This is a genomic window from Microcoleus sp. D3_18a_C4 (assembly GCF_036702415.1).
GTDB lineage: Bacteria > Cyanobacteriota > Cyanobacteriia > Cyanobacteriales > Microcoleaceae > Microcoleus.
In genome coordinates, this window is the sequence record NZ_JAUBTI010000001.1 from 80,857 (window position 1) to 138,527 (window position 57,671).

The window sequence follows — 57,671 nt, forward strand, 5'->3', positions numbered from 1 at the left end:
AAATCCGACTGTTTCTGAAAATCCCAATTCAGATCCAAATCCTGCTGAGATAAAAACGGAAAATTCCTCTGCGACAGAAACTGAAAATCCGACTGTTTCTGAAAATCCCAATTCCGATCCGAATTCTGCCGATCCAAAAACGGAAAATTCCTCTGCGACAGAAACCAAAAATTCGACAATTTCCGAAACTCCCAATTCAGATCCAAATTCTACTGAAACAAAACCCGAAAACTCCCCAACGACAGAAACTCAAAACCCGCAAGTTTCCGAAAACACAATCCCAACAATCTCAGAAAACACTCAACCAGCGATCGTAGTTGTCAACTCAATCGACTTCATCACAGGTGACAAAATCGAAACACCCGTCTTTTTCCAACTCGACAAACCAGGAATACCCGCAATACCCGCAGAATCCACAGACATTCTCACCGGGGAAATTGAAAACATCTCCCCAACTCTTATCGACAGCCTCGCAACAGCCAGCGAAAGCAATGAAACTTTTGGGCCACTTTCCGACGAAGAAATTGCCCTGCTGTGGGAAAATCTCAACCGCATCAGGGCGGCGGCAGAATTAAGCGAAAACTCCGAAACCTCAGAGTTAGAATACATCAACGCTAACGAAGATACCGACTCAAACAACCCAACTCGTCTTCCCTTCACTCCCATCAGTCAAAATTATCTGCCAACCGATATCGAAAACACAGCAGATTTCGAGTTGATAAATGGCGGCGACGGGGAAGCTGAAACCTCAGAATCCGCACAAACAGCCATCATTTCCGAAACAGCAACCCCTACGCCCGCAAACAATCAGCCAGAAACCTCTCAAACTACCATCCCAGCCAGCCCCAGCAACTCGGAAACAAACAACAACGAATACACTGTTGCAAAAACAGACAGCTTCACAGAAACAACTGCCGATTCTCCCCAACCAACCAAACCGCTAATCGGAATCATCGACACCGGCTTCACAACCAACAATCCCAACATCAACTACAGCCAAATCATCCTCGGCAAAGACTTAATCGAGGGCGACAACAATCCCCTACTCCAACCAAACCAAGGAAACCAACACGGCGACACAATTTTAGAAATTATCAGCCACTCCAACAATCAAAACGCCACCAAAAAATCGACTCCGATTTGGTTAGGACGAGCAACTGGCAGCGGCAACTGGCAGCAATCCCTGATAGAATTTGTAGACGCAGCCATTGCTGCAAAACAACCCAATGCCGTCGTCAACCTCAGCTTCGACTTAACCCAAATCAATCCCGACGGCACCCAAACCACACGCCACCAACTCACACCAGAAGAAAAATCAGCACTTAAATACGCTCAGGACAACAACATCCTGATTGTAGCAGCCACTGGCAACGAAGGGGATCTCGCATCAGCCCTCGGACAAGCCTCCACAGAATTCGACAACATCATCACCGTCGGCGCATCCTTTAACAACAATCGAGCCGCCTATTCCAGCTACGGAGAAGGGCTAGATATCTTAGCACCAACAAACACTCAAAAAACAGCAGAATCATCAACAACCGAAACAAAACAAGGCACATCAATAGCAGCAGCCTTCGTCACAAACACCATCTCCAAAATGTGGGAAACCAACCCATCACTGAACCGCCAACAAATCAAAAACATCCTCCTAAAAACTGCCAGCGACATCGACGTACCCGGATGGGACGAAAGAACAGGATACGGAATCTTAAATCCCCAATTAGCAATTGCTACCGCCACCGAAACAATCCCCACAATACCAGTATTAGCAGCCACCAAACAATTGACAAAAACCCTAATTAATGCCGCTGCAAATGTCAGTAACTCTCCGAATAGTACAGCCAAACCCTCAGAAAGACCGACCGCAACCAACGCCCCAGGCACACCAAAGACTACCAGCACCTCAACCGGAGACTACAACTCTGGCACCAGCTCCTATACCACAGAAGTAGCGCCATATACAACTACCTCTACCAGTAGTTCCAACGGCACAAGCACCACTAACTCTTACACCAATAGCAACTTATCAAACACAGAATCAAGCTGAGATCAAAACGCCGTCCAAACCAACAGCAAGGGCAACTCTTTTAACGAATACACCAGCGATTCCAGCACAAATGCTGCTACCTACACCAGCAAAAACTTTTCCCAAAACTCAGTAGGAAACAAAAATCAATCGCAGCAAAACTACAGCCGAGTTAAATACGAAGGCACTCGCAACGACCAAAGCTCATATCTTCAAAAATCCCGCTCTTCTAGCAATTATACCAGTCCCGAACAAACTACAAACACCACTGCCGACAGTTACCGAAACAGTTTTTCCCAATCAGACAGTCAATACGGAACCGACTATGCAATGAATAACGGCAACCGCCAAGACGATTGGGGTTCAAAATCAACTTCAAACACTCACTATACTAGCAGCACCGGAAGTTCTCTCAACAACAGTTCAACTCAAATTCAAGGCAAAGCCGATTGGACGAATAGCAGCAATGGTAATAGTTCTCTAAACACTCACAGCGGGGAAGAAAGCCAAGTAAATCGCTCGAATTATGAGAGTAGCAGTAGCAGCGGTTTTTACAAAAATGGCAACAGCAGCGACAACTATTCAGTAATCAATTCAACTTGGGACAACACTACAACTGACGGCAAAACAGTCGGCAGCAACAGCCGCGATACTTATTCAGAAGCCAATAGTAATTATCACAGCAGTTACGATGACGGTCAGTCAAAAAATACCAGCAATCAATCCACTTACACCGTCAATCAATCTCAAGAAACCAACAGCAGCAACGGCCCCTCATACTGGCACAACAACCGCAATAACAATTATTCTGTAAGTCAAGGGAATGACACGCAAAATTACAAAAACGGGCCGTCAACTAGCAGCCACAATCGGGATACTTATTCTCTTAGTAAGTCGAATTCTTCCAGCAGCAACAGTGAGGGGAAAGTTAGTTATAATTCCGAGCTTGAAAATTATTCAGAAAATCATGCTCAGTGGGAGAGCGAGTATAAGGCTGATACTTATACTACTCAAAGTACCAGCGATGAATCGACAATAACAGCTACTAAAAATAACAGCAGCACCTCGGGCAGTAATTACACCTCGTCTAACAGTAGCGACACCTCCCGTACTTGGAATTCACAGACAGTCACAACTTATAAAGATGGCCAAAGAACTGAAAATGGCAGTTCGACTTACGAGAAATGGTCGAGTGAAAGCAGTTACGATAGTAACGGCGTAGCTAGTTCGGTGTCCAAGTATTCTAGCTGGAGTTCAAGTTACAGCAAGTCTTATTTTAAGGGAGGTTACAGTTGGACGGAAACTGTGAGCGGTTACGACTCAGAATCGGTGACTAAAGGGGGTGTTTCGACGAGTAATGGTAGCAGTTGGAGTTGGACTCGCAGCGGGACTGAGTATGATGATGGGAGGAATAGTTGGAGTGAAAGTTGGTCGAAGTCTAGTTGGAAGGATGGGGAGTATTTGCCGGGTGAATATGAGGTAACGAGGGGGTCATTTGACCCAGAAGGAACACAGACCCAGACGAATAATTTGCCCTCATTTGGGGAAGCGCCGCGGTTGAATAAGGCGCCGAAACAACAGGTGCCACCGGATTTAGTGAAGCCTCCGAAGCCGAGTGATGATATTTGGCAGTTGCCGACTGTGATTTTTAAAGATGGTGCATCTAAAAATGCTTCAGAAGATAAGACTTTTTGGCTCCCAACTGATATTTACAAAGAGCTTACGTCTCAGAAAGTGATTAATGGAGATGGCTATTTTAATGCAAGTAGCCCTAAAAACGAAAGCCCTTGGGACAAATTTTTGGCAAAATTGCGTAGATTTATCCAAAGGTTGTTAGAGCTATCTCAACAAGGCAAGCAAGCTGTTCTAGAATTTTTAGGCGCACTTCTTTACTACTATCTCAAGAATAATGGGGCTTTACTTCAACCTTTCACTGACCTTCTGATACCAGGAGGAGCACAAGCACGAGACAAACTGGAAAAACTCTTACAAAAGAGTAAAGCAGCTCAGTTAGGAAGAGGTGCTGCTGATTTAATCGGAATTTTGCAAGGAATAGCGGAAATTTTGTTGGGAACTGGTGGTAGTATTGGAGGTGGTTTAACTGGAAACCCCGCACTGGTTGCTGCAGGATTGGGAGCGCTAGCACATGGGATCAGCTTAGTGGGAGTTAGCGCTCAGGATCTATCTAATCTGATTGTTCAGGTTCTTCAAAGTAATTCCGGTCATAATCCTTGGGATGATGTTCCAGAAGGGGACTTGGAAGAATTTTTGAATCCAGCGTATGAGTATATCGATACTCGTTCATGGCATCAAGGTGGTTCCACTACAGCAGAAAATTCTGTAAAAAACCATTTTAGGGATCATGGTACGGAAGTAGAGGCAGCGAATGTGCAGGAATATATTGACCTAGCAGAGAAGTTTAAACAAGTAGTTCTGAATAATAATAGAACCGAAATACGCCGAATAAGTGGAGCTACCTCAAATGTTTCTAGGTACGAACTGGGAGATAGATACATAGATTTAGTAGATTTAGGTCAAGGAGAATATGGTATAATATTTTTTGGAAAAGTTTGGCCTCGCCGCTGATTGAATCAAGTGTTAAGAGAATAAAGAGGGTTGTTGAAATATGGCGCTAGAACATAGATTTTTCTGCTTAAGAGAAGGAGAAGTGAGTTATGCAGAGTACATGAAATACTTCAAAATTAAGTTTGAAGTCAGTATCCACGATGATGTAATGCGCTACATGAATGATACCCTAATGTGGATACCATGTACTCATCTTTCAGTTAGACATAGAAGGAAGGCTCACGGATTAATGCTTTACGGTGATACAATTATTAATCAAGAAGGTGTTGAAATGTTTTATCATGTGATCGAGTCATGGTATCGCTTATTTTCAAAAGCTCCTGAGAAATTTCAGCTTGATGGAGGAATAATTATAGAAGCTGACAGAACGGTTTCTAGTCCACCAAAAGTTCACACTATCGAAGTTGAGCGAGACTTGCTCCTTGAAAAGCTTCGGATTTTACTCAATTATGCTAATCAGGTAATTGAGGGTGAATTCTTTATTTTGCATTTGGGTATTTGATGATAAAAATCTCAGTAAATCTCGATGAGTTATTGGATGTTTATTCAGAACCAAATAGTAAAGTAACTCTAACAGCAGTTACGATTGGAGAAGTTTGGTCTGGCCGCTGATTGAATTAAGTGTTAAGAGAATAAATAGGGTTGTTGAAATATGGCGCTAGAACATAGATTTTTTTGCTTAAGAGAAGGAGAAGTCAGTTATGCAAAGTGCATGAATTATTATGAAAAGGAGTTTGAAGTTAGTATCCACGATGACATAATGCGGTACATGAATGATACCTTAATGTGGATACCGTGTACTCATCTTTCACTTCCCTATAAAAAGAAAACAAAGGGATTATCGCTTTACGGTATTACAATTATTCACCAAGAAGATGGGGAAATGTTTTATCACGTAATCGATTCATGGTATCGCTTATTTTCAAAAGCTCCTGAGAGATTTCAGCTTGATGGGGGGATAATTATAAAAAATGACAGAAAGGTTTCAACTCCACCCAAAGTTTACACTATCGAAGTTGAGCGAGACTTGCTCCTTGAAAAACTGCGGATTTTGCTCAATTATGCTAATCAGGTAATTGAGGGTGAATTCTTTATTTTGCATTTGGGTATTTGATGATAAAAACCTCAGTAAATCTCGATGAGTTATTGGATGTTTATTCAGAACCAAATAGTAAAGTAACTCTAACAGCAGTTACGATGACGGCAAGTCAAAAAATACCAGCAACAGAGACACATATACCGTCAATCAGTCTCTGGAAACTTCGGGCAGCAACGGCCCATCATATTGGCAAAACAATCGAGGTAATAATTACTCGGTAACTCAGACCAATGATACCCAAAACTACACAAACGGGCCGTCAACTAGCAGCCACAATCGAGATACTTATTCTGTCAGCAAGTCGAACTCTTCGAGCAGCAACAGTTCGGGTAAAGTTAGTTCTAATTCCGAGCAAGAAAATTATTCAGAAAATCATGCTCAGTGGGAGAGCGAGTATAAGGCTGATACTTATACTACTCAAAGCAACAGCGACGAATCGACTATAACCGCTAGCAAAAGTAACAGCAGCACCTCGGGCAACAATTCCACCTCATCTAACAGTAGCGACACCTCAACCACGAGAAATTCACAGACAGTTACAACTTATAAAGATGGCCAAAAAACAGAAAATGGCAGTTCGAGTTACGAGAAATGGTCGAGCGAAAGCACTTACGATAGTAACGGCGTAGCTAGTTCGGTGTCCAAGTATTCTAGCTGGAGTGAGAGTTACAGCAAGTCTTACTTTAAGGGAGGTTACAGTTGGACGGAGACTGTGAGCGGTTACGACTCGGAATCGGTGACGAAAGGGGGTGTCTCGACGAGTAATGGCAGCAGTTGGAGTTGGACTCGCAGCGGGACAGTATGGGATGATGGAAGGAATAGTTGGAGTGAAAGTTGGTCGAAGTCTAGTTGGGAAGATGGCAAGTATGCGCCGAGTGAATCGGAGGTAACGAGGGGGTCATTTGACCCAGAAGGAACACAGACCCAGACGAATAATTTGCCGGAATTTGGGGAAGCGCCGCGGTTGAATAAGGCGCCGAAACAAGATGTGCCACCGGATTTGATGAAGCCTCCGAAGCCGATTGATGATATTTGGCAGTTGCCGACTGTGATTTTTAAAGATGCTGCATCTAAAAATGCTTCTGAAGACAAGACTTTCTGGCTGCCAACTGATATTTACAAAGAGCTTAAGTCTCAGAAGGTGATTAATGGAGATGGCTATCTTAATGCAAGTAGCCCTAGTACGATTAGCAGATTTGAGGCTATATGGAGATCAGCACTATCCATACTGCGGGTATTTTATGGTGAGGATGCTGATAAATTGATTCAGCCTGGTGTACTACAGGTGACTGACAGTAAAGGCATTCTGGATGCAATGGATAGAGCAAATAATTGGCCATCAGGAAAAGCTAAACAGCAATACGGCAATTTGTATGGTCTCGTAACTAATGGTAGGCTATTCATCAATTCTGATTTGAATACAGACGATATGACGATACTAAAAACAATGGTTCATGAAATGTTGCACATCAATCAACATCGAAATTTAACTACTACATTGGGCCCAAATCTTATGGAAGGTCTTACTCAACGTCTTGCTATGCAAGCAGTCCGGGCTTCGGGACGCCCTTGGGATGATGCAGGAGGGTATAAAGATCAAGTAAGAGTAGTTGTTAGTCTAGAGCGGTTGCTTGGCTCGCGGACACTAAAGGAAGTCTACTTCAACAATCCCGGCTTGCTTGCTACAGAATTCGATCGAGCTGCTGGGTTTAAGTTATTTGATACTTTTCTACAACTTATAGAGCAACGGAAATTTGATGAAGCAATTCGTTTAATACCGTTTTAATTGAGCATTTTTCACTCCAGATAGATCACCTGAAGCAGTGGCAGCTAAAATTTGACAACAAAGGAGCAGATCGGAATATGGGATCGTTATACAAAGACAACAATAGCCATTACACAGAGATAATTTTTAAAACATTTTTAATAAACGAGAGTCATAGTTTTTTCCAAGCAGCTAAATATCATATTTGGAAGTTAGGTCTAACACTGATAATGGTATCAATTTGTGCGTGCCAATCAACTCAATCAACTGAATTGGAGACAAAGCCAGTAAAAGCTAATGAATTGGAAATGAGGCCAATAGAAGCTATCCCAGAGGTTGCACATCCTCAGAATCCATGCCCTATTCCTCAAATCCCAGTCGATAACCAAGCTCTGACTAACTTACATACAACTTCTCAAGTAGAGCTGGAAATACGAGATATCCAACAAAAGTCTTTTGACTTAGCAGTAGAAACAGCTCAGAGTACGGGCAGAAGAGATGAGCGACTTGCGAGCGCGAGTATAATGTATCAACGCCTGACAGAGCTTCATCCTCTAATTTCGTGTGAAGCGAGCAAGCAGACATTAGCAATTATTTGGTCAGATGCTCGCCTAGATATTGGGTATGTCCTCTCAGATGGAAAAGAGCTGGCTCGTCCTGGTTTGTATGTCTACGTACAAGCACTCAGACAAAAAAATATAGAAAATAAAGAGACCCCGTAAGAACTTAAGTGGATATCTTTTTTCCTCAAACTTTATCTAAATTAATGAGAATTAGTGAGCGATCGTACTTTTTGAGATTGCGACTCGTACATAGGGTCAAATTCCCTTTGAGTAGATCGCCAGTTTTGAGGTAATTTTCTGTTTCGGGCAATCAAAACTCTACAATAAAATTATCAAACATCAGTCAGCGAGTCAAATTATTCCAGCAGCAACAGTGCGGGGAAACCCAGTTCCAAAAACGCAACTGAAAACTATTAGGAAAATCAACTGCAGTGGGAGAGCGAGTATAAGGCTGATACTTATACTACTCAAAGTACCAGCGAGGAATCGACAATAACCGCTAGCAAAAGTAACAGCAGCACCTCGGGCAACAATTCCACTTCATCTAGCAGTAGCGACACCTCAACCACGAGAAATTCACAGACAGTTACAACTTATAAAGATGGCCAAAGAACAGAAAATCGTAGTTCTAGTTACGAGAAATGGTCGAGTGAAAGCAGTTACGATAGTAACGGCGTAGCTAGTTCGGTGTCCAAGTATTCTAGCTGGAGTGAGAGTTACAGCAAGTCTTATTTTAAGGGAGGTTACAGTTGGACGGAAACTGTGAGCGGTTACGACTATGAATCGGTGACTAAAAGAGATGTCTCGACGAGTAATGGTAGCAGTTGGAGTTGGACTCGCAGTGGGACTGAGTATGATGATGGTCCCAATAGTTGGAGTGAAAGTTGGTCGAAGTCTAGTTGGAAAGATGGGGAGTATTTGCCGGGTGAATATGAGGTGACGGGGGGGTCATTTCACCCGGAAGGGACGGGGACGCATACGAATAATTTGCCGGAATTTGGGGAAGCGCCGCGGTTGAATAAGGCGCCGAAGGGGGAGGTGCCGATTGACCTTCAGAAGCCTCCGAAGCCAAGTGATGATATTTGGACACCACCGCTTCGTACTGTTACTCCTCCACGAGAAATAGAGAATGCTCCAGATAATTGGTTCGCCGGTGCTGGGGGTATTGGTGGACAACCTGATGTCAGTAACATGACGTTTATTCAGAAGTTAAAGGCTGCTATTCAACTGGTACCGGGGTTACTTGTGGGAGATGCTAAAGCTGCTTTTCAGCAACTCGTGGATGACCCACAATTCTTGGCTGCATTAATTGCTGTAGGGCTTGCTTTTGCAGCTTTGCAAGCTATACCAGGTGTAGGTCAAGCGATTGATGCTATGCTGATTCTACTCTGTGGTTTTTCCGCAGGATACAGCTTAGGTAGCTTCTTCTTCAAAGCATGGCAAGCGAAAGATGAACAAGGGTTACGTGCTGCTGCTAATGACTTCAATAATGTCCTTAAGGAAGTAGGAGTCCTTACGGTAATTTGGACGCTTAAACTCGCAGCTCGTTTATTGCGTTCATTACGAGGAGGTACTACAGCTATGCAGGTTCTAAAATTCCCACTCGATCTAAACGCCCCTCCTGGTATTATTTTGGAATCCGCACAGCCAACCCTTTTAGATAGTAAGTTCCAGCAGGTTCCTGGACTGATTCAATCAATGGTCAACGGAGAAGCTATTCCTCCTATCGCTGGTTTCAGGCAAGGAAACCGTTATATTATCTCAGAGGGAAATCATAGAATGGCTGCTGCCCTCAAGTTGTATGAAGAAACTGGCAATCCACAATATGTACAGCGTTTACTAGAACAGGGGAGATGGACTGAATTCTCTCCGGAATACGTAAACAAAACTTATAGAATGACGAAGTAGACCACGCAATACTGTGTAAAAATATGCGGATTTCATTTGACCTTGATGACACTCTAATTTGCGCTCGGAAAGAAGCCCCGTGGGAACCCAATCGAGTACCATTTTTCCTCAAACCTTGGATTAACGAACCATTGCGACTGGGAACACGCGCATTGATGCAGGAATTGAAAACATGGGGACACGAAATATGGATTTATACAACTTCCTACCGTTCCCCTTGCTCTGTACGCCTGTGGTTGCGTTGCTACGGCATTCAAGTAGCAGGGGTCATCAATCAAAATATCCATAGAGCTCATCTGCATCGCTATCCAGGCGATTCCTTGCCCAGCAAAAATCCGCGAGCGTTTGGTATTGACTTGCATGTGGATGATTCTGAAGGGGTAAAATTAGAGGGTAAAAAGTATGGTTTTAAGGTGGTTGTGATTTCCCCAGAAGATTGCAATTGGACTCTGACAGTTCTGGAAGCAGTTGCACGTCGGTAAAAAATCGGAACGAAAGCGATCGCAACTCCTAAATTAATCTTTACGTAGCAATAATGCGATTAATTTACCGTATTTGCCAGCGCGATCGATGTGGAGTGAGAGTTACAGCAAGTCTTATTTTAAGGGAGGTTACAGTTGGACGGAAACTGTCAGCGGTTACGACTATGAATCGGTGACTAAAAGAGATGTCTCGACGAGTAGTGGCAGCAGTTGGAGTTGGACTCGGAGCGGGACAGTATGGGATGATGGTCGAAATGATTGGAGTGAAAGTTGGTCGAAATATAGTTGGAAGGATGGGGAGTATGCGCCGGGTGAATCGGAGGTAACGAGGGGGTCATTTGACCCAGAAGGAACACAGACCCAGACGAATAATTTGCCGGAATTTGAGGAAGCGCCGCGGTTGAATAAGGCGCCGAAACAACAGGTGCCACCGGATTTACAGAAGCCTCCGAAGCCGAGTGATGATATTTGGCAATTACCGACTGTGATTTTTAAGGAGCCTCAGTTTAAAGATGTCTTTGGTAGTAGTGGCTCTGATTCTGCTTCGGGTGGAAGTGGGAATGATGATGTAGCCAATAATCCGTCTGGTGGAGGTAATCCGTATGACGACGATCCATGCTATAAACTTTTACAGGAAATTGTAGCTCTTGGTAAAGAGTTGAAAAAACGCTACGACGATTTGCGTTTAGACGATCAGGATCTTTATAATCGGCGTCGTGAAATTACCGATCCTCCCGTCCCGCGAATTCCTCCCTTATCGGGTCGTCGGACTACTGTGACTAGCGATCCCGGTTCTTGGGACGGACACAAAGACAAATACATAAAAGATCAAAAAAGGTTAGAAGCATTGATCAAGGAGTTTCAAGACAATAAGGATTGTGATGATGACAACGATCCGTTTAATTACAACCTGGAGAAGCAGTATATTGAAGCACAGCACTATTCAGAACAACCACCTCCTGAACAGCCCGATCGCAGAAACCCCAGTAGCTTGCTGGCACGGGCAATTGAGCTTGGCGCAGAGGTAATAGACGGTATGTTATGGGTAGGAGCGACGGTAGGAGGAGCTGTTCTGATCGGATTATAAATAATTGCAAAGCTTCTGGGGTTAGAGTTACGTTTTAAGCCGTGACAAACACTATCATTTATGACAAAACAAAACTGTTTGGAACTTAAATTATCTTGGAAAGATAGGGAAAGCAGGGATTACTTGAAAGCTTTATCTTTACCAACTCTACCGTGGGCTGCTCCTTTCCTACCGCTGCTGGGATTGCCAAATGCTCTATTAGAGCAACCGTCCATCTGGGAGTCCATTTATACCCAGGCTTTTATTGAGCATCAGACTCGCTATCGCCTGAGAGATTGGACAGGCACACACGGGGAGCGAGGCGAACTGGTACGGCAGGTAGTCACGAAGGCGTTGTCGCTGCTAGCACAGCAGATGGGACGGAATGTGGCAATTGATTTAGAGAAATGGGCCAGGTTTCACGTATGCTGTCCTGAAGCCGACAGAGCGATGAGAGAGTGGGAAAAAACTCTTAGGGGTGCCTATCTTTCGCCAAATTCCCGTCGATATCATCGAAAAGTTCCTCCACCCGCCGTCTTAGTACCAATATTGCCTCTTATTGCTGAACTGGTAAATTTCGATCGCAGAAAGGAGATCGACCAGCATTTGATGCGCGTCGCCCCGCCCCCGGACTACGAGCAGATCCCCGAAGAATATATGGAACATTGTTTTGAAGCAACGATCCTATCTGGGGTAATCGATCGAGCGCTGACGCTGAAAGCTTTGCAAACAATTGCCTCTAGACTCAATGACACGGAACGTTCCGAAGTGGTAACGTGGGCGCAGGCTCAAGCTCGGATTCTGTATAGAGGTGGTAACCCAGAAAATCTGTGTGGAGATAAGTATTTGCAAGTTGAACTACCCTGTTTTGATGTTCCATCATTACTTGACTTTTCTACTTTAGATGAGAGTGCAATTGACGGAAGCCACCACTCCTGATAAGACGGTAGATTAACGATCGCACATCGCCCGTACAATTTCCTTTGAGTCGATCGTCCGTTTTTAGGTGATTTTCTATTTCGGGCGATCGGCGATTGATTCTGCGGGCGATCAAACTTTTGTATGACGGGCGATTGACTGCGATCGCCCCAGACGACCCCAATTTCGATATAGATAAAAAATTTAGTGATTTTGAATACAATTTCCCACTCAACAGTCGATCAAACTCCTCAATTTTCGATGGGGATCTAAAATTCACCTAAAGTTCGACGCCCGATCGCAAAACCCTTCCTAAGATAGAACTTGGGGGACGATCGACCTAAAAGCCGATTCAGGGGCAAACGCCTTGCACCTGAAAATCCCCAACTAGCAAGCCGCAAGACAGGGAGGACATCAAAATCATGGTAAACGCGCCGACAGGGGAAACCCGCCTGGGCCCGATAGATCAGGTACAATCCTTAGACCGCGATTGCACAACCCTATCTCGTCACGTACTCCAGCAACTTCACAGCTTTTCAGCAGATGCTCAGGATCTCAGTGCCCTGATGAATCGCATCGGGCTGGCGGCTAAGCTGATCGCGAGGCGGCTCAGCAGAGCCGGGTTAATGGAAGATGCTTTAGGCTTTACAGGGGCTACGAACGTGCAGGGAGAATCCGTCAAAAAGATGGATATCTATGCGAATGAAGTGTTTATCTCGGTCTTCCAGCAAAGCGGACTTGTCTGCCGTTTGGCTTCCGAGGAAATGGAAAAACCCTACTACATTCCCGAAAATTGTCCGATCGGGCGTTACAGTCTGCTCTACGACCCCATAGACGGTTCTTCCAATCTTGACATCAATCTCAATGTAGGCTCCATATTCAGCATCCGCAAGCAAGAGGGGGACGATGCAGATGGCTCTGCTTCCGACTTGCTGCAACACGGACGCAAACAAATCGCGGCTGGCTACGTGCTCTACGGCCCTAGTACCATGCTGGTTTATTCGATCGGTCAGGGTGTTCATTCCTTTACCCTCGACCCCAGTTTGGGCGAGTTTATTCTAGCTAACGAAAACATTAAGGTTCCCGATCGCGGCCCGATTTACAGCGTTAATGAAGGCAACTTCTGGCAGTGGGAGGAATCTTTGAGGGACTACATTCGCTACGTACACCGCAGCGAAGGCTACACCGCCCGGTACGGCGGGGCTTTGGTGGGAGATTTCCACCGGATTTTATTCCAGGGAGGCGTGTTTTTGTACCCCGGAACGGTCAAACAACCGGAGGGCAAATTGCGTTTGCTCTACGAATCGGCTCCTTTGGCGTTTTTGATGGAGCAAGCCGGCGGGCGCGCCAGTACGGGGACTCAAGATATCTTAGACGTTGTGCCGACCAAACTGCACGAGCGATCGCCCTTGATTGTCGGCAGTAAAGAAAATGTAGCGATGGTGGAGTCTTTTATTCAAGATCGATCGCGCAATCCTAGAACAGTCCAAGGGTGAAGGAAGTTCGGCAACGGATTGTGTAACGGATGTAACGGATGTAACGGATGTAACGGATGTCAGGAAGAAGGAAGAGGGTTTTAACTTATAACTTTCGACTCCCAATTACCAATTCCCCATTGCCAATTTTCAATTACCACTTTTCAATTTTCAATTTCCAATTTCCAAGTCCCAATAAACAGCTATCAAATTGTAGGAGTTACAGTAATGACAACAACGCCAACGAATCACCTGTTAGAAATCAAAGAAATTGGCCAAAGTATCTGGATGGACAATTTGACTCGCGATCTGATCGAGTCCGGCGAACTAAAACAGATGATTGAAAGTCGGGGACTGCGCGGGATTACATCTAATCCGGCTATTTTTGAGAAAGCGATCGCGGGTAATGTGATTTACGACGCGGATATCGAAGCGGGCATCCGGGCGGGTAAATCTGTCATGGAGATTTACGAATCTCTGGTATTTGAAGATATCCGCAACGCTTGCGACATCTTTGCCCCAGTTTACGCAGAGTCGAAGGGTTTGGACGGCTACATTAGCATTGAAGTGCCACCGACGATCGCCAACGATACAGAAAGCACGATTAGCGAAGCCATACGCTATTACCAAGCCCTCGGCAAAGAAAACGTGATGATTAAGATTCCGGGAACCGCTGAAGGTTTGCCCGCAGTCGAGCGAGTCATCAGCGAAGGCATTAACGTTAACGTGACTTTACTGTTCTCGGTTGACAGCTACGTCGAAACCTTCTGGGCTTACATTCGTGGTTTGGAAGCGCGGGTGGCTAAAGGTTTGGATGTGAGCAATATTGCTTCTGTTGCCAGTTTCTTCTTGAGCCGGATCGACATCAATGTCGATGGCAAGATTGACGAGAAACTCAAAAATGTCACAGATATTTCCACAAAAGCTAAACTGGAAGCGGTGAAAGGGAAAGTTGCGATCGCCAATGCGAAGATAGCTTACCAGAAGTATAAAGAGATCGTAGCGAGCGATCGCTGGCAAGCTTTAGCGGCCAAGGGAGCCAAAGTGCAGCGCTTACTGTGGGCTTCCACCAGCACCAAAAACCCCAACTACAGCGATGTCATGTACGTCGATGAACTAATCGGCCCCGACACCGTTAACACTTTGCCGCCGAACACCGTTGAAGCTTGTTTCGATCACTGCGATGTCGCACCCCGGATTGAGAACAACGTTGCAGAAGCTTACACGCTGATCGAAAGTCTCAAAGATCCCGACATTGACATCAACTTGGACCAAGTGATGGCAGACTTGCTCTTGGACGGGATTGATAAATTCGTCACCCCGTTCCAATCCCTGATGGATTCCTTGCAAGAGAAAGTGCAGAAGTTGTCACCCGTCGCTTAGGCAGATATCTGTATCCTTGAAGGCAGAAGCATTTAGGAGTCGGAATAGATAATTGTTTTGGCTCTTGAGTGCTGAGTTTTAAATCCTCTCTAGGAAAAATGTGCGCAATTGCGCACATTTTTCCTAGAAAAAAAAATCTAGTCCGTCCTCTAGCACGACTCTCGCCAGAACTCCAACTCCAATTCTCCATCTCCCACCGCTGAGGAATTGCTATGCAAAGTACCAATACCCTACTAGAGAGCGAGTATGCAACCGACCAACTTGATGTCGCCGAACGGGCGAGGCTTCAAGAACTGGAATTGATCGTAGAACAAGGACTTAAGACTTTTTACGAAGTCGGCAAAGCCCTTAACGAAATTCTGGTACAGAAACTGTACCGGGAAACCCACAAGACCTTTGAGACTTATTGTTTAGAAAAGTGGAACATAGCCAGACGGACAGCCTATCAATTTATTGAGGCAGCCTTAGTGATGGAAAATTTGTGCGCAATTGCGCACATTTTGCCTAGAAAGGAAAATCAAGTTCGTCCTTTGACCAAACTCTCCCCAGAATTACAAATCCAAATCTGGCAAGAGGCGGTAGAGTCATCACCCAACGGCATTCCAACTGGTGCAGCCGTTAAGCGCTTGGTTGAGGAACGATTTCCTTCAGACGGAAGCGGGAGAACTCATAAAGATGGTGCTTCAGAATTGGAGAAGTTGCGATCGGACAATCAGCGGCTCAGAGAGCAAATCCGACAGCAAAACAGAGACAGGGATCGTCGCGCTGCTGCTGTGGCTTTGGAAATGGAGCAACTTCGAGCCGAAAACAGGCAGTTGAAAGCTGAACTGCGACAGCGCGATCGAGATTGGGAAGTGCGACTGGCTGCTGAGAGGATAAAAATCCGGGAGGAAGTCAGGGCCGAAATGAAAGCTGAGTATGAAGGGCAAATTAACTCTCTCACCCAGCAACTAGCAGAAATGACCGCAAACTATCATGGTGTATTAGCAAGACTAACAGCTCTAGAAAAAGGAAAATAAATGGTAACGCTACTTGAAAACCCACTGCGCGTCGGTTTGCGAAAAGAACGAGTGCCGGAACCACAAATTCTGGTAATCTTCGGAGCTTCTGGGGATCTGACCCAGCGCAAACTGGTACCTGCAATTTATCAGATGAAGCGCGATCGACGCTTGCCACCGGAAACTACAGTCGTGGGAGTAGCCCGACGCCCTTGGAGTCACGATTACTTCCGCGAGCAAATGCGGGAAGGCATTGAAGAATTTGGCGGCGGCATTGGCAATGAAGAATTTTGGCAAGATTTCGCTAAAGGTTTGTACTACTGTCCGGGCGACATTGACAACCCGGAAAGCTATGAAAAACTCAAAGCTTTCTTAGCGGAACTCGACGAAGAAAGGAGAACTCGCGGCAATCACATATTTTATCTGTCGGTTTCCCCGAACTTTTTCCCAGAAGCAATTAGGCAACTGGGCGCGGCTCAAATGCTGGCCGATCCAGTAAAAAACCGCTTGGTAATTGAAAAACCCTTCGGCCGCGACTTGAGTTCGGCAAAAGCTCTCAACCGAGTCGTGCAGAAGGTTTGCCAAGAACAGCAAGTTTACCGGATAGACCACTATTTGGGTAAAGAAACTGTTCAGAATTTAATGGTGTTCCGGTTTGCTAACGCGATTTTTGAACCGCTGTGGAATCGGCAATTTGTCGATCACGTACAAATTACAGTTGCAGAAACAGTAGGGGTAGAAGACCGGGCGGGTTACTACGAATCCTCTGGGGCGTTGCGGGATATGCTGCAAAACCACTTGATGCAGATTTTCTGTCTGACGGCGATGGAACCGCCGAACTCGCTCGACGCTGACAGCATCCGCACCGAAAAGATGAAAGTTCTGCAAGCAACTCGCTTGGCAGATTTGCATAACTTGGAGTTCTCAGCGATTCGGGGTCAATATTCCGCAGGTTGGATGAAGGGCAAACCCGTGCCGGGATATCACGATGAACCGGGGGTTGCTCCCAACTCGACAACGCCAACTTTTGTGGCGATGAAGTTTATGATTGACAACTGGCGCTGGCAGGGAGTGCCTTTCTACCTGCGAACCGGCAAACGGTTGCCGAAAAAAGTTAGCGAAATTGCGATTCAGTTCCGCGAAGTTCCGCTGCTAATCTTTCAGTCTGCGGCCCAACAAACTACTCCTAACGTTTTGACTATGCGCGTGCATCCGAACGAGGGGATTTCGCTGAGGTTCGAGGCGAAAATGCCGGGGCCGGATTTGCGGACGCGGACGGTGGATATGGATTTCAGTTACGGTTCTTCTTTTGGGGTGACATCTTCGGATGCTTACGATCGCCTGTTAATTGACTGTATGCTGGGCGACCAAACTTTGTTTACCCGTTCTGATGAAGTGGAAGAAGCTTGGCGGGTGGTAACGCCGGCGCTGATGGATTGGGAATCCTCCACCGACCCAGATTTGGTTCCTAAATACGAAGCGGGTACTTGGGAACCTGCGGAAGCAGAACTGCTAATTAACAGAGACGGTCGCAAGTGGCGAAGACTTTAAGAGTCAGTCGATTTTAGATTTTAGATTTTAGATTTTAGATTTACTGCACAGATGAATCTGAGAGCTTAAACTAGGGTCTAAAATTTTGGGATCTCCAGGACTACTGAACTAATGACCAATCACTGATGACTAAAAACTTAGAAAGGAGAAAAGATTTATGACGATGACACCGATGAAAGCTCCGCCTCTGGTTTCGCTACAAAGTCCTAAAGATGTGTCGATCGACCAAATAGAGGCCGAATTGAGTCAAATTTGGGAAAGTTACAGAGAATCGGGGTCGAAGGGCGATTTTCCGATCGCTACTAGGGCAACAACGTTTACTTTTGTAGTCTACGAACCGGAAGAAACTCAGCAGTTATTGGCGGATCTGGGGTTTTACGACGGGCCAGTGGACGGTATTACCGGGCCGATGACGGCATCTAGCATCAGGGCGGCTCAAAAAGCTTACGGGCTGCCGAGAACTGGCAAACCTAACGCTGAATTGCTGGCGACTTTGCGGGAAGAAGTGGCTCGCAAAAATTCCACAGGCGAGGAGATGGGATCGAGTGGTTTGGGTTCCGGGGGTTCGGGCGTGGCTGACGCGATCGTGGCTGCCAATCCCTGCCGGATTATTGCTCTGTGTCCGACGGCGGGGGAAGATACGGGCGTACAGGCTCAAGTGGCTGCTTATTGTCCGGTTCACAAGCGCACCACTGGCAATCTGATCTGCTGCGAGTATATTACGCTCCGGGGTACGGAAGCTGCTTTGGAACGGGTGAGCGGCATCGTGACGGCGTTGACTATCGCTGATTTGCCGACGCTGCTGTGGTGGAAAGCGAATCCCGATGCCGATCGAGGTTTGTTCCAGCGGCTGGCGGCAGTTAGCAGTTCTGTGATTGTTGACTCTAGCAGCTTTGCTGAGTGTGAAGCCGAATTGCTGTTGATGCAAAGTCTGATCGAGGAGGGAATTCCGATCGCGGATCTTAATTGGCGTCGGCTAGCGGCGTGGCAGGAGTTGGCTGCTGAGGCTTTTGACGCCCCAGAACGTCGGGCTGCGATTCGGGAAATTGATCGGGTGACGATCGATTACGAACAGGACAATTCTACGCAAGCGCTGATGTATTTGGGTTGGCTGGCGAGTCGGCTTCAGTGGCGTCCGGTTGCTTTCAAACAGGAAGAGGGCGATTACCAAATCAAGCGAATTAAATTCGCCGGGCCCGACGAACGGGTTGTCGAAGCCGAGTTGGCTGCTATTCCTACTGCTGATACGGGCGATGTCGCGGGCGATTTGATTGCTGTGCGTTTGAATTCTACAAACGAAAAGGCTGACTGCGGTACAGTTCTGTGTTCGGAAGCGGGCGGCTGTATGCGGATGGAAACAAAGGGCGGCGCTCAAACCGATCGGTTTAACCAGGTGAGTCCTCTGTTCGATCAGGTGACGGAACAGTTGCTGGGCCAGCACTTGCAGAGTTGGGGCCGAGATGTGCTTTACGAAGAAAGTTTGGCAGTGACGGCTCAAATGCTGAAGTTGGCTAAGGGGTAAAAAGAAGTTCGGCAACGGATGGTGTAACGGATGTAACGGATGTAACGGATGGATGGAATCAGGAGAAAGGAGAAAAAAATAAGCTAGACGGATTGAGTTAATATTCAGTGGGGCAGGCAATGTCTGCCCTACTTTTATTCTTCTCTTTTCTTCCTTCGCGCTCTTGGCGTCTTCGCGGTTCGTTAAATAGTTATTATTTGAGCGGTTCGAGAGCAATACTCATAACTTTATCAACTGTCTATTTTTATGAGGAAAGATTGCATAAATCTTTGATTGATACAGACACCGCAGATGCAAGGCAGATTAACACAGATTAACGCAGATTATTTCCTGATTGGAAAGCGACTTTGGCAATCTTATCTATTATTTATTTTAACTAACTAGAACTATGAGTTTAGTAATTGCTGGCGAACGCAGCGGGGCGGGAAAAACTACTGTAACGATCGCCCTTTTAGCTTATTTAATCCGTCGCGGCTTGAATGTTCAATCTTTTAAGGTAGGCCCGGATTACATTGACCCGATGTTTCATGCTTTTGTCACTGGTCGCCCCTGTCGGAATTTAGACCCGGTATTAACGTCTGAATCTTATGTGAAAAAGTGTTTTTCTCGTCAGATTCCAGATGTCGATTATGCCTTAGTTGAAGGGGTAATGGGTTTATTTGATGGAGTGAGTCGAAGGAATCAGGAATCACGAAGCCACGACACGGATTTTGAGACGGATACACGGATTAATTATCGAAAAGAAGAAGGTAATTATGATTTTTCCTTTGCTTCTACGGCTCATGTTGCTTATTTGCTGAATTTGCCGGTATTGTTTGTGATAGATTGCAGCAGGCTCTCTGGTTCTGTGGCTGCGATCGCCCACGGTTTTCGTTCTTTTAACCCTGACCTTAAATTTGCCGGTGTGGTGCTGAATCGGGTGGCGAGCGATCGACATTTGGAACTGCTTCAAGATGCTCTAAAACCGCTCAATTTACCTATTTTGGGCGTTTTGCGTAGGGATGAGGCTGTTACTATTCCCGATCGACATTTGGGTTTGATTCCTGCTGAGGAGTTGCCGAATCTTCATGCTGCGATCGATAAGTTGGCTGATTTGGCTGCTGTTAGTTTTGACTGGGAGCAACTTTTGCCTTTGTTGGCTGCAACTCGAAATGGGGGGGGTGAGGGGTCTGAGCAACTTTCGGGTAGGCACAGTCTCCCTTCGGGAATTATAACTCAAAAAAATGATGTTGTCAACTGTTTGGGAAAACAATTTGGAGTGAGGATTGCGGTTGCGCGCGATCGGGCTTTTAATTTTTACTATCAGGACAATCTTGATTTGTTGGAAGAGTTGGGTGCCCAGTTGGTATTTTGGAGTCCCCTTGATGACTCGGTTTTTCCTGACAATGTGCAAGGCTTATATTTTGGTGGTGGTTTTCCTGAAGTGTTTGCTCAAAAATTGAGCGGTAATGTTTTAATTCGGGATGCGGTAAGAAGTGCTATTTTTGCGGGAATGCCAACTTATGCGGAGTGCGGCGGTTTGATGTATTTGTGCGATTCTATTGTAGACTTCGATGGCAATTCTTGGCCTGGGGTGGGAGTGTTGAAAACTGCTGCTGCGATGGGAAAGCGTTTGACGCTGGGATACCGAGAAGCTGTTGCGGTGAGGGATAGTTCGGTGTTAACTGCTTTTGATGAGGTTTGGGGACATGAGTTTCATCGATCGCATTTAACTGTTGAACCGAGTAATCCAGTTTATCACAGTTGGAGGTATGGGAAGCGGGGGGAAGTTGAGGCGGTTGCTGAAGGTTGGGGAGTTTGTCAGGTGCACGCTTCTTATTTGCATTTGCATTGGGGTGCTCGGCCTGATATTCCGGCTCGTTTTTTGCAGCAGTGTGCTGATTTTAATTGTAAGGGTGTTTTGGGCGATCGAGAAAGCGAACTAGATTTTTTTATTTAATTAACCGCAGAGGACACAGAGGACACAGAGAAGAGAAGAGAGAGGTGTTGAGGAGTTACTGTATTAGAATGTTGATGACGGATCAAGCTAGGGGTGTTGGGATTTATGAGCGAATCAATTTCGACTAAGCAGTTGTCCGCACAATGGGTGACACCGGAGAATTTTCGGAGTTACGGTCAAGTTATCTTTGCGGCTGTTGATGGCAAGTGTTTCGATGCTGAGGATGCTCAGTTAAATTTGCAAAATGGTGTTCCTAGATTTTACATTATGCGGCTCCAGAAGGAAGGCCGCAAGTTTCGCAAAATTACGCGGCACGTTGAATGTACTCAGTGTTTGGGTTCTTTGGATGGGAAGGATTGGTTGATGGCGGTTGCGCCTCCTGGGGATAGTGATAAACCGAGTTTAGATGATGTTGTTGCTTTTCGGATTCCGGGCAATTGTTTTATTAAGTTAGATGTGGGGACTTGGCACGCTGGGCCGTATTTTGATGCGGATTTTGTTGATTTTTACAATCTGGAATTGAGCGATACTAATGTGGTTGACCATTTTACTTTTGATTTTGTGAAAAATCACTATCTGGAGTTTGAGATTGTCTGATTTGGTGATTATGGTTATAGGTTGGTTTTTTGAGTAAGATTTTTTAACCGCAGAGGGCGCAGAGGACGCAGAGGAGGAGAAGGAGGGGGTTCGCAAGTGATTGGGGAATTCTTTTTGTCTCACTAGGCCCAATCGCAACTAGGAAGGATAAAGTTTACAAGTGTTAAAATAAGTGCAATTGTCATGCCTGAGCAAAAGTATAGCATTGTTCTGCGCGAATGTCGTTTGTTAGGTGCGGACGATCATCGCCCAACGGTTGATATTGCTATCGAGGATGAGCAAATAGTAGCCGTTTCGTCGCACATCTCAGAACTTGGGGAACGCGAAATCGACATTCAAGGCAAATTAGTTAGTCCTCCTTTTGTGGAGTCGCACATTCATCTCGATTCTGCTTTGACTGCGGGGGAACCGCGATGGAATCAAAGCGGCACTTTGTTCGAGGGAATTCACATCTGGGGGGAACGCAAGCAAAGTTTAACTCTGGATGATGTCAAAAAACGGGCTGTAGAAACTTTAAGGCTGCAAGCGTCTCAAGGGATTTTGTTTGTCAGGAGTCACGCTGATGTTAGCGAACCGACGCTGACAGCTTTGCAAGGACTTTTGGAAGTTCGTGAACAAGTCAAAGATTGGATGACTCTGCAAGTTGTGGCTTTTCCCCAAGACGGGATTTACGGAAGTCCAGAAAATGACAAACTTTTAGAGAAATCTCTGGATATGGGTGCGGATGCTGTGGGCGGGATTCCGCATTATGAGTTGACGCGGGAAGATGGGGTGAAGTCGGTTGAGCGAATTTTTGAACTTGCGGAAAAATACAATAGATTAATAGATGTTCACTGCGATGAAATCGATGATGAACAGTCGAGGTTTTTGGAGGTTGTAGCGGCTTGTGCGATTAGAAGCGGGGCGGGTTCGCGGGTGACTGCAAGCCACACGACTGCCTTCGGTTCTTATAACAATGCTTATGCTTTTAAGCTGATGGGAAGTTTGGCAAAATCGGGAATTAATTTTATTGCCAATCCTTTAATTAATATTACCCTGCAAGGCCGCGCTGATACTTATCCCAAACGCCGTGGGGTGACGCGAGTTAAGGAGTTGTGGCAGCAGGGATTGAATGTGAGTTTTGGCCACGACTGCGTGCAAGATCCTTGGTATAGTTTAGGTACGGGAAATATGTTGGATGTCGCTCATATGGCGGTTCATGTTTGTCAGATGACGGGAATGGCTGAGATTGCAGCTTGTTTTAATATGGTGACAGTCAACGGTGCTAAAACTCTCAATCTGGGAGATGATAATTATGGGATAGATGCGGGGAAACTTGCAAATTTGATTGTGTTGGATGCTGATGATTGTTATGATGCTATTAGGAGGCGCGCTGCAGTTCTGTATGTGATTTCGCGGGGTAAGTTGCTGGCGGAAACAGTACCAGCGAAAACAACTTTTCTCGTACTCTGAAGTCGCAACTTTTTTTAAATTGGGCGCTGTGCAAACAACAACCGTCTTCGCGATATAAAATCAAAATGGATCTAGCTTAAAAAGCAGCATTGACTAATATCATGAGAGATGATATATTTTTAGATAATTTATTCACACAAAGAAATATGAACGCTAAGTTTCAAGACCTAGAGTGCGATACAGATATTTTGATGATTGATAAAGATACTTTTACAGTTGAAAGATTTAAAGAATTAATGAGGCAGAAGCTTGCTAAAAATCTTGAAGAAAAAATACCCAATACTGGGCAATTAATGGTTTATAAGTCGCTTTTTGATTGTTCGATAGGCGGGCTAACTCTACAAGTGGATAAAGGTCAATGGATTTTTCCTCCAGAAGGCATGGCTTGCCAACTTCTAAAAATCGGTTCCCCAAGTTGGCAAAAAGGTAAGCTTAGAATAAAAGCATCTTTAAATTGTACGCCTTATCATGTGAACATCAAAATAGATTGTGAATTTTGTCCTGATGAACTTGCCGAACCGGAATCTATTCTAGATGACATCCGCCAATCTGAGGAGTATAAAAAACTCGCTAATAACAACTGACATCTGAAACTGCTAAACTATGGATCGAGGTGCTATTCCCGATGAGAGTCCGAGAAATTTGCCAGAGCAACTGCTGCTGCAAGATGCTAAGTCTGGTAATTGTAGAGCTATTCAGGGCGGGCCTGACGATATGTTAGGGGATGTTTCCAGACTGGTTGCTCTCTAGGGAGGCAATCCTGAAGATTGGTATAAGATGACTAGCATTCAGGCTGTTACAATTAACGGAGCTTCCGTACAAGTACACTGGTTTGAAAATGCAAAAATTTTGCAACAAGTTGAATTAAAGTTTAAACGACAATATCCTAAAATAGCACCTAAGAATTTATAGGTAGATAAGTTATGATTGTTCGCTGTATTGCTAATACTGGGGCAGTTCTCCCGGAAAATTATATCGATCCGGCAAGAGGTTATACTAAAAAGGTTGAATTGCCGTTGACTGTTGGCAAGGAATATGTTGTTTATGCAATCCGCTCGTCGCAGGGAATAGTTTGGTACTATATTTGTGATGATAATTACAGCTATTATCCCATACAGACTCCCGCACCGCTGTTTGAAGTAGTTGATAACCGAGTTTCTAAGTATTGGCAGTTTATGCTTGACCCGAATGGGGTGTTAAGGTTTGCTTTTGAGCAGTGGTTTACTGACCCTTATTTTTATGATAAGCTGACGGATCAGGAAGAGGCGGAGGTTGAGATTTTTGAGAAGGTTAAGGAATTGATGGATGCTGAGGATTTTGCTTTGCCTCCGCTGGATGTTGCCGTTGAGAAGTTGCGAGAAACTGTCAGTGTTTGAGTGGGAAAAGTGCGATCGCAAATTGTTTCTTTACCACCTTGACTCAAATACCTTCAAATGGTATCAAATAGGAAGCAGCAGAATTTTGTAAAAAAAAATGAACGATGAAATTAAATCTAATAATAACTATGAGACAGTCGGTGATGATGATGTTTTGTTATTCGATGAAGCTACTTTTCTGGTGCGTAGGTTTAAAAACTTAACCGCCAGCAAGTTTAGTAAGATACTTGAAACTTATGTAGTAGGATCTAATAACCAAGGTGGTAACAAGCAGATAATTGAGTGTATGAACGAGCTGCGAGTTAACGAAAAAATAATAATTTATGGATCGGAAATAAACTGGAAGTCCCCTAACGAAGGAATCGATTGTCAAGTTCTCAAAATCGGTTCTAAGGGTTGGCAAAAAGGAAAGATTAAAATCGAAGTTAAGGAAGATTTACAGTTGGGTCAAACACAGGTATGTATAAAGTTTTGTCCTGATGAACCACTAGAGCCAAAATCTCCTTTAGATGATATCAGACAATCCGAGGAATACAAAAAACTGAGCAATAATAACTGACAGCCCGATCGCGATTACAATACAATAATCGATCGCACCTATATCTGAACCTTAGATTTTCAACCGCAGATGAGGGCAGATGTACGCGGATGAACGCTGATGTTGTTTGGGATGGACTAATGATAAATATAGAAGAATATGTCGATCGCACGGCCGAACTGATAAACTTACCCTTAGACCCGGAACATCGTCCAGGCGTTGTGGTAAACTTCGAGAGAATAGCTGCGATCGCCCGACTCGTTACTGAATTCCCTTTACCTCAAGAAGTAGAAGTCGCGCCAGTGTTTGAACCTTAAATTTTTAACCGCAGATGAGGGCAGATGAACGCAGATGAACGCAGATGTTTTTTAGATAAGGCTGATGCGGTTGCTACGGCAGCGGCTGTTAAATGTGGTAGGGTTACGGCTACAGAGGCGGTAAGTGCTGCTTTGGAACGGATTGCTGTTAAGGATAAAGCTTTTAATTGCTTTACTGCCATCACTGCATCAAGCGCACTCGCAGCAGCCGAAAATATAGATAATTTGATCGCAAATAACCAAAACCCAGGCCCTTTAGCAGGCGTTCCCTTCGCTGTCAAAAACCTGTTCGATATCGCCGGAATTACCACTCTAGCTGGGTCAAAAATCAACGCTGACAATCCTCCGGCTACCCAGGACGCGGCGGTGGTCGCCCGACTAAAACAAGCCGGGGCTGTGCTCGTAGGTACTCTCAACATGGATGAGTACGCCTACGGTTTCGTCACGGAAAACAGTCACTACGGCCCGACTCGCAATCCCCGCGATACTACGCGCATCGCCGGCGGTTCCAGCGGCGGTTCCGCAGCAGCAGTCGCCGCCGGTTTTGTACCCATCACTCTCGGTTCTGATACTAACGGTTCCATCCGCGTACCGGCTGCTTTGTGCGGTGTCTTTGGGTTTAAGCCTACTTACGGCCGTTTGTCCAGGGCTGGCGCTTATTTATTTTCGGGTAGTTTGGATTGTGTGGGGCCGTTTGGGCGATCGATCGGAGATATGGCGCTGCTGTACGATATCCTGCAAGGCCCTGATTCTCGTGACCCAGTTTGCACTCAACGCCCGCCAGAACTTTGTTCGCCGCAGTTAAATCAAGGCATTGAAGGATTGCGAATTGCTGTTGCTGAGGGGTATTTCGCCACAGGGGCCGAACCGGAAGCAATGGATGCTGTAGAAATAGTTGCTAAAGCCTTGACAAATGTCTTGGATTGTGGTATTAGCACAGAAAAAACAACAAACCCCCCAAAAATAGGGGGGCTTGCAACTGTCAGCATACCGGAATCCGATCGCGCCCGGGCTGCGGCATTTATCATTACCGCCTGCGAGGGGGGAAACTTGCATTTAGATAATTTGCGATCGCGCCCTCAAGACTTCGATCCTGCCACGCGCGATCGCTTTTTAGCGGGAACCCTGATCCCTGCGACTTGGTACTTGCAAGCCCAGAGATTCAGACAGTGGTACCGCGATCGAATTCGCGAAATATTCCAACAAACAGACATCATCCTCGCACCCGCCACCCCGATAGCTGCCCCTGAAATTGGCGTCGAGAAAATGGTAATAGCCGGACAAGAAATCTTAGTGCGTCCCAATCTCGGACTGTTCACCCAACCCCTATCGTTTATTGGCTTGCCCGTTCTTTGCGTGCCCGTACAGCGGCCCGGCGCTTTGCCCTTGGGGGTACAAATTATTGGTGCTCCCTACAGCGAAGCGGTGATTCTCCGAGTCGCTGCGGTACTAGAATCGCAAGGCATTATATCTGCCGAATCAATTTAGTGCTAATAATTCTAGGGCTTGTTATTGCGGTGGAAGCGTCTCTTAGTCCTTCTGGCAATAGCTTTGCGCTTCTGCTTTTCCAACGGGGTTTCAAAGTGGCGGTGCTTTCTCATGTCGGGGAAAATACCCGCTTTAGAAACTTGTCGCTTAAACCGTCGCAGGGCTGACTCAATCCCTTCATTTTCGCCTATTACAACTTGGGTCATTATTTCTCCTTTTGTTCGGTAGATCAAGTTTTATCATATCAAGGTTTTTGGCCGCGCGACCTGTTGAAGGTCGCGCGATCGACCAAAACCCAAAAATCATACCAGAAAATTGGTTCGTAGTGAGGAATGCAAGTCCTGCTTTTTTGCGGACTGAAGTCCTCATTGACTACTGACTACTGACTACTGTCAATTGACTACTGACTACTGACCAACTGATTTTCCTGTCGCAGGTAAGCTTGAATAAACGGCTCTAATTCGCCGTTCATTACATCTGCGATGGCGGTTGTTTCCACTCCAGTACGCAAATCCTTGACCATTTGGTATGGGTGAAAAACATAATTGCGAATTTGGTTGCCCCAAGCTGCCTCTACCATGTCGCCGCGAATCTCGGCAATTTCCGAAGCCCGTTGTTCCTTAGCAACGACCAACAGTCTAGCCTTGAGTAATGCCAGAGCTTTTTCTTTATTTTGCAACTGACTGCGTTCTTCAGTGCAGCGCACGGCCAAACCGGTAGGAATGTGAACGATGCGTACAGCAGTTTCTACCTTGTTAACATTTTGCCCGCCCTTGCCACCAGCGCGGGAAGTCGTGATTTCCAAATCTTTTTCGGGAATGTCCAACTTGACGGATCGATCGAGAATGGGCATCACTTCGACGCCTGCAAAACTGGTTTGACGCTTGTCGTTAGCGTTAAAAGGCGAAATTCTGACCAAGCGGTGAGTGCCTTTTTCCGATCGCATATAACCGTAAGCGTAGCGGCCGACAATTTCCAAAGAAGCCGATTTAACACCTGCTTCCTCTCCCTCGGAAATTTCCATTAAATGTACTTTGTAACCTTGACTTTCCCCCCAGCGGGTGTACATCCGCAGCAGCATTTCGGCCCAATCTTGAGCATCTGTGCCGCCGGCCCCGGCGTTAATCGTCAAAACAGCGCCGCCTTCATCGTAGGGCCCAGATAGTAATTGTTGCAGTTCCCACTGGTCGAGTTCGCGGGTTAACTGAGAAAGACTCGATGAGGCTTCTTGGAACAGGGACTCGTCGGCTTCTAACTCCAGCAGTTCTAAAATCGCTTTAGCATCTTCCAAGCTCGTTTGCCAGCCGCGATATTGGTCTAAATGAGATTTGAAGTCATTAAGTTCTTGGAGAGTTTCTTGAGCTCGATCTTGGTCGTCCCAAAATGCTGGTTGGGCGCAGATTTGCTCTAAGTCTTGAATTTTGGCTGTAAGTGCGGGGATGTCAAAGATAGTCCTGGGTTGCACCCAGTCGATCGGACAATGTTTCGATATTGTGTTTGATGTCTAGAACTTCCACTGTGAGTTCTCCGGCGTTGTGGGGTGTCTTGTTTATTTTAGATCGATATCGGCCGTCTGTGAAGACAAAAATCCAGATTTTGCTTCATTCGTAGCGTATATTTTGGAGCAGAAAATTTGTTGAGTCGGGCAGATGGGTATGAATTTAGATGCGTTAGGAGCTAGGTTTTCACGGTGGGGCGATCGCCCGGAATATCTAAGCGAGGGTGTTTTGGCAGTTATGGGAGCCGGATCGAGCTCGTATTTACCGTGGCTGTCTCAAGTCGATCGACAATAACCCAAGCGATGCCGATCGGGCAAAAAATTCCCTCCCTCGAAAAATTCAGAAATTGCCCTTGGGAATCGTCTTATAGAAGGGAAGGGCAGAAACAGGAATTCAGGTGGCAATCAATAAAATGCCCTCTTGAGCTTATCTGTTGGGTTTTGCCATACCTTGAGCGAACCTATAGCAATCCTCGCATCATGTGTGAATTTCTTGCTTTCTCCCCTAGAACGGGGAGGGTTGGGGTGGGGTAAAAAATTTACGACTCCTGCAAGGATTGCTATAGAAGGCTCTGGTTGGAGATTAAGCGTTGGCGTAGCGTGCGCTGTTTTTGACTGCAAGAATTGCTATCGCCCTTTTCCCGATCTCAAAATTATCTACAAAATCTCCCATCACGGTGCATCAAACAAGGGAAAAGCCCTTGAATAATTCCTAATTTCCATGATGCTATCAAGTTGGTAGGGGTATGAACTTAAATTGTCAAGGATCTGTGTTTTCACGCGATCGCCAGGAAGATATCGGCACTGTTTTTTGGTCGCTTTGGCAGCAGAATCAAAACGATATTTATCGTTGCTGTCTCAAATGGATGAACAATAACCCAACCGATGCTGAAGATGCGCTCAGTCGGGCGATGCTCAAAGCTTGGGAAAAGGCGCAAAAGTATGCGGCGGGAGAAATTACCAATTTTAAGGCTTGGCTGACTCGACTGACTCGCAATCTCTGCATAGATATTCATCGCTCGCGCGATCGAGCAGCGAAAAGAGTTGAGAATATAGAAGCGATCGCCTCAGTCGAGGAAATAGAACTGGTTTCTGTGCATGATACGCCCCTGGGCGCTCTGGAGAAAGACGAGAAAAAGATGGTGATTCGGCGCGCTATCGATAACTTATCGCCTAAGATGCGCGAGACTTTTATGCTTCACTTTTATCAAGAACTCTCTTATCAAGAGATTGCCCAACAGCAAGATATTTCCTACCAGAATGTCTGCAAACGGATCTCCCAGGCGCGGGCCATTCTGCGTCTTGAGTTAAAGGGATATTGGATCGGGGATGATTCTACTGATGGAGAGGAGTCTCCAAAAGGGGAAGAGTCGAAAAAGAGGGTTGAGTCTCCAAAAGGGAAAAAGTCCCAAAAGACGGTGGAGTCTCCAAAAGGGGAGGAGTCCACCAAGACGGTGCGAGTTGAACCCATTGCGATCGAGACTGTTATATTATCTGAAAAGATACAAGAAGTAGCTATAGTTGCCGGTGCGGAACCGCAAGAGCCTGCACTATCCGAGCCGCAGATAGAGTCTGCGATAATTTCGGCTCAATCCGACGGGCAATTAGAAGTAAAGCAAAATGCTTGTCGGCGGTTTAAGGCGACGCTGTGTGTTTGGCAGCTAACACAGGTTTTAATAAAAACTCAATAAAAAATTTTGTCGGTTTTCAGCAAGCTCGATCGACTAGATTCCCATCGGTGCTGGTGGCTGTGGATGGATAGCGGCGGCTCTTTTCCATCTAAAAAGTACAATCCTCGACGCACGGCGCGATGCTTAGAAACCGGGTTTTTTACCTTGGGTGCGGGCTGTAAGGAAGTACACTCGTAAAAAAACCCGGTTTCTGGACCCCCATGCGTCCAGGACTAAAGTAGCTGAGTACAAAGGCGCATATTTCACAAAGTTAGTGAAGAAGTTGCGATCGCATTTTCCTGAACGCTCTTAGCATTTGGACAATGGCGATACGGATGCTGCTGGCAATTTTTTCAGGCAATTCAACAAAAACTGTAGCGTCTCTTCGTAGGGAACGCAACTTCAGCCTCAGTTACCTGATGGTTGGTTTTGTCATGGGTTCGTTTTAGCTTTGACGGGGAGACACTGAAAAAGTTGCAACATATAGCCTTTGTCTCAGTAACATGAGGTGCGCTGACGGGCACAGGGGCATGGGCTCGCGGATTCGCCCGCATACCTCACAACGCGATCGAACCGCTATATATAGTCTTGGACGCAAAAAACCCGGTTTCTGAGAAAAATCGTGCATTGATGGCTGAGATATTAAAAGTCCAGGACTGATACAGTCCGAAAAGTCTCTCTTTCTTGCATCTAGTTTTATGCGTGCATTCAGTTAAGGCAAAAACTTCTCTACCTCAAAAATTCATAAATGGCGATTTGAGATCGTCTTATAGATGGAAAGGGCACGAACCAAGCATTGAAATGCTAATTAATTAAATGCCCTTTTCAGCACAAAACTAAACACAAGAGTGAGAGAAAAAGATGCCGAAGCTGAAAATCGAATTAATTGATGTCTTTTGCGGAAATACTGAAGATATAACTGGTGCTGACGATTTTTATCTCCTCGGTGCTTTGGTAGGCGGGGAAGTCACAAAAGTAATTGCGACGCGCCCTATCAAAATCAATGACAAGCAAACCAAAACCTTCCGTCCAGAGGACACCGTTTTATTTGAAGGCGACATCCCAGCAGGACAAAGCGTCAAAGGCGGAATCAAGGCTTACGACGAAGATGCTGGAAAAGACTGGGCTAAGTACGGCGACACAGTTAACCAAATTAGCGGTGCTGTTTCAGCTGCTTTAGCAGCGACAGGTCCACAAGGAGTTACGGCGGGAACGATTCTTTCAGTAGCTACAAAGGCAGTAGGCATTTTCGCTGGTTTGGATAAAGATGACTTACTCGGTGCTACCGAATTAGAAATTTCCGCCACAGGACCCGCCTTTGAGGAGCGCTCCTGGCTAATGAAGGAAAAAGGTCTTGGTTGGTCCACCTGGGATTACAAAGTTCGCTATCGGATTTCTCGTTCCTAAAAAATAGCAAGTAGGGTGCGTTAGCGGTAACGGAACGCACCTTTTCAAGTGTCTGTTTCTGTTGGGTTTAGCGAAGGCCAAACCCAACATACAAGATTTTTTTTAGCCCGTTATCAAGATAAAAATCAAAATGTCAAAGAATAAAATTATTGTCTTAAGTGACATACACATCAGTACAAATGAACCCACAAACTGGTATCAAAAAAACTTCCACGAACCATATCTATCAGCCATACTAGATTATGTTATCCGTGAGTCAGACTCAATTCAAGAGCTAATTTTACTCGGTGATATATTCGATTCTTGGACTTATCCTCCCGATCGTCAACCCCCTACCTTTACTGATTTCCTAAACGCTAATCCCAATATTTTTGGAGTGAATGGAAAGTTAAATCAGGCTTTGACGGCTTTACAAGGAAAGGTGACTTATGTCAATGGCAACCATGATATGGAGGTCGCTGAACATGATTTGCACCAAATTGAAACTTCATCAAATTATCAAATCAAATATTGTCCCGACCCAATTTATTATGTCCAGACTGCCGGAGGCAAAAAGATTGCCTTTACTCACGGGCATATATTTACGATGTTTAATGCCCCCTACCTCGACACTGAAATTAGCCCATTACCTCTGGGCTATTTCATTACCCGCTCAGTGGCTTATATGTTAAACAAAACACTTAAACCCGGACAAACTGTTGCTGATTTGCAGGGTCAAGGTGCTCCTAACTCAATGAATTTACAGGGGTTAGTCTCCTCAGTTGATGCCGCAATTTCTTCGGGATCTATAGGGTTAGTTAATTTAGTTCTCGACTACATTATGGAAGAGACTCGAATCCCGGAAGATGAGCCGATTATCTTACCAAACGGTCAAACAACCACTATGGCACAAGCGAAGGAAGTGTACCGTAATTTGCAGAACAAGTGGGTTTCTGATTATGGTATATCAGCCACGGCAAAATCTGCGATCGCCGATTTAAATGGGACTTATATTGCTTGGTTTGCCCAACGATCTGCTATAATGTCTGACTCAGACTTGATTGTTTTAGGACATACCCATACCCCCAAGCTAGGTATAACCAATGGTTTTGTTAAGTACGCTAATAATGGTTTTGAATGTCCTTCAAGTCCTGATATTCCGCCTCAAGGGGTTACTTTCTCGGTGGTTGATACAGATAACTGTCAAGCCAGTATTTATCAGGTGATTAAGGAGAATACATCTTATCAAATAAGCCCTTATTCTGCTCTTCCCGACTCAGTGATTTTTTCGGCAATATCGATGGATTATTCTTGTTATGTCACTATTGACAACTCCAACGGAACGTCTACATTGAATTTAACTCAATCTAACGATGAGGACGGTCATTATGTCGTCAGTCCCCCTCAGCAGATTATTCCAGGCCAAAAAATAAAGTTCTGGTTACAGGATTATGCGGGGCCCGTTGGCACAAAAGGTAGTGTAACCTATTCGGTAGGGGGTCACTCTCTGACTTTGACCTATGCTTGTCCTACCGGTCTCAGCAAGAACAAATGTTCAGGTGCCAACTTCTACACTTCCACTGATGGAGTGAAGTGGGGTAAACTTAATGAAATCAAAGGTTGGGGTCATCCCTTTTTCGTGAAGTTTGTTTTGTAATATCCACAAGTTTTATTTCTCCAAAAATCGGCTACCCATTTAACTTGGGATAATAATGCAAGGACGATCGTCCTTGCATTATTATTTAGTCGATGTCGCCGTCAAGAACTTCTGCACCGCACTCTATTTCAGCAATTTCTTTGACTCCTTGCCCTGACGGGCGATCGCCAACAGTATGTAGGGGCTGTACCTGTGAGAGTCAGCCCTACAGGTTTATTGCTAGATATACTGCGAACCTGTTGAATTGAAAGTTTTACCGCATTCGTGAGCGCATACGTCCAACCTTTTAGAACAGGAAAAACTTTTTGTGAGGTCTTCGCGAAACCAATCTCTGGCGATCGCATCTTTCACCGATTGAGTTCTGAGAGAATTAAAACCATTTCCGTACTTTTCAATTAAAGCCAGCATTTGCGGTCTGTAAGTGTGGTTATAAACAGCGTATTTAGTATGGCTTACCCAACAGCAAGGCCAGAGTTCCGCTTCAAAACTGATGAAAATCTCTTTGCTGGCTTGAGTTTGACAGCTAATTTCTACATTCCGGTAGTAATTGTTTAGGCTACCAAATTTTTCTACAGCTTGGATAAATTGGTCTCCCTGTGGATTTTTATATTGTTCCAACGACGGGGGTTGAAGTTCTTCGCTGGCTGGCTGTGATGGGACAGAAGGAGTTGGTTCTGGTGCTTGAGATGTTTCGATAGCTATAGCTTGATACCAAGCATAATTTGCTTTTTCTGGTTGCCCCAACTGTGTCAACACTTTAGCTAAATTGCGATAAGCTCCTGCAAAATTGGGCTTAAGCTCGATCGCCTTTTGGTAATAAGCACTAGCTGGCTGCCACTGTTGCTGTTGAGCATAAAGACTGCCGACATTAGCATAAACTTCTGGAAAATCAGGCTGAATTTTAAGTGCCTTTGCGTAACAGTCTGCTGCTGCTTGCATCTTCCCCAAACCTTGAACAGCATTGCCTAAAGTTTTCCAGGCTGCTGCAAAATTAGGTTGAATTTTCAGGGCTTGTTGGCTGGCTGCGATCGCCTCTGAGAGCTGTCCTTGTCTCAAACAGTCCTCAGCTTGTTTGTGCAACCCAACAGCGGTCTGTGTTGGATTTTGAGGGTCTGACGCATTAGTTGTTGCTGGTTGGTTGGGGCGATCGCTAGACGCCTCTACCTGAGAGTTTTCTCGCTTCTGAGGCTGTTGATTGGCGGACTCTTTCTCATAAATCTCTTTCGCCACAAAACGAGAGGTAGCTTTCGGTACAAACTCGACAAAGCCTAGTTGTTGGGCTAAATCCCGCGCTGCTTCTACTTGGTGCTGGTTGTGTTCAAAAATCAAGTAGTGCCATACAGCCTTTCCGCCAGCTTGGATAAAGGCATTAACCGACTGCATTATCCTGTCCCAGTTGGTATTTTGGCGGTAGATGCTGTTAGTATCTGCCAACCCGTCGATACTAAAAATTACGCGATCGTATTCTCCTGTCATCGCCTTTGCCAGGGCTTGCCACCAGTCTGGATTGCGTCCGCTACCGTTGGTGTACAGGCAGATTTGAGGAACTCCCATGCGGTGCAAATATTCGATCGCGGGAATTGTGGTATTGCTAGTCATAGCATCGCCGTAGTTGCCGCACATATACACCAAATCCAACTGAGAGCAAAACTCTGGTGGAAAAATTCTCTCAATATCCTCCATCTTTAATTCCGCCCCCGGCAAAATCGGGTTGCCGGTGCGGGGACACTGGGGACAAGCTGCATTGCACCTGGAAGTAATTTCTACGCTGACTCTCCTGATATCTTCATATTTTAAGTACATGAGTTTTCTCCAATTAATTTGTGATTAATATTGAAATCGCGATCGACAGAATTAGATAACAAGACCTTTGATAGAGTGATTAAAAAGTAATATTATACTTCATGTCTGTCGCCGGCGGACATGATATAAGTTTTTTAAATGAGGGACAGAGGACGAGATGACGACTATCTTGATTCCCAATCTTAATCAAAAACCGCGGCCCGATGTCGATCGAGCCGCGGTTTTTTTTAAGCTACAGTTTCAATTAATCGCGGCCGTTGAGAGCAATCAGCAGGCGCAGAATAAAGATGAACAAGTTGATGTAGGTCAAGTACATCGACAGAGCGGCGGGCAGATACTGGTCGTCGCGGTAGGTGCGGGGTAATATGTAAAAATCGACGATCGCAGCGCCGGCAAATATAAACACGCCGATGCCAGAAATGCCAATTTCCAACCAGGTTGGGGTGTAGACGCCAAAGAGAGAGAGCAGAAACTGACCGCCAACGACGACTAACAAAGCAATGACACCTAAACTGATAGTTTTGGTGAGGGCCATGCCGTCTTGTTCAGAAAGGTTGGAGCCAATTTGGCGGGCGGCGATAAAGGTAATGCCGCATCCGAGTGCAGCAAAAGCGATGCCGGAGATGCCGACGCCTTGGCTTCTGAGGGCTACAGACACCAACCCGCTGAGGGTGTAACCGGAAAGCAGGCTGTAGGTTGCCAGCAGGGGCAAAGCGGTATTTTTGTTGCCTTGTTCGGCGGCGGCGCGAGCGACGAAGAATAGAATTAATTCTACGACGATCGCGGCGATGAATGTGGGAAAGAAGATCCCGGGATAGTTACGAATCACTCCGAGGCCCCCGTAGGTGCCGACAGCAGTTAAGACAAGTCCGCCGCCCACGAAGGGGAGAGCGTTGGAGATGACGTTGGGGCCTACTAGCGCGTGGTTTTTGGCCTCGCGCACGGCTTCGCGGAAATTGCTAGTGTTACTCACGAGGATTTACCTAATTTTGGCTGAGAATTGCTATCTCTATTTTGACAGCTTTACAGTTTGTTTGCAAAACCTGAAAGAGTTTAAAGATTTGATAAAGAACGGGGGTGAAATCACTCCAAAGCAGGGATCGATTGTTTATAATTGACTGCGTACAGGTATGTGTCGTGTCGCTGTCTCGCACCGTTGGGCGTCGGGGCAAAGCTATAATTGAGGTTAAAGGGCCGGCGCTATCGGCGGCCAGGGGCCAGGTTAAAGTCTATCAGATCGCAGATAGCGGATGTAAATCAATTTTGGATTGGGGATTTACGATTGGGGATTAAGGAGTATATGCTAGAGACAGGGGCCACAGTTGATTTTAGGTTTTTGATTTGCGACTTAGTTAAAACTAGGGGCCAGAAACTTCAATAATCTAAAATTTAAAATCTAAAATCTACAATCTAAAATCTAAAATCTAAAATCTAAAATCGGTTCCGTTAATGGCTAAGGTAGCTTAGACAGAGGATACCCGGAAAATTAATGAATAGATCGAGTGCTATCGACAAACTGCTAAATAGGTAATGTCCCATGCCCACATTTTTTGATCGCAAATTATTGCCACCTACAGCCGGAATTTTATTGGCTGCCTCCGTTATTTCCGGCGGTCAAGCTGCCGTTGCAGCTAATTTCCGAGCCGTTTATACCGCTACTTCAGGGCAGGGTTCAGAAAATTTGCTGCTGGCTAAGAATACCGAGCAATTCACCAACAGAAATTCTGGAATCCCGAGCCGGGGACCGGGAAAGCCGGTGCCTCTCCCCGCAAGAATTCCTGAGCCTTCGGCGGTGGTAGGGTTGGGTTTAGTTGCGGGTTCGCTGGCGCTGACTCGCCGGAGAGTGAGAGTTAAAAATTAGACTTTTGGCAAAAAGTCTAATTTTAGGATTTTTAACCGCAGATAAATGCGGATATCAGGATTTTAGCCGATCGCGTCGCGCAGAGCATTTTTAGTCATAGCTGCGATCGACTGTTCGGTAGCTTTCGGCAAGTGATAGTATTTCCCTCCAGAAGTCTTGGCCAATTCCTTCGCAAAGCCAGTCGAAATAAACTTGCTCTCGGTATCAATCACCAGCAACTGCATTCCCAACCCACGAATTTTGGCAGCAATTTCTAACAATTCCTTTTTAATATCAGGCTTTTCTCCATCTACAATCGGTTCGCCCAAAGAACGAGCCAAAGGAATATTACCGCGTCCGTCAGTAATAGCGACAATCGCAACTTGACCGATATCTCCAGACTGCCGCGCGTTGACTCCCACCCGCACTGCTTGAGTCAAACCGTGGGCCAGCGGGGAACCGCCGCCGCAGGGCAACCGTTCCAAACGCTTGCGGGCCAAGGCTATCGAGCGAGTCGGCGGTAGCAGCACTTCTGCTTGTTCCCCGCGAAAGGGAATGAGAGCAACTTGGTCGCGGCTTTGATAAGCTTCTGTGAGTAGCTGCATGACTGCACCTTTGGCCGACTGCATTCGGTTGAGGGCCATCGAACCGGAGGCATCGACGACAAATACGACTAAAGCTCCAGCTTTTCTGGCCAAGCGCTTCGCCCGAATGTCTCCCTGTTCCACAAATACACGGCGCTCAACCCCCCCTTGCCCCTTCTTGCTAAGGGGGGGTTGACTCGCCTGTTGCCCCCCGTTACTAAGGGGGGGTTGGGGGGGGTTAGAATTCCTGTCGCGGCGGGCTTTTTGGTAGGGTGCGGCGGCTCTGAGGGTGGCGTCAACGGCGATGCGGCGGACGGGGCCTTTGGGCAATACCGGCTTGACGTAACGGCCTCTATCTTCGGAGAAAATGGTGCTGCGGCTGCCCGATTTGCCTTGGCGGCTGGCGGCTTGGGCGAAGAAAAGCACGCTGGGGTCGAGAATTACTCCTTCGGGGTCGAAGAGAAATTCTTCGGGAATGGTATCTTTTTCTGGTTCTTCTTCAGGTTCCGGGTTGTCTTCATCCTCTTGGTCTTCTTCGTCTTCTTGTTCGTTTTCGGGTTCGTCTTGTTCTTGTTCTGACTGCTGTTGGGGAGGCGGTGGAGGGGGAGGAGGAGGAGAGTTTTCGTCTGGGGGAGTTTGGATGATGGTGGCGCGGGGTACGATGACTAATTCTACGGCGCGGCGCAGGTCTTCGGCGTTAACTTCTGTGCGTCCTTCGATGGCGGCGGCGGCTTTGGCGACGCGGACTGCGAATATTTCGGCGCGGTGTCCTTGAACGCCACCCCGGATGGCTTCTTCTACTAGGTAGGCAATTTGTTCGCGTTTAATGCTGACATCTTTGAGCCATTCTCTGGCTAGGATGATTTGGGTTTTGAGGTTGTCGGTATCTTCGCTGTATTGATTGAGAAAGTCTTGGGGGGAGCTGGAGTAGGATAAAGCTTGTTCTACTGCATAGACTCTTTCTTCTAGTTCGAGTGCTGCGTCGGCTGAAAGTACGATCGCGATGCGATCGAGCAAATGTTCTCTCAGCGGCCCTTCTTCGGGGTTGTAGGTGGCGATAAATAGAGGTTTGCAGGGGTGTTGGAAGCTAATGCCTTCGCGTTCTATTTGGTTGCGCCCTTCGGTTAATACTGTTAGCAATTGGTTGGAAATATTGTCATCGAGGAGGTTGATTTCGTCTACATAAAGTACGCCTCGATTGGCTTGGGCTAAGAGTCCGGGTTGAAATACGGTTTGACCGAATTTCACTGATTGTTCGACATCCACTGAACCTAAGAGTCGGTCTTCGGTGACACCCAAAGGAATTTGAATGAATGGTGTGGGAATTATTTCAGTAGTTAAGGAATTAGTATCGGTGGTGTGGGCATCTTGCCCGCCATTTTCTGGTAACAAGCCTGATGCTTGTTCGGCAATAATTTCATTAGGTTCGGCGTTGCAAAAAGAATCTTTAACAATTTCAATGGGTGGCAGTAAGGAGTGCAAGGCGCGGGCCATTACTGATTTTGCTGTGCCCCGGCGGCCTGCGATCGCAACTCCTCCCAATCCGGGATCGACTGCTGCTAACAGCAGGGCTAATTTGATTGCTTCTTGCCCGACTACGGCGGTGAGGGGAAAGGCTGTGGTGGAAGGGCGTCTGTTGGCTGCGGGCATAGGATTTTCGGATGTAAAAATTTGAACTTAATGTTTAGCTTACTTCTTGGAGGACTTTAACTTCTTGGGGCAGAATCACGGTAAAAGTTGAGCCAACTCCTATTTCTGATACTAGCTCGATTTTGCCTTGCAGCAGCGAGACGAGCCGCGATACTATTGATAATCCCAGGCCTGTGCTTTCGGTGGGAAAGAGCTGTTTGCCGGCTTCTCCTGCTTGAAAGAAGGGGTCAAAGATGCGCTTTGTATCTTCGGGGGCGATGCCAATGCCGGTATCTGTAATTGCGATCGCCCAATTTCCTTCTCCAGCAGGGCGGCAACTTAATTCAATGCTACCTGATTCTGTATAGCGAATGGCATTGCTCACCAGGTTGATCAGAATTTGTTGCAGCCGCTGTCCGTCGGCGATTACTTGTCTTGGGGCATCGTCGCTGGTAACAGCTAGCTTGAGTCCTTTAGCATCAGCAATTGGCTGCATCATTTCTACTACGGTGTTAATTACAGATTGTACATTAGTTGGCCGCAGGTTAAGTTTAATTTTTCCGGCATTGGCACGAGAAAGTTCTAGTGTGTCATTGATCATGCGAAGCAAGTGTCTGCCGTTGCGTAATACTCGCTCGATGTGTTCGATGCCGGGGAGGGTATCTTTGATTTCAGATTGCCATTTTTCTTGGCGCAAAAACAGTTCGGAATAACCAATAATCGAGTTGAGAGGAGTTTTGAGTTCGTGAGCTAAATGGTAGACGTTTTCTTGATTGACGCTGACGAGGCGATTGAGCTCTTGATTGGTGAGTGTTAACTGAGTTTGGATTTGGTGAAGTTCCCGCATCCTCTGATCGACGTAGCTATTGAAACACTGGGCAATTGCTTCGTCTAGTACGGCATCTATCAGCCGAAAAGCTCTGAATACGTCTGCGACGCTTCCTGCTAGCAATTCGGCTTCTAAGTGGGAGAATATTACTTGACGCAATAAATGGTATTCGCGGGCTACTTCTGCGGCGTCGTAGCCTTGTTCGGCTCTGAGAAATCCGTGATCTAAACTGGCTTCAATTATTAGTTTTATTTCGCTGTTTTGATATTGGGAAAGCACTGTGACCATCGCCGCCAGCAGGTGAGGTATGTGATTTTCGATTGCTGAGTGCGGTAAGGCGTCAGCGGTTTCAATTTTCCGATCCTGACGAACTGCTTCAATCCAGTTTTTGACGATAGTATCGGTTTTGTCGGCGAGCACTTGGCTGTAGTCCATGATGTCTGCGTGGGGGTTGAGTTTGGCAGAGATTGCCTATGCTTCATTGTAGTTGAGGGATCGCCCGATCGCCATACCAAACTTCGGGCGATCGCGACCCTGCCAAAAGAAGTAGTTTTGAGGTGATTTTTTCCCTGTGCCGGATCTCTCTCTAGGGGTCGATCCCAGCGTGTTGCTACGATAATCAGCCCTTCAACCTATTGACAGAAGAGCCATAAAGTAGTAAATTGCCTCACACTAATAGTTTTTAATTTTAAGTATTAAATTGTTCAGGGGAATAAATGGAAAACGTACAAGCTGTGATTGCTGCAACAACATTTATATGTGTAATTTTCTTAATAATTACAGAATGGATACACCTCACAGTTGCGGCATTTCTGGGAGCAGTGATTCTGGTTTTTACCCACGTGATGACGTTAAACAACGCGATCGAATATATCGGTCGAAGTCACGCCACGCTAGGCTTATTTTTCGGAGTCATGGTAATGGTGAGAGCCTTTGAGCCTACCAAAGTATTTGAATACTTGGCAACTCAAATGGTGCTTTTGGCGAAAGGCAAAGGCAAAAATCTCTTGCTGGGTATTGTCGCAATTACTACGCCAATTTGTGCAGTTTTGCCCAATGCCACGACAGTCATGCTGCTAGCACCATTAATTCCGCCAATGGCAGAAGAAGTCGGTGTAGATTTTGTGCCGTTACTGATTTTAATGGTATTTGTGGCTAACAGTTCGGGACTGCTGACAATCGTGGGCGATCCGGCGACATTCATTGTCGGCGATGCTATTAACATGAGTTTTGCAGATTACCTGGTAAAGTTAAGTTTGGGCGGGGCGATCGCAGTAGGAGTGATAGTAGTTATGTTGCCTTGGCTGTTCCGCGAAATTTGGCACAAGAACTTAGACGATTTGGAACATTTGCCCCACCCAAAAATCAATCACCCGCGAGTTTTAGTAGTAGGCGGCTTAATTATAGCTTTCGTGCTGACATTTTTTGTAATAGGAGAGTCTCTGCCCGTGCCTATTTCACCGGCAGCCGTTGCTTTGTTGGGGGCTGCTTTGGCAATGCTTTTAGCTCACCATTCCCAAATTGATTCTGTTAATAATATTTTGCGGGATTTAGATTGGAGCACGCTGCTATTTTTTATGTCTATCTTTGTGCTGATTGGCGGTTTGGAAAAAACCGGAGTCATCGCCAGTATATCTGGAATATTAGCAGTGATTTTGGGTAAAAATATTTTTCTGGGTTCTTTAGTTTTGTTATTTTTTGTGGGTTTGATGTCGAGCGTGGTGCCAAATATTCCGCTGGTAGTGGCGATGGTGCCGCTGCTAAAACAGTATGTTGTCAATGTCGGGCTTGCACCGGCAGAAGTGCTGGCGCCGGATTTTGCAGGGCAGTTTCCACCTGCTGTGCTGCCCCTGTTTTATGCGATGATGTATGGAGCAACTTTAGGCGGAAATGGCACTTTGGTAGGAGCTTCTTCTAATATAGTGGCGGCGGGAATTTCTGAACAGCACGGACGCCGGATTTCTTTTCAAACTTTTCTGCGTTACGGGCTTCCTGTGATGGCCGTGCAATTGGTGGCTGCGGCTGTTTATGTAACTATTCGGTTTCTGATTTGAAGGAAGTTCGGCAACGGATTCGCAAGGGCGGATGTAACGGATGTAACGGATTTCAGGAAGAGGGAAGAAGTCAGAGGAAAGAGGGAAGAAAAATTGGTTGGTAATACTAAAGCATCTAAAATCATTCCAATTCTAAGGGGAAAATTACAGTGAAGGAGGAGCCAACTCCTACTTGAGAAACTAATTCGATTTTACCTTGCAAGAGCTTGACTAATCGAGCGACAATTGCTAGCCCTAAGCCGGTACTGTCAGGAATGCCAGAACTCAGGGAGTTGTCGGCTCTAAAATAGGGTTGAAAAATCCGATCGCAGTCTTCAGGAGGAATGCCAATTCCTGTATCTGAGACAGTTACTGTCCAATATTTCTCTGGCAAAAGTTCGCTTTTTATTTTAACAGTACCGGCTGTGGTGTAGCGAATGGCGTTGCTGGTTAAGTTTGTGATAATTTGCTGCAAGCGCAAGCAATCTGTCACCACTCGATCGTCTGAGAGATGGCACTCAACAGCTATCTCTAAACCTTTGGCTTTCGCTAAAGGCTCGATTATTTCAACAACAGTGGCGAGTACATCTGGCAGTCTGATTGGCGCTAGCTGTAACTTTATTTGTCCGGCTTCGTACCGCGAAATTTCCAGAGTATCGTTGATCAATCTCAGCAACAGTCGGCCGCTGTTGAGGACTCTATCAATATGTCCTATATTGGGAACAGCACCTTTAATTTCGGAATAGTTTTGTTGCTGGCGCAAAAATAAATCTGAGTACCCGATAATAGAGGTGAGGGGAGTTTTTAATTCGTGAGCTAAGTGAGATAAGTTCTCTTGATTGGCGCGAACTAAGCGAGTCAGTTCTTGATTTGTAAGTTGCAGTTGGTTTTGCAAATCCTTTAGTTCTTGGAATCTTTCCTGGGTAAAGGTTTGGAAACATTTAGCAATTACTTCGTCGAGGGCCGTGTCAATTAAGCGGTAAGCTCTGCTGACTTCGGCGGCAGAGGCTTTTAACAATTCTGGCTCTAAAGCCTCGAAAATTACCCAGCGCAGCAAGCGGTATTCCCGCGCAATTTCTTCGGCATCGTAGCCTTGTTTTGCCCTGAGAGTTCCGTGTTCTAAACTTTTTTCTACGAGTGTGCGAATGTCGCTCTCTTGGGATTGGGAAAGCATGGTTACGATCGCTTGCAGTACCAGTGGAACGCTGTCGCGCACGCCATTGTAGGTGAGTTCCTTAGCGGTTTCGAGTTGGTCGTCGGATCGTACAGCTTCGATCCAGTTTTGTATAATTATGTCGATTCGATCTTGCAGCGCGAGGCTAAAGTCTCTCATGGCTCAAGTAGAGAAAGAAGTGGGCGATCGCATTTTATCTCTCTAGGTGAGTTTAATTAATTAACTTTTTGAATTTTCTATCAACTTTTGAGCTTTGCGATCGCCAAGAGCTACTCCTAAAGACCTATTGACAAAATGAAATGCTCGTGATACCTTAATTGAAATTGGCTTAAAAAGTCAAGCCTAATCGAGCACCGCGCAATCAAACCAAGCGTGTGGCTGGAGCGGAGGAACCAATTTTCGGGGCTAATTTCTACAAAATTAAAAAGCAAAGTTAAAAATTTCCCAGTTTGAGTGAGTGTAATTTTTAACCTTTAATTATGTAGAGAAGGACATCTCTCAGTCCTAGCCCGTCAGCTAACTTCGCAGGCATTGAGAAGAGACTGAAAAGCCAAATTTCTGAACAAGATAGTTTGGCTTCGTCAGTGTCTCAGGTTGGTATTGTTCAAGATTCTTGTACCTGCCCTGACTCTGAAGGAGATTGAAATGTTCATACAGCTTAATTTATCTGCGATCGCACTTGCAGCAGTTGCAAGGTGGAAGCGTGTAAAACCCGTTGTCATCCGAGATGGTGTTTTGTTACCTGCTGCGGGTTTTTTGGGAATTCTTGGCTTGTGGTGGATTGTTGCCAGCTTCAACAGCGATTTAATTCCCACTCCCTATCAGGCGTTAATCGCTAATTTAGATTACATATTCCATCCATTTTATCGGCGCGGGCCTGGAGATTTAGGCATTGGCTGGCTGCTGCTAGCGAGTTTGCGGCGGGTGTTGGTGGGATTTTTGCTGGGTGCAGCAGTTGCGATTCCCGTGGGATTTCTGATCGGGATGTCGAAACCGGCAATGATGGCGCTCAATCCGCTGATTCAAATCTTCAAACCGGTGTCGCCGCTAGCTTGGCTGCCCATAGCTTTATCGATTTTTAATTTAGCAGAGCCGTCGGCAATTTTTGTCATATTCATCACGTCTTTGTGGCCGACAATTATCAACACAGCTTTGGGAGTTTCTAGCGTTTCCAAGGATTATCTGGATGTGGCGCGAGTGTTGGAAATGCCGCGATGGAGGCGGATTACCAAGATAATTTGGCCGGCGAGTTTGCCATACATTTTTACAGGTTTGCGGATTAGTTTGGGGATTGCTTGGCTGGTGATTGTGGCGGTGGAAATGCTGACAGGCGGTGTGGGAATTGGCTTTTTTGTCTGGGATGAGTGGAGCCGTTTGAATCTGAGTTCGGTATTTTTAGCGGTGTTTGTAATTGGCTTAACTGGATTGTTGCTCGATGCTGCAGTTGACAAAGTTCAGGAATTGGTAACGCATCGAGCAGTCATTAATCATTAGTCATCAGTCATTAGTCATCAGTCATTAGTCAGCAGCGAACAGTTAACTATCAACTGTCAACTGTAAGGTGCGTCGCTCATCGATGGTCGATTTTTGTTTGTGATGGTTGGTGGCGACGCACCCTACAACTACAACTTCAAATCTAAAATCTAAAATCTAAAATCTAAAATTGTATGAGTGACAAGTTTTCCAATGAAGGGAACCGCCGAGAGTTTTTGCAAGGAATCGGAATGGCGGCGGCGGGAATGGCTTTATCTGGTTGTGGAATTAGCGCGGATCGATCGGCAAAAGGACTGACAGAAGAAGCCTCAGCCGTAAAGCAGGTTGTCGATTCCCGAACCTTAGAAAAACCAAATTTAACCGTAGGATACGTGCCGGTTAACGATTGTGCACCATTTGCGATCGCCTGGAAAAAAGGATTTTTCCGCAAATACGGTTTAAACGTCAAACTCAACCGCGAAGCAAGCTGGGCAACCTCCCGCGACGGCGTAATCTTCGGCCGCCTCGACGCCTCCCCAGTCGTATCCGGCGCGGTCACAAACGCCCGAATTGGCGCCGAAGGAGCGCGGCACGCACCCCTGTGCGCGGCAATGACAATTCACCGCCACGGCAACGCCATGACGATGAACAAAGCTATGTGGGATTCCGGTTTGCGCCCTTGGCACGAATACAACGGCAATTTAGAAGAATTTGGCAAACAATTTCGAGCCTTTTTTGACAGTCAGCCGTCGGAAAAAAGAGTTTGGGCAGTGGTTCTGAGTTCTGCGATTTACGAATACTTTGTCCGCTACATATCGGCGGCTGCAGGTGTCGATCCGTTCAAAGAATTTCGGGTAATTATTGTGCCGCCGCCGCAGATGGTAACGAACATCAGGATTGGCGCGATGCAGGCTTACATGGTGGCAGAACCTTGGAATACGCGGGCAATTCAAGGCAATTTGGGAGTGGGTTTTACCTTCGTGCAAGGCAAGGAAGTTTGGCTGGGACATCCCGATCGCCTTTTGGGAGTAATGGAATCATTCATTGAGGAAAACCCGAAGACTTATTACTCGCTGGTTAAGGCAATGGTGGAAGCTTGTCAGTATTGCAGCCGGCCCGAAAATCGCAGTGAAATATCGGCGCTGCTAACTGAGCGATCGTTTACGGGGGCGAAACCGAAAAAAGGGGCGATCGACAAATTTACGCGACCGGCAATAGTTGGCGACTACAACTATGGAGGTTTTGACGAAAAAGACCGCACCATACAATCGGAAGATGCAACTATTTTCTATGACATTCCTAAGAATTTGCCTCAAATACCGGGAAATCATTCAACATTTATGTGGCAGTCTCAGAGTATTTGGTTGATGACTCAAGCCGCTCGCTGGGGACAGATTAAAGAAGTTCCAAAAAATGCTGAGGAATTAGCTAAAAAAGCTTGGAAAACCGACCTTTACCGCAAGATTGTTGCCGAAATGGCGATCGATTGTCCCCAGGAGGATTACCAAGTGGAACCTGCGGAACTTTTCATTGATAAAAAGGCATTTGATCCTAGCGATCCGGTGGGTTATTTGAATAGTTTTGAAATTCGAGCCAACCGCCCTCAGTCTTTTTTTCAGTCTTAATGTTTGAGATGTTGCGCTTTTCCTAATGTCGCGCCAGGGAATTTATTCCCTGGCTAATAGCTAAAGTCGGTTGAAACTGAGATATTGCACCATTCTCAGGAACAGGCATCTTGCCTGTTCCACAAGAAAATTCACTCTTTGTGGAACAGGCCGAAAAGCCTGTTCATAAAAAGCTTATTGAGAATGGTGCAACATTTCAGTTGAAACCGACTGCCCAATTTGAGGATTTAGGCAAGAGCAAGAAAATTCCCTTAACACTTTACTACTTTTTAGGAGAATACCGTGAGCCAATACACTTCTACTTCTACCAGTACCGAAAGTTCGGTCAAGAGCGATCGTCTATTTCTGGAAATAGAGAATTTGTTCAAGTCTTACAAAAATGGTGACGGTACAGAATTTAGCGTTCTCGAAAATATCAATTTAAGTATTGGAGAAAACGAATTTATTTCAGTAATCGGTCATTCTGGCTGTGGCAAATCAACGCTGCTAAAAATAGTGGCGGGTTTGGAAAAACAGAGCAGGGGAATGGTGACACTGGAAGGAAAAGAAATTCGCAAACCGGGAGCCGATCGCATGATGGTATTCCAGCACTACGGATTGCTGCCTTGGCTGACGGTGCGGGAAAATATTCGGCTGGCAGTTGATGAAGTTTTGCGAAGTCTTAGCCGTTCTGAGAAGATTAGTCTTGTCAACGAACACCTAGCAATGGTAAACTTAAATGCAGCAGCCGATAAATATCCAGACGAAATTTCAGGGGGCATGAAACAGCGGGTTGGGATTGCGCGAGCTTTGGCGATTCGACCGAAAATGTTATTAATGGACGAACCGTTTGGAGCGCTGGATGCTCTGACTCGCGGCAAGTTGCAGAAACAGGTGCTGGACATCTGGGAAAATCACAGACAAGCTGCAATGATGATTACTCACGATGTGGATGAAGCTATCTATATGTCCGATCGCATTGTACTGATGACAAACGGCCCGGCTGCGACGATAGGTGAAATTTTGTCAGTGCCGTTTGCGCGCCCGCGCGATCGCCAAGAGTTGCGGGAATCCCAGGAGTATTACGAACTCCGCAACTATGCTTTGAATTTTCTCGATCGCTACTTTACCCAAGACGAATAACGCCCGACGGACAGACCAAACAATTCACTTAAGAGAGGTCAAGCCTGTGAATCTCAAAACAATGTTAGCGCGTTTTGAAAGTGCATTGGGATACCAAAATTTAGCAGAAGAAATGGTATTGCTGCCGGAGCCAAAAGTACCCATTTCTAAGAAATCCAAATCTCCACAACAGCCAAAAACTATCAATTTTATTGTCGGTTACAACAGTTCTCCCCAAAGTCAAATAGCTCTGGATATTACCCTTTGGATGGCGCATCAAACTCGTTTAGTAACAACTAAAGAAGTCACAGTTCAAGTCGTATACGTAATCGACGAATCGCCAAAAAGTTACCGCGAAGATAGTTGCAAACTTGCTGTAGAAAATGCCTTGGCGGCACAGCAGAAGGTGTCTGATTTAGAGGGAACATTCGCCCTTAATTGTGCAGCACCTGCACTCGCTTTACCAACCGAAATCCCATCGGTATCCCAGCAAAATACTTGGATCGATCCGCATTATTTCCAAGCAATTTATGGTCAAAATAATGAGTACGAGGTAGCAGATAAGTTGCTGTGGCAAGCGCGCTGTTTGGCTGAGGAATGGCGCGGTTTATTCAAAGCTCATTTACGAATCGGGCGGGTTGCTACAGAACTGAGAAATGTGGTGGAATTAGAAGCAGCAAATTTACTGTTTTTGGGCTGTGGTTCTGACAACCATCGGCTGGTTAGGGAACTAGGCAATAATTTTCCCTGCTGCGTACTCGGGATTCCTTCGGCACTCAGCTATCAGATGGATTTTCAGCCTGAAGAAAGTTTGAGCAAGTTACAGTTGGCGACAACTATACCTGCACGTTAAAATTGTTCACTCGTTGGGCCAGAATCTAATTATGTAAGGTGCAGCGCACCGTAGGATCGCGAATTAAATAATTTACACAAGTTTGCGGGTTGGGCGTCCCGCCCGCCCTTTCTGGACGGGCGGGACGCCCATCCCACAAGAACCATCAAAATTCTAAGTTATTTAATTCTCATTCCCTACGACTATAATTAGCGCGCCCAACCTTTTTTTGCGTAAGTTCTATATCGATGAAAAATTAAAAATAGTTTCCTCGATCGAAGTCCCAATTCCGAGACAATTAGGACTTTTTTTGATGGTGGGGATTGTTAAAATTATCGTCAAGGAAAATTATCGGCACTTACCTGATCGTAGACAATTCGTTAACTAATTTTATCTTTCCTCGACACACAGAGCGCAGCAGGCGATCGATCGAGCGTTTGTCTTCCTCAGTCAAATTTTCATCAAAAATAGCAGCCATCAAACCGTACCTATCCGCTAGAGTAATGTAGCCATTTTGATTCACTTCGGCAAACAGCTCGCCCAAAGCAGATGGAATCAGGTGGACAGGAGTTTGCATAGTAATTGATTCTCTAACTCGACGATCGCGCGATCGGGCGTTTCTGCGGCAACAAAAGGCGATCGCACTATAAAAATTTATAGCTGTATTGCCTTTAACGATGTGATAGTCAACAGCAAAATTTGTGAAGTAAATCACATTGAAAATTGGCTAATTATGCTAAGGTTGCAGTTGCTTTTTAGGGAATACCGAGCAACTGCAAACTTAATGTTTTCTAAAGATTGAAAATCACCAATTCCTCCACAGGTTCAGCTAACTCAAACTTAAACACCCGCGAATAGAAATAGAATTCGCCGTCAAGAGTTCTTTTGATATTTTCAGCGCGGCGAAAACCGTGCTGTTCCCCTTCATAAGCAACATAAGCAACCGGCAAACCTTTAGCTTTCAATATTTCTACCATCATTTCCGCTTGATTAGGCGGAACCACTTTATCTTCTAATCCTTGAAAAAAGATAACGGGACAAGATAAACGTTCGGCGGAATGAATCGGCGAACGATGTACATACAAATCTTTTCTTTCAGGATAAGGCCCAATCAATCCATCCAGATAGCGCGCTTCAAATTTGTGAGTATCTGTTGCCAAAGCTTCCAAATCGCTAACTCCATAATAGCTCGCACCGGCCTTAAACACATCGCGGAAAGTAAGAGCGCAGAGAGTGGTGTACCCCCCTGCACTGCCTCCGGCGATCGCCATTTTTTCGCCATCAACTAAACCCTTTTGAGCTAAATATTTAGCACCGTTAGCGCAGTCGTCAACATCGACAATTCCCCAACTATCTTGCAGTCTTTTTCTGTATTCTCGGCCGTAACCAGTGCTGCCACCATAATTAACATCGAGCACGGCAAAACCGCGACTCGTCCAATATTGAATTTTCAAATTCATGCTACTAGAAGTAGCAGCAGTTGGGCCGCCGTGACTTTTCACAACTAACGGCGGTTTTTCCCCCGCAGGTGCTGCGAAATCTTGATTTTTCGGGGGATAGAAAAAACCGAAAGCCGTCAAATTGTTTTCCGTGGGAAATTCGATAGGTTCCGGTTCAGAAAGATAACCAGAATCGATGCTTAAATTGCTCGATTTCCGTAAGATTTCTAGTTTGCTTGTTGCTAAATTGAGTTGTACAATAGCAGTAGATTCAGTCGGCGAACCTGCCAGAAAAACAACAGTTTCTCCCCGCCCTTTGATCGACGAAATATCAGTGTAAGGCGTTTCAATTGTTGTCAACTGCTTAGTCGTTAAATCAAGACTCGCTAAATACCACAGCCCTTGCTGAGTGTAGGTGCAAATAATTTTGCTTTCCGAGACAACGGCATAAGTAGACATTCCAAAAACCCACTGAGGAAGTCCGAATTCAGCCGCCATTTCGCACAAGCTGGTTTCTATCTCTGCTTCCCCCCTTACCAAGGGGGGATTGAGGGGGGTTCTAGATGGCCAGCGGTAGAAATTCCACCAGTTCGACTTGTCAGAAACAAAATACAAAACTCCATCGGGCGACCATTCTGGTTGAAAAATCGACTCATCAACCCCGCCAGCAACTAAGTATTTTTCACCTAAAGAACCGTCAGCCTTAATTTCTCCTACCCACAATTCTGTGCCATCCCACGGCATATTTGGATGGTTCCAACAAATCCAGGAAAGTAGAGAACCGTCTGGACTTAAACGAGGGGAAGCATAAAAATCATTGCCCTGAGTTAAGATTTGAATATCTTCGCCGTTATCTAAATTAATGGTAACAATAGTATTGACAGGTTCGCCCTCACCTGCATTGTCTTCGCGCACGCAAATCAGGCGATTTCTCTGCTTGTCAATTATCGCATCTGCATAGCGAGAATTAGCAGCAGGTGTCAGAGGTTGGGGTTGAGAATCTAATGCTTGAGAGTAAATACGTTGGTCGGCAAAATGAGAAAAATAGACAACACCGCCAGCAACTGCAAAGGAAGCGCCGCCGTATTCGTGAACGCGAGTGCGAACATTATAAGGATGCGGTGTCACGTCGTTGATTGTACCGTCAGGAGTGCGCCGCACGAGGACGCTTCTTCCCGCTTCCGAAGGCCTTCCCTCAACCCAGTAAATATCATCGCCGTCAATAGCAATTTGTCCGAGTCCGACACTTCCAGAAACAATTAAATCGGAAGAAATAGGTGATTTCCAAGAGCCGTAAGGTGATACTGTATTCATATAGTTGAGCCAGTTGTGTTTCTCGCACAAAAAAATTAATATTTGTACTTTACACTAATTCAGTCACCGGGGAAGCAAAATGTCCAAAAAACTCGTACTAATGGATCACGACGGTGCAGTTGACGACTATCTGTCAGTCGTGTTGCTGATGACAATGGAGGAAGTCGAAACTCTGGGGGTAATTGTAACTCCTGCGGACTGCTACATTCAACCGGCGGTGAGTGCAACGCGCAAAATCCTCGATTTGATGGGGCGTTCAGAAGTTCCGGTGGCGGCGAGTACGGTGCGGGGACTGAATCCATTTCCGGTGTTATTTCGGCGAGATTCCTTTGCAGTCGATCGACTTCCCATTCTAAATGAAAAAGGAACCATTGACACGCCGTTAATATCACAACCCGGACAAAACTTTATGGTGCGAGTTTTGCAAGATGCAGCCGTACCAGTCACATTAATGGTAACGGGGCCGTTAACAACCGTAGCGCAAGCTTTAGATATCGCGCCCGAAATTGAAAGCAAAATTCAAGAAATTGTCTGGATGGGAGGCGCCCTCAATGTTATCGGCAATGTTAGCAAAGATATGGAACCCGGACAAGATATGTCGGCGGAATGGAATGCTTACTGGGACCCGATAGCAATCGAGAGAATTTGGCAAACCCAAATTCCCGTTGTTATGTGTCCTTTAGACATCACAAATAATGTACCGCTAACTGTAGAATTTTCCAATCTCTTAGCAAAACAGCGCAAATATCCAATTTCCGACTTAGCAGGACAGTGTTATGCCCTAGCAATATCTCAAGATTACTATTTTTGGGACATTTTGGCAACCGCTTATTTAGCGCACCCCGAATATTACCAACTGCGAGAATGGGAAACAGAAATTGTGACCGAAGGCATCAGCCAAGGACGCACAAAAGTTAAAATAGGAGGACGAAAAATTCAAGCAATGGATAAAGTAGACACAGCCAAATTTTACAAATACATATTACAACAGTGGGCGAGGTAAAAATCCCAATATCTGCTATAACTGAGCAAAATCTCCGTACAAAACCCGCCCCGACACAAATATTCACATCCTCTTCTCTTCCCTCTCTTCCTCTGCGCCCTCTGCGCCCTCTGCGGTAAAAAAAACTCCTCTCAAAAATGCTGCCAATTCTATCAATCATCCCCTTAGCCCAAACCCCTCCCGCACCTCAAGAAATCCTCCAAATCCAAGAAGTGCGACCACTCCCCGGACAGTTAGACAACATACCAGTATTTAACAGCAACAGCCCCGAATTAGTGCTGCAAGAAGGAATTTTGCTTTCGACATTTCCCCCGGATGGTAAAAGATTTCCGGCGGCACATTTAAACTTTCCGTTTCAAGGACGTTTCGACATATTTGCCCACCACATAGCCCGCGCACCTTCGCCTGAAGATTTGCGAACATTGTATCAAGGAGTAATTGTTTACAATCCGGGTAATAAACCTGTAACATTAGATATATTGCAAGCTGCAAGTTATCTCAGTCAACCCGATGCACCTTTTATTGAATTGCCGCCGCAAGTCGATAATTCAAACAGTAATATTTACGCAGGGCCGGGAAGTCGCGCTGTGAATGATATTCTCAGAGGAAGGAGACAGTCTGACTTTGAGCCGCAGTTAATTATTCCACCGGGAAAAAGCCAATTGTTGATGAATCATCCGATACCGGTGCGGGAATTGGTACCGCCGCTAAACGGTCGATCGACCTTGATGCGGTTGCGGAGCGATGGTATAGTCTATGTTGCCAGTCTGGCGATGTTTGCCCGACTTGACGCAGAAGGAAACGGACAGGGAAACGAGCGATCGCCCAATTTAGCAGAATGGCAAAACTTATTAGACAATGGTAATATAGCCGGGCCGCGCGATCGAACTCCCACACCACCAGAAATCACCGAAGGTCAACTAATTTACGGCCGAGTTGCCGGTGTAGCATTAGGTTCAGAATGGCGAGCACTTATCTCAGACAATCCCGCCACATCAAACCTAGCCATTCCCCAACCCGGAACAGCATTTTCCTACCCATTAAGCAGCCTCCCGCGCGGAATGCTGGGTACAAATCAAGTGCAAAGTGCGAGAATGCTAGTCCGCTACCCAGATACAGCATACCGCGCCCACGGCAATTACGGAATTCAATACAGTCTCAGCTTGCCGCTGTACAATTCTACCAGCAAAAATCAAACTGTAACAGTCGCGATTCAAACTCCGATTAAGACAGACAAATTAACTTCAGGAGGACTTAGTTTTTTACAACCTCCGGCACCTCAAACTTTTTTTAGGGGGACGGTTCGAGTGCGGTATACTGATGACAGTAAAGTGCCTCAAACTCGCTACGTGCATTTAGTCCAGCGGCGGGGACAGCAGGGGGAACCTTTGGTAAAACTAGAGATGAAATCGGGAGAAAAGCGACTTGTAGAAGTGGATTTTATTTATCCGCCCGATGCGTCGCCGCCGCAAGTTTTGACAGTGAAAACAAATTAAATTTGAGCTGCTGCTACGGGTAGGCAGAGGCCTACAAATACAATACGCACTTAACCAGATTTGATATTAGTTTCGCGTTGGGCTGCCTTGGTTTGTGTCTAGTCGGTATTGGCAAAAAACAAGATGAAGTTCTCAAAAAAATTCTGGATAGTTGCTTGTTTTGTGTACGTTTTAATTCTTCTCAGTATTATGCTTTTAGCAGCTACAGGGAAATTAGTCAACTTTCCTCTCGCTCATCCGCCTTATGACAAACTCGGTCACTTCATTTTGTACGGAATAGCATCTTTTCTGTGCCATAGAGCAAGTGGCAAAAAAAATATGAATTTGTTTAATTATTCAATTCCTTTCGGCCCCGCAATTTTTACTATTTTCACTGCTGCGGAAGAAATGCTGCAAGCGATTTTACCCAATCGTACTGCTAGTATTGAAGATTTTTTATTTAGTTTTGGCGGGATTGCAATTTTTTATTGGATTGGAGAAGTTTGGGAGAGAAAAACAGGGCATTAGACCTCTTGCAAAAATCCTTTCATCAATTGATGGGACGGGCAAGATGGCCGTCCCACAAGAGTTATTTTTTGTGGGACGGGCCGGAGAGCCCGTCCTAATTATTTTTGCAAGAGGTCTATTGATGATATAGAAGGCAGAAGGCAGAAGGAATAAGGAAGTTTGTAGGGTGTGCAATGCACATCGGTTGACGAGTGTCAGCAACTTTTTTTACTGGTGACTCTGCCCGCACGGGTCAAGAGATATGGGTAGCACAAACTGGAGCAAATGTCAATAGGCTGGCTGCTGCTGTCGCCGTTAAAAATTGATGGTTTTTGAACTTGTTTAAGATTAGCAATTAACCGGGATTTCCCATCTCGGCAATGTGTTTGATAGCGTTTAATCACTCTCTTCCAAAAAGGTTTGTACTCGACCGTTCGGTCTCAAAACAACTCGAATTTTCGGGTTTTTTCCATTGGAAACGGCAGAAACAAACGGCTCGCCGGCTAATGGCATATTAATTTGCTCGATATAATCTGCTGCTGCTTTTCCCATCGGCACAATACTTTCAACTGACCCATTTTCATCGATCAGCACGCTGTATTCCAAAGTTTGTTCCATTCCTTCAGGAGGCTTCCAGCGTTCCTCAAAGTAAGTTCTAGCTTCTGAAACTTGAGGAATTGTATCAAATAAAGTGTGGTTTTTTTTGCTAGCCGCCACCTGGTTGTTGTCCTCAGACTCCGCAGGCGGTTGAGCGTCCTCAAGGGCTGGGAGTTCGGTACTGGCGGGGGGGACAATCGGCTCGATGGGGCGGGGGAAGGGTTGCGGCGGGGGAACGGGAAATCGGGAAGCAGACAGGGATGGAGGCAGGGGGGGCGGTACGGCGGGAGCCAGTCTAGGCGGTAGTGGGGGCAGCACGTAGGGTACTGGTGCGGGTGCTTGGGGGGCGGAAATGGAGGGTTCTTCGGGGGCGGGAATAGTGATTGTTTGCCCTTGAGGGAAAGCTGGGGCGCTGGCTGCGCTACCGTTGGCGGGAAATAGCAGGGGTGGCTGCTGGATGGGGCTGGGTCTGTTGGTGGGGGGAGTTGGCGCGAGGGCGATGGGGGGCAAGCTGGGGCTGGGAGAGGCGGCGGTGTTGATGGGCGGGGGCGGCAGGGGCGGTAAACCGGGTGTGGCTGCGGGTGTTGGTGCTGGGGGTGTGGGTAGGGCGGGAACTGGACTGGGGGAAACGCCGGCAGCTAGCTGGGGGTTTCCTGGAGCGGTGTTCAATTGTGGATTGGCGGGGGCTGTGGCGGGGGCTGTGGCGGTTTGCGGGGAGGTGGCGGTTCGATCGAGCATTTTGAGAATTCCTGTCGTCAGACCGGCGCTGGCGACCAGCATTGCTGCCACCTTGAGCCAGGGTGAGGACAGCGGCCGTCGGGGTTCGCTGTTGAGGTTGGGAAGCGCCATCACTTCGGCGGCGCAGTCATCTAGTGCGGTGGCCAAGTCAAACAGTTGCAGGGTGCTCAAGGGAACTACTGGCCCGGATTCTGCAGCGCTCAAAGAGCCTAAAAACAAGTTGTGGGCGAGCAAGCCGCGGGGCTCTAAGCGGGGGGGAACCGGAAGGTAGGCTGTGTTCGGGGCCCAGGTTGCTAGTTCGGAAGTGTTGACGGCTCGATCGAATATAACGGCATTACGCCCGACTTCTGGCGAGTCTGGGCCTGCTGCGGTACGATCGGTTTGAGAGTTGAGGTTGCTTTCCCAATCGCGGGATTCGCCGAGCAAGTTTTGGACGTAGTTGCTAACAGCTTCGTGGAGGGTTTCGAGTTGAATTCGATCGCCCCTGAGAGTAACGTGTTCGGTATCTGGCAGCCTGGGGTCGTCGAGTCGCAGCTCGAAACTTAAAGATTTAAACACGGGTTGGCCCGCCCAGCGAGATAGAGGCGAACTTTTGGCTGTAATTTCCAGCGTGCAAGTGGGGGGCGTGTACCGTTTGAGAACCATAGCAGGAAGGAAGAAGGAAGAGGGAATAACTATGTTTTATCTGATATTTGGCAGTATTCTCAACAAGCTTTTTTAGCAACAGGCAAGATGCCTGTTCCACAATAAATAAATTTTTTGGTGGAACAGGCATCTTGCCTGTTCCCGATGTTTGTGATTCTCGTTCCCATTATGCTTAGCTTAATTCTTAGCGCGATCTAGAAGTGCCAGCCAGAGGCGGCGGTGGCCGCCGGGACTGCTGTAAAACAGCAAATCGATCAGGAGTTTGAGGGCCAAATCAGTCAACTCTCGGCCCGATAAATTTTCTCCATCTTCCATGCGCGAGCCATAAGTGTTGCTGAACCTGTCAATATAATCTCCCAACAAAGCGATTGTGTGAGGTTCGCGGTTTTGCTCTGCCATTTGTTCGAGCAAAGCAACAGCGCGGCGGATTAAAGCTTGGTGCTGTTTTGCCAAATGACAGCTTATCAAAACGAGCGATCGAGCTTCCTCCACATCGAGTTTTTTGCGCCCTCCCTGGCCTTTCCGCAGCGGGTTAGATTGGCGCAGCCGCCACAAAGCTACCCGATCGGCTACCATTGGCTCTAAATTCAGTTCGGCTGCTACCTTGAGCATCGCCTCTGAGCCAATTTCTGCCAGTGCTTCTAGGGCTAACAGCACTAAATCCAGTTGGGCTTTAATGTTGTCCAACTGGGTAGGTTCTGGTGCTTTTTGGGTCAATTCTTCCCAGTTGGGAGATGGGCCCCTTTCGTTTGTGGGAGCGGAGGGCTTTACGGTCGAGCGCATGGCTTCAGCACGGGAAATTAAGACTGGTTGAGGCAGGATATCAAACAGTATGCAGTGATTAAAGCTTTGCGGCCTGTGGGCAACAGCACATCTGTCAATTTGTCTCCATAGCTCGTTGCTTTGATTCCGGCAATCCTAACTGCTGGACGGATTTGCGGGTGAAAAGTTGCGGTTTCAAGTTCGATCGATCGCAATCCGCAAAACCCAGATATTTTTACCCCTAACCATCCTACGCCACCGGCTGCCACAAATCAATGTAAATAAGCGATCGTCACACCTCCACCCCCTTCTTTTTGACTAGCCAACTCAAAGCGGGAAACCTGCGGGTGATTCGCGAGGAACTCGTGAACGCCGCGCCGCAACTGTCCCGTACCTTTGCCATGAATTATCCACAGCACTCCGTATTCCACGGCTTTGGAAAGAGCTCTGTCTATTTCGATTTCTGCGTCTGAGACTCTCGCACCCCGTAGGTCGATCGAATTATTAGCAGTGCGAATAGCAATTTCGGGATTGGGTTTTGGAGCTTCCGCCGCTGCTTGCTTAGCTTTCGCCGTAGCGAGTGCTTGTGCTTGGGCTGCAACCTTGGCTAATTGAGCTTTAGTTTCCGGTTTTTGACCGTCGAGGGATTCAATTTCTCCTAGTTTGACAGTCATTTTCATAATCCCAAACCGAACGCTCAACTCTTCGTTAGCGTCGGGGCCGCTGAGGACTTCGGCGGTTTGACCCAAGCTGGGAATGCGGATGCGATCGCCCACTTTCGGCATAAAACTCGGTTTGGGTTTAGCCGGTTGCTGTCGAGAGGGCAGGTGTTTTTGGGAAATTTGATTTAAGGTTTCTGTCGCTTGTTGGGCATTTTGAGCCGTCTGGTTGCCCGACTGCAAGCGACGAATGATTTGAGCAATTTCTGATTTTGCCGACCCTATCGCCTCATTTACTGCCACTTCCTGAGCTATTTTTAGTTCTCGCTCCCGCTCTTGCAAAGCGGCT

Annotated in this window: 51 protein-coding genes and 1 riboswitch (1 of these 52 running past the window's edge); of the genes, 38 read left to right on the forward strand and 13 right to left on the reverse strand. The window is 46.2% G+C overall.

All coding sequences use genetic code 11. The features are described 5' to 3' along the window. From QUB16_RS00415 to QUB16_RS00530, 24 genes are all read left to right on the forward strand, one after another. A partial coding sequence (locus QUB16_RS00415) for a S8 family serine peptidase (protein WP_333313232.1) occupies positions 1 to 2,047 on the forward strand: 2,047 nt, incomplete at its 5' end. Positions 2,048 to 2,356: 309 nt separating this feature from the next. Beyond that, the gene (locus QUB16_RS00420) at positions 2,357 to 4,612 is read left to right on the forward strand and encodes a hypothetical protein (RefSeq protein ID WP_333313233.1); all 2,256 of its coding nucleotides are present in this window, start codon (positions 2,357 to 2,359) and stop codon (positions 4,610 to 4,612) included. A gap of 40 nt (positions 4,613 to 4,652) precedes the next feature. Next, complete coding sequence (locus QUB16_RS00425) at positions 4,653 to 5,114, forward strand: Coagulation factor 5/8 type-like protein (RefSeq protein ID WP_333058543.1); 462 nt, start codon at positions 4,653 to 4,655, stop codon at positions 5,112 to 5,114. Between the two features lie 150 nt (positions 5,115 to 5,264). Then, positions 5,265 to 5,726 (forward strand): hypothetical protein, encoded by a 462-nt coding sequence (locus tag QUB16_RS00430; RefSeq protein ID WP_333058544.1) that lies wholly within the window; start codon positions 5,265 to 5,267, stop codon positions 5,724 to 5,726. A 622-nt stretch (positions 5,727 to 6,348) separates the two neighbouring features. After that, positions 6,349 to 7,497 carry a hypothetical protein gene (locus QUB16_RS00435; RefSeq protein ID WP_333313234.1) on the forward strand — a complete coding sequence of 383 codons (1,149 nt, stop codon included), beginning with the start codon at positions 6,349 to 6,351 and terminating at the stop codon, positions 7,495 to 7,497. Positions 7,498 to 7,574: 77 nt separating this feature from the next. Continuing rightward, the gene (locus QUB16_RS00440) at positions 7,575 to 8,198 is read left to right on the forward strand and encodes a hypothetical protein (RefSeq protein ID WP_333313236.1); all 624 of its coding nucleotides are present in this window, start codon (positions 7,575 to 7,577) and stop codon (positions 8,196 to 8,198) included. Between the two features lie 528 nt (positions 8,199 to 8,726). Further along, positions 8,727 to 9,947 (forward strand): hypothetical protein, encoded by a 1,221-nt coding sequence (locus tag QUB16_RS00445; RefSeq protein WP_333313238.1) that lies wholly within the window; start codon positions 8,727 to 8,729, stop codon positions 9,945 to 9,947. 23 nt (positions 9,948 to 9,970) lie between these two features. Then, on the forward strand, positions 9,971 to 10,429 hold the full coding sequence (locus QUB16_RS00450) for a hypothetical protein (protein ID WP_333058582.1): 459 nt from the start codon (positions 9,971 to 9,973) through the stop codon (positions 10,427 to 10,429). A gap of 88 nt (positions 10,430 to 10,517) precedes the next feature. Continuing rightward, positions 10,518 to 11,516 carry a hypothetical protein gene (locus QUB16_RS00455; protein ID WP_333313239.1) on the forward strand — a complete coding sequence of 333 codons (999 nt, stop codon included), beginning with the start codon at positions 10,518 to 10,520 and terminating at the stop codon, positions 11,514 to 11,516. 60 nt (positions 11,517 to 11,576) lie between these two features. After that, positions 11,577 to 12,434 carry a hypothetical protein gene (locus tag QUB16_RS00460; RefSeq protein WP_333313241.1) on the forward strand — a complete coding sequence of 286 codons (858 nt, stop codon included), beginning with the start codon at positions 11,577 to 11,579 and terminating at the stop codon, positions 12,432 to 12,434. 401 nt (positions 12,435 to 12,835) lie between these two features. Beyond that, positions 12,836 to 13,909: a class 1 fructose-bisphosphatase gene (gene fbp, locus QUB16_RS00465; RefSeq protein WP_333313242.1), complete on the forward strand. Its 1,074-nt coding sequence runs from the start codon at positions 12,836 to 12,838 to the stop codon at positions 13,907 to 13,909. Positions 13,910 to 14,116: 207 nt separating this feature from the next. Further along, positions 14,117 to 15,271 carry a transaldolase gene (gene tal, locus QUB16_RS00470; protein WP_333313244.1) on the forward strand — a complete coding sequence of 385 codons (1,155 nt, stop codon included), beginning with the start codon at positions 14,117 to 14,119 and terminating at the stop codon, positions 15,269 to 15,271. A 212-nt stretch (positions 15,272 to 15,483) separates the two neighbouring features. Next, positions 15,484 to 16,290, forward strand: coding sequence for a hypothetical protein (locus tag QUB16_RS00475; protein WP_333313246.1), 807 nt, complete (start codon positions 15,484 to 15,486; stop codon positions 16,288 to 16,290). Continuing rightward, complete coding sequence (gene zwf / locus QUB16_RS00480) at positions 16,291 to 17,820, forward strand: glucose-6-phosphate dehydrogenase (RefSeq protein ID WP_333313247.1); 1,530 nt, start codon at positions 16,291 to 16,293, stop codon at positions 17,818 to 17,820. A gap of 157 nt (positions 17,821 to 17,977) precedes the next feature. Beyond that, complete coding sequence (gene opcA, locus QUB16_RS00485) at positions 17,978 to 19,342, forward strand: glucose-6-phosphate dehydrogenase assembly protein OpcA (RefSeq protein ID WP_333313249.1); 1,365 nt, start codon at positions 17,978 to 17,980, stop codon at positions 19,340 to 19,342. A gap of 388 nt (positions 19,343 to 19,730) precedes the next feature. Continuing rightward, positions 19,731 to 21,281, forward strand: a complete 1,551-nt coding sequence (locus QUB16_RS00490; RefSeq protein ID WP_333313251.1) for a cobyrinate a,c-diamide synthase — start codon at positions 19,731 to 19,733, stop codon at positions 21,279 to 21,281. A 105-nt stretch (positions 21,282 to 21,386) separates the two neighbouring features. Beyond that, positions 21,387 to 21,878, forward strand: coding sequence for an ureidoglycolate lyase (locus tag QUB16_RS00495; protein WP_333313253.1), 492 nt, complete (start codon positions 21,387 to 21,389; stop codon positions 21,876 to 21,878). A 183-nt stretch (positions 21,879 to 22,061) separates the two neighbouring features. Next, complete coding sequence (codA, locus tag QUB16_RS00500) at positions 22,062 to 23,330, forward strand: cytosine deaminase (protein ID WP_333313255.1); 1,269 nt, start codon at positions 22,062 to 22,064, stop codon at positions 23,328 to 23,330. 89 nt (positions 23,331 to 23,419) lie between these two features. Further along, the gene (locus QUB16_RS00505) at positions 23,420 to 23,914 is read left to right on the forward strand and encodes a KGK domain-containing protein (protein WP_333313257.1); all 495 of its coding nucleotides are present in this window, start codon (positions 23,420 to 23,422) and stop codon (positions 23,912 to 23,914) included. A 19-nt stretch (positions 23,915 to 23,933) separates the two neighbouring features. Beyond that, a complete protein-coding gene (locus QUB16_RS00510; protein WP_333237027.1) occupies positions 23,934 to 24,080 on the forward strand; it encodes a hypothetical protein in 147 nt (48 codons plus the stop codon). Positions 24,081 to 24,253: 173 nt separating this feature from the next. After that, a complete protein-coding gene (locus tag QUB16_RS00515; protein WP_333313259.1) occupies positions 24,254 to 24,706 on the forward strand; it encodes a hypothetical protein in 453 nt (150 codons plus the stop codon). Between the two features lie 97 nt (positions 24,707 to 24,803). After that, positions 24,804 to 25,265: a KGK domain-containing protein gene (locus tag QUB16_RS00520; protein WP_333313261.1), complete on the forward strand. Its 462-nt coding sequence runs from the start codon at positions 24,804 to 24,806 to the stop codon at positions 25,263 to 25,265. Between the two features lie 119 nt (positions 25,266 to 25,384). After that, on the forward strand, positions 25,385 to 25,561 hold the full coding sequence (locus QUB16_RS00525) for a DUF4089 domain-containing protein (RefSeq protein ID WP_333313419.1): 177 nt from the start codon (positions 25,385 to 25,387) through the stop codon (positions 25,559 to 25,561). A gap of 24 nt (positions 25,562 to 25,585) precedes the next feature. Further along, positions 25,586 to 27,049, forward strand: coding sequence for an AtzE family amidohydrolase (locus tag QUB16_RS00530; protein ID WP_333313263.1), 1,464 nt, complete (start codon positions 25,586 to 25,588; stop codon positions 27,047 to 27,049). A gap of 11 nt (positions 27,050 to 27,060) precedes the next feature. Here the strand turns inward: QUB16_RS00530 and rpsU are convergent, their stop codons facing one another. Further along, positions 27,061 to 27,255, reverse strand: a complete 195-nt coding sequence (gene rpsU, locus QUB16_RS00535; protein WP_006632476.1) for a 30S ribosomal protein S21 — start codon at positions 27,253 to 27,255, stop codon at positions 27,061 to 27,063. Positions 27,256 to 27,449: 194 nt separating this feature from the next. Further along, positions 27,450 to 28,566, reverse strand: a protein-coding gene (prfB, locus tag QUB16_RS00540) for a peptide chain release factor 2 (protein ID WP_333313264.1) whose coding sequence is annotated in 2 segments (ribosomal slippage) — positions 27,450 to 28,493 and positions 28,495 to 28,566 — 1,116 coding nt in all. Because the reading frame shifts where the segments join, the coding sequence is not laid out codon by codon here. Positions 28,567 to 28,704: 138 nt separating this feature from the next. Here prfB and QUB16_RS00545 point away from each other — a divergent pair. The 4 genes from QUB16_RS00545 (at position 28,705) to QUB16_RS00560 (ending at position 33,260) form a co-directional block, all read left to right on the forward strand. Then, positions 28,705 to 28,842, forward strand: a complete 138-nt coding sequence (locus QUB16_RS00545; protein ID WP_333313266.1) for a hypothetical protein — start codon at positions 28,705 to 28,707, stop codon at positions 28,840 to 28,842. Positions 28,843 to 29,293: 451 nt separating this feature from the next. Next, the gene (locus tag QUB16_RS00550) at positions 29,294 to 30,238 is read left to right on the forward strand and encodes a sigma-70 family RNA polymerase sigma factor (protein ID WP_333313268.1); all 945 of its coding nucleotides are present in this window, start codon (positions 29,294 to 29,296) and stop codon (positions 30,236 to 30,238) included. Positions 30,239 to 31,078: 840 nt separating this feature from the next. Next, complete coding sequence (locus tag QUB16_RS00555) at positions 31,079 to 31,624, forward strand: hypothetical protein (RefSeq protein WP_333313269.1); 546 nt, start codon at positions 31,079 to 31,081, stop codon at positions 31,622 to 31,624. Between the two features lie 130 nt (positions 31,625 to 31,754). Continuing rightward, entirely contained in the window at positions 31,755 to 33,260 is a 1,506-nt protein-coding gene (locus QUB16_RS00560; protein WP_333313271.1) for a metallophosphoesterase, read from the forward strand. Between the two features lie 219 nt (positions 33,261 to 33,479). Here QUB16_RS00560 and QUB16_RS00565 read toward each other — a convergent pair whose 3' ends face one another. Together QUB16_RS00565 and QUB16_RS00570 are read right to left on the reverse strand one after the other, a co-directional pair. Further along, positions 33,480 to 35,063 (reverse strand): tetratricopeptide repeat protein, encoded by a 1,584-nt coding sequence (locus tag QUB16_RS00565; RefSeq protein ID WP_333313272.1) that lies wholly within the window; start codon positions 35,061 to 35,063, stop codon positions 33,480 to 33,482. Positions 35,064 to 35,307: 244 nt separating this feature from the next. Beyond that, positions 35,308 to 36,036: a Bax inhibitor-1 family protein gene (locus QUB16_RS00570; RefSeq protein WP_333289806.1), complete on the reverse strand. Its 729-nt coding sequence runs from the start codon at positions 36,034 to 36,036 to the stop codon at positions 35,308 to 35,310. A gap of 564 nt (positions 36,037 to 36,600) precedes the next feature. On the opposite strand from QUB16_RS00570, the gene QUB16_RS00575 reads away from it, so the two are divergent. Then, the gene (locus tag QUB16_RS00575) at positions 36,601 to 36,924 is read left to right on the forward strand and encodes a PEP-CTERM sorting domain-containing protein (RefSeq protein ID WP_333313273.1); all 324 of its coding nucleotides are present in this window, start codon (positions 36,601 to 36,603) and stop codon (positions 36,922 to 36,924) included. A gap of 62 nt (positions 36,925 to 36,986) precedes the next feature. On the opposite strand, the gene QUB16_RS00580 is transcribed toward QUB16_RS00575, so the two are convergent. Next, entirely contained in the window at positions 36,987 to 39,137 is a 2,151-nt protein-coding gene (locus tag QUB16_RS00580; RefSeq protein ID WP_333313274.1) for a VWA domain-containing protein, read from the reverse strand. A 34-nt stretch (positions 39,138 to 39,171) separates the two neighbouring features. Beyond that, complete coding sequence (locus QUB16_RS00585) at positions 39,172 to 40,380, reverse strand: HAMP domain-containing sensor histidine kinase (RefSeq protein WP_333313276.1); 1,209 nt, start codon at positions 40,378 to 40,380, stop codon at positions 39,172 to 39,174. A gap of 281 nt (positions 40,381 to 40,661) precedes the next feature. On the opposite strand from QUB16_RS00585, the gene QUB16_RS00590 reads away from it, so the two are divergent. Next, positions 40,662 to 41,999, forward strand: a complete 1,338-nt coding sequence (locus tag QUB16_RS00590; protein WP_333313278.1) for an ArsB/NhaD family transporter — start codon at positions 40,662 to 40,664, stop codon at positions 41,997 to 41,999. A 121-nt stretch (positions 42,000 to 42,120) separates the two neighbouring features. Here QUB16_RS00590 and QUB16_RS00595 read toward each other — a convergent pair whose 3' ends face one another. Next, on the reverse strand, positions 42,121 to 43,311 hold the full coding sequence (locus tag QUB16_RS00595) for a sensor histidine kinase (protein WP_333313279.1): 1,191 nt from the start codon (positions 43,309 to 43,311) through the stop codon (positions 42,121 to 42,123). A 170-nt stretch (positions 43,312 to 43,481) separates the two neighbouring features. Next, positions 43,482 to 43,698: riboswitch (cyclic di-AMP (ydaO/yuaA leader) on the forward strand. 99 nt (positions 43,699 to 43,797) lie between these two features. On the opposite strand from QUB16_RS00595, the gene ntrB reads away from it, so the two are divergent. From ntrB to QUB16_RS00620, 5 genes are all read left to right on the forward strand, one after another. Continuing rightward, on the forward strand, positions 43,798 to 44,646 hold the full coding sequence (gene ntrB, locus QUB16_RS00600; RefSeq protein ID WP_333313280.1) for a nitrate ABC transporter permease: 849 nt from the start codon (positions 43,798 to 43,800) through the stop codon (positions 44,644 to 44,646). A gap of 173 nt (positions 44,647 to 44,819) precedes the next feature. Then, the gene (locus QUB16_RS00605; RefSeq protein ID WP_333313282.1) at positions 44,820 to 46,250 is read left to right on the forward strand and encodes an ABC transporter substrate-binding protein; all 1,431 of its coding nucleotides are present in this window, start codon (positions 44,820 to 44,822) and stop codon (positions 46,248 to 46,250) included. A 110-nt stretch (positions 46,251 to 46,360) separates the two neighbouring features. Then, positions 46,361 to 46,636 (forward strand): hypothetical protein, encoded by a 276-nt coding sequence (locus QUB16_RS00610; RefSeq protein ID WP_333313283.1) that lies wholly within the window; start codon positions 46,361 to 46,363, stop codon positions 46,634 to 46,636. After that, positions 46,533 to 47,372 (forward strand): nitrate ABC transporter ATP-binding protein, encoded by an 840-nt coding sequence (locus QUB16_RS00615; RefSeq protein WP_333313284.1) that lies wholly within the window; start codon positions 46,533 to 46,535, stop codon positions 47,370 to 47,372. Before QUB16_RS00610 ends, QUB16_RS00615 begins: the two co-directional genes overlap by 104 nt. A 46-nt stretch (positions 47,373 to 47,418) precedes the next feature. After that, positions 47,419 to 48,204, forward strand: coding sequence for a universal stress protein (locus QUB16_RS00620; RefSeq protein ID WP_333313286.1), 786 nt, complete (start codon positions 47,419 to 47,421; stop codon positions 48,202 to 48,204). Between the two features lie 337 nt (positions 48,205 to 48,541). On the opposite strand, the gene QUB16_RS00625 is transcribed toward QUB16_RS00620, so the two are convergent. Together QUB16_RS00625 and QUB16_RS00630 are read right to left on the reverse strand one after the other, a co-directional pair. Further along, positions 48,542 to 48,760, reverse strand: a complete 219-nt coding sequence (locus tag QUB16_RS00625; protein WP_190741995.1) for a hypothetical protein — start codon at positions 48,758 to 48,760, stop codon at positions 48,542 to 48,544. 214 nt (positions 48,761 to 48,974) lie between these two features. Next, positions 48,975 to 50,936: a S9 family peptidase gene (locus QUB16_RS00630; protein ID WP_333313288.1), complete on the reverse strand. Its 1,962-nt coding sequence runs from the start codon at positions 50,934 to 50,936 to the stop codon at positions 48,975 to 48,977. Positions 50,937 to 51,015: 79 nt separating this feature from the next. Between QUB16_RS00630 and QUB16_RS00635 the strand changes: the two genes are divergently transcribed. The 3 genes from QUB16_RS00635 to QUB16_RS00645 all read left to right on the forward strand — a co-directional run bounded on the left by QUB16_RS00635 (position 51,016) and on the right by QUB16_RS00645 (position 53,942). Continuing rightward, the gene (locus QUB16_RS00635) at positions 51,016 to 51,939 is read left to right on the forward strand and encodes a nucleoside hydrolase (RefSeq protein WP_333313289.1); all 924 of its coding nucleotides are present in this window, start codon (positions 51,016 to 51,018) and stop codon (positions 51,937 to 51,939) included. A gap of 137 nt (positions 51,940 to 52,076) precedes the next feature. Next, positions 52,077 to 53,435 (forward strand): DUF3370 domain-containing protein, encoded by a 1,359-nt coding sequence (locus QUB16_RS00640; RefSeq protein WP_333313291.1) that lies wholly within the window; start codon positions 52,077 to 52,079, stop codon positions 53,433 to 53,435. Between the two features lie 123 nt (positions 53,436 to 53,558). Further along, positions 53,559 to 53,942: a VanZ family protein gene (locus tag QUB16_RS00645; protein ID WP_333313292.1), complete on the forward strand. Its 384-nt coding sequence runs from the start codon at positions 53,559 to 53,561 to the stop codon at positions 53,940 to 53,942. A 375-nt stretch (positions 53,943 to 54,317) separates the two neighbouring features. On the opposite strand, the gene QUB16_RS00650 is transcribed toward QUB16_RS00645, so the two are convergent. From QUB16_RS00650 to QUB16_RS00665, 4 genes are all read right to left on the reverse strand, one after another. After that, a complete protein-coding gene (locus tag QUB16_RS00650; protein ID WP_333313293.1) occupies positions 54,318 to 55,901 on the reverse strand; it encodes a DUF4335 domain-containing protein in 1,584 nt (527 codons plus the stop codon). A gap of 177 nt (positions 55,902 to 56,078) precedes the next feature. Continuing rightward, complete coding sequence (locus QUB16_RS00655) at positions 56,079 to 56,684, reverse strand: DUF3038 domain-containing protein (protein ID WP_333313295.1); 606 nt, start codon at positions 56,682 to 56,684, stop codon at positions 56,079 to 56,081. Positions 56,685 to 56,701: 17 nt separating this feature from the next. Continuing rightward, the gene (locus QUB16_RS00660) at positions 56,702 to 56,932 is read right to left on the reverse strand and encodes a hypothetical protein (RefSeq protein WP_333313296.1); all 231 of its coding nucleotides are present in this window, start codon (positions 56,930 to 56,932) and stop codon (positions 56,702 to 56,704) included. Between the two features lie 3 nt (positions 56,933 to 56,935). Then, positions 56,936 to 57,671, reverse strand: the end of a protein-coding gene (locus QUB16_RS00665) for an endonuclease MutS2 (protein ID WP_333313420.1). It continues 1,958 nt past the right edge of the window; the window shows 736 of its 2,694 coding nt (coding positions 1,959-2,694); its start codon lies beyond the right edge, outside the window; the stop codon is at positions 56,936 to 56,938.

Coding starts and splice junctions, on each gene's coding strand:
- QUB16_RS00430 (WP_333058544.1), top strand. CDS start 5,265: ATGGCGCTAGAACATAGATTTTTTTGCTTAAGAGAAGGAGAAGTCAGT.
- QUB16_RS00490 (WP_333313251.1), top strand. CDS start 19,731: ATGAGTTTAGTAATTGCTGGCGAACGCAGCGGGGCGGGAAAAACTACT.
- QUB16_RS00545 (WP_333313266.1), top strand. CDS start 28,705: ATGAATTTAGATGCGTTAGGAGCTAGGTTTTCACGGTGGGGCGATCGC.
- QUB16_RS00625 (WP_190741995.1), bottom strand. CDS start 48,760: ATGCAAACTCCTGTCCACCTGATTCCATCTGCTTTGGGCGAGCTGTTT.
- QUB16_RS00640 (WP_333313291.1), top strand. CDS start 52,077: ATGCTGCCAATTCTATCAATCATCCCCTTAGCCCAAACCCCTCCCGCA.
- QUB16_RS00515 (WP_333313259.1), top strand. CDS start 24,254: ATGATTGTTCGCTGTATTGCTAATACTGGGGCAGTTCTCCCGGAAAAT.
- QUB16_RS00650 (WP_333313293.1), bottom strand. CDS start 55,901: ATGGTTCTCAAACGGTACACGCCCCCCACTTGCACGCTGGAAATTACA.
- QUB16_RS00575 (WP_333313273.1), top strand. CDS start 36,601: ATGCCCACATTTTTTGATCGCAAATTATTGCCACCTACAGCCGGAATT.
- QUB16_RS00560 (WP_333313271.1), top strand. CDS start 31,755: ATGTCAAAGAATAAAATTATTGTCTTAAGTGACATACACATCAGTACA.
- codA (WP_333313255.1), top strand. CDS start 22,062: ATGCCTGAGCAAAAGTATAGCATTGTTCTGCGCGAATGTCGTTTGTTA.
- QUB16_RS00455 (WP_333313239.1), top strand. CDS start 10,518: ATGTGGAGTGAGAGTTACAGCAAGTCTTATTTTAAGGGAGGTTACAGT.
- zwf (WP_333313247.1), top strand. CDS start 16,291: ATGGTAACGCTACTTGAAAACCCACTGCGCGTCGGTTTGCGAAAAGAA.
- opcA (WP_333313249.1), top strand. CDS start 17,978: ATGACGATGACACCGATGAAAGCTCCGCCTCTGGTTTCGCTACAAAGT.
- QUB16_RS00475 (WP_333313246.1), top strand. CDS start 15,484: ATGCAAAGTACCAATACCCTACTAGAGAGCGAGTATGCAACCGACCAA.
- QUB16_RS00450 (WP_333058582.1), top strand. CDS start 9,971: ATGCGGATTTCATTTGACCTTGATGACACTCTAATTTGCGCTCGGAAA.
- QUB16_RS00580 (WP_333313274.1), bottom strand. CDS start 39,137: ATGCCCGCAGCCAACAGACGCCCTTCCACCACAGCCTTTCCCCTCACC.
- QUB16_RS00440 (WP_333313236.1), top strand. CDS start 7,575: ATGGGATCGTTATACAAAGACAACAATAGCCATTACACAGAGATAATT.
- QUB16_RS00525 (WP_333313419.1), top strand. CDS start 25,385: ATGATAAATATAGAAGAATATGTCGATCGCACGGCCGAACTGATAAAC.
- QUB16_RS00425 (WP_333058543.1), top strand. CDS start 4,653: ATGGCGCTAGAACATAGATTTTTCTGCTTAAGAGAAGGAGAAGTGAGT.
- QUB16_RS00420 (WP_333313233.1), top strand. CDS start 2,357: ATGAATAACGGCAACCGCCAAGACGATTGGGGTTCAAAATCAACTTCA.
- QUB16_RS00520 (WP_333313261.1), top strand. CDS start 24,804: ATGAACGATGAAATTAAATCTAATAATAACTATGAGACAGTCGGTGAT.
- QUB16_RS00605 (WP_333313282.1), top strand. CDS start 44,820: ATGAGTGACAAGTTTTCCAATGAAGGGAACCGCCGAGAGTTTTTGCAA.
- QUB16_RS00645 (WP_333313292.1), top strand. CDS start 53,559: ATGAAGTTCTCAAAAAAATTCTGGATAGTTGCTTGTTTTGTGTACGTT.
- QUB16_RS00595 (WP_333313279.1), bottom strand. CDS start 43,311: ATGAGAGACTTTAGCCTCGCGCTGCAAGATCGAATCGACATAATTATA.
- QUB16_RS00510 (WP_333237027.1), top strand. CDS start 23,934: ATGGATCGAGGTGCTATTCCCGATGAGAGTCCGAGAAATTTGCCAGAG.
- QUB16_RS00630 (WP_333313288.1), bottom strand. CDS start 50,936: ATGAATACAGTATCACCTTACGGCTCTTGGAAATCACCTATTTCTTCC.
- rpsU (WP_006632476.1), bottom strand. CDS start 27,255: ATGACCCAAGTTGTAATAGGCGAAAATGAAGGGATTGAGTCAGCCCTG.
- QUB16_RS00590 (WP_333313278.1), top strand. CDS start 40,662: ATGGAAAACGTACAAGCTGTGATTGCTGCAACAACATTTATATGTGTA.
- QUB16_RS00655 (WP_333313295.1), bottom strand. CDS start 56,684: ATGCGCTCGACCGTAAAGCCCTCCGCTCCCACAAACGAAAGGGGCCCA.
- QUB16_RS00565 (WP_333313272.1), bottom strand. CDS start 35,063: ATGTACTTAAAATATGAAGATATCAGGAGAGTCAGCGTAGAAATTACT.
- tal (WP_333313244.1), top strand. CDS start 14,117: ATGACAACAACGCCAACGAATCACCTGTTAGAAATCAAAGAAATTGGC.
- ntrB (WP_333313280.1), top strand. CDS start 43,798: ATGTTCATACAGCTTAATTTATCTGCGATCGCACTTGCAGCAGTTGCA.
- QUB16_RS00530 (WP_333313263.1), top strand. CDS start 25,586: ATGAACGCAGATGAACGCAGATGTTTTTTAGATAAGGCTGATGCGGTT.
- QUB16_RS00550 (WP_333313268.1), top strand. CDS start 29,294: ATGAACTTAAATTGTCAAGGATCTGTGTTTTCACGCGATCGCCAGGAA.
- fbp (WP_333313242.1), top strand. CDS start 12,836: ATGGTAAACGCGCCGACAGGGGAAACCCGCCTGGGCCCGATAGATCAG.
- QUB16_RS00635 (WP_333313289.1), top strand. CDS start 51,016: ATGTCCAAAAAACTCGTACTAATGGATCACGACGGTGCAGTTGACGAC.
- QUB16_RS00555 (WP_333313269.1), top strand. CDS start 31,079: ATGCCGAAGCTGAAAATCGAATTAATTGATGTCTTTTGCGGAAATACT.
- QUB16_RS00460 (WP_333313241.1), top strand. CDS start 11,577: ATGACAAAACAAAACTGTTTGGAACTTAAATTATCTTGGAAAGATAGG.
- QUB16_RS00585 (WP_333313276.1), bottom strand. CDS start 40,380: ATGGACTACAGCCAAGTGCTCGCCGACAAAACCGATACTATCGTCAAA.
- QUB16_RS00495 (WP_333313253.1), top strand. CDS start 21,387: ATGAGCGAATCAATTTCGACTAAGCAGTTGTCCGCACAATGGGTGACA.